This window comes from Demequina ureilytica (assembly GCF_048553575.1).
In the GTDB taxonomy this organism is placed as follows: domain Bacteria; phylum Actinomycetota; class Actinomycetes; order Actinomycetales; family Demequinaceae; genus Demequina.
The window spans coordinates 864087-921757 of record NZ_JBLZIE010000001.1 but is presented as its reverse complement, the minus strand read 5'-3'; the positions used below and the strand labels follow the sequence as shown (position 1 = coordinate 921757).

The following is a 57671-nucleotide window of genomic DNA, read 5'->3' as shown; positions in this document are numbered from 1 at the left end:
CTTCTCCGTCGGGAGCGGCACGGGGCCGACAACCGAGGCGCCGGCGCGCGTGACCGTCTCGACGATCTTTCGCGCCGAGGAGTCAATGACCTCGTGGTCATAGCTCTTCAGCCGAATGCGGATCTTCTGTCCCGCCATCGCGTGGTTCTGCCTTATCTCTCGTACGTCTGTGGTCTCCCACCCTCCGACCCCCGCGCTCGGGCGTGTCGCATATCTGCGACGCACTGGCGCGCTTCTCGATCTAACGAGTCGTCGTGGGTGAGTGTGCGGTCGCCCGCAATGGGCAACCTGAATAGTGTGCCAGATAACGGCCTTCAAAGCCAACCGGGACCTGACGACCCGATGTGCGAGGCGGGCGAACCCGCACCCGCATCGGGCCTCTCACGCGGATGCGGGGCCTGGCGACATGAGCCAGGCCCCGCATCCGGGGCGTGAGGATGTGCTACTTGGTGATCTTGGTGACGGTGCCTGAACCCACCGTGCGGCCGCCCTCGCGGATCGCGAAGCCCTGACCCTCCTCGAGGGCGATCGGCTGAATCAGCTCGACCGACATCTCGGTGGTGTCGCCGGGCATGACCATGTCGGTGCCCTCGGGCAGCGTGATCACGCCGGTCACATCCGTGGTGCGGATGTAGAACTGCGGGCGGTAGTTCGTGTAGAAGGGGTTGTGGCGCCCACCCTCGTCCTTGTTGAGGATGTAGACCTTGCCCTCGAAGTTCGTGTGCGGCGTGGTGGTGCCGGGGGCAACCACGACCTGACCGCGCTCGACGTCCTCACGCTTGGTGCCACGAAGCAGCAGGCCACAGTTCTCGCCGGCCCACGCCTCATCCATCTGCTTGTGGAACATCTCGATACCCGTGACCGTGGTCTTCTGCGGCTCACGGATGCCGAGGATCTCGACGTCCGAGTTGATCTTCAGCTTGCCGCGCTCCACCTTGCCGGTGACGACGGTGCCGCGACCGGTGATCGTGAAGACGTCCTCCACGGGCATCAGGAACGGCTTGTCCATGTCGCGCTCGGGCTCGGGGACGTTCTCGTCCACGGCCTCCATGAGGTCAGCAACGGACTTCGCCCACTTCTCGTCGCCCTCGAGCGCCTTGAGCGCCGAGACCTTGACCACGGGAGCGTTGTCGCCGTCGAAGCCCTGAGCGGACAGCAGCTCGCGGACCTCCATCTCGACGAGGTCAAGGATCTCCTCGTCGTCGACCATGTCGGACTTGTTCAGCGCGACGAGCAGGTAAGGCACGCCCACCTGCTTCGCGAGCAGCACGTGCTCACGCGTCTGCGCCATCGGGCCGTCGGTCGCCGCGACCACGAGGATCGCGCCGTCCATCTGCGCGGCACCGGTGATCATGTTCTTGATGTAGTCAGCGTGACCGGGAGCGTCGACGTGCGCGTAGTGGCGCGAGGTGGTCTCGTACTCGATGTGCGAGATGTTGATCGTGATGCCGCGCTCGCGCTCCTCCGGGGCCTTGTCGATGTCCTCGAAAGGCGTGAAGGGGTTGAGGTCGGGGTACTGGTCGTGCAGCACCTTCGAGATCGCGGCAGTCAGCGTGGTCTTACCGTGGTCGACGTGACCGATGGTGCCGATGTTGACGTGCGGCTTGTTCCGCTCGAACTTGGCCTTAGCCATGAGGGGTTCCTCCTGATTTTTGAGACTCGGGTAAAGATACTAGTCCGTATGGCCGGATGTAGGCCATTCGGGGCTTCATCACTACTGGTCGTGGTTCTTACCTAGGTTTTCAACCGGTGGGACTACTCGCCCCGGGTCTTCGCGATGATCTCCTCGGCCACTGCCTTGGGGACCTCCGCGTAGCTGTCGAACGACATCGAATACACTGCGCGGCCCGACGTCTTGGAACGCAGATCGCCGACGTAGCCGAACATCTCGGACAACGGCACAAGAGCGTCGATGACCTTCACGCCTGCGGCGTCGCTCATGTGTCGGATCTGGCCGCGGCGCGAGTTGATGTCGCCGATGACGTCACCCATGTACTCCTCGGGCGTACGGACCTCGACGGCCATCGTCGGCTCGAGCAGAACGGGCTTCGCCAGCCTCGAGGCCTCCTTGAAGGCCATCGAGCCGGCGATCTTGAACGCCATCTCGGACGAGTCGACGTCGTGGTACTGACCGTCGAGCAGCGTCGCGCGGACACCCACGACCGGGTATCCGGCCTGGATGCCCAGCTGCATCGCAGCCTGCATGCCGGCGTCGACCGACGGGATGTACTCGCGCGGGATGCGTCCACCGGTGACGGCGTTCTTGAACTCGTACTGGACCTCGGACTCGGCCTCGAGCGGCTCGATCGAGATCTGCACCTTCGCGAACTGGCCGGAGCCACCCGTCTGCTTCTTGTGCGTGTAATCGTACTTGTCGACCTTCTTGCGGATGGTCTCGCGGTACGCGACCTGCGGCTTGCCGACGTTGGCGTCGACCTTGAACTCTCGCCTCATACGGTCCACGAGGATGTCGAGGTGAAGCTCGCCCATGCCGCCGATGACGGTCTGGCCGGTCTCGTCGTCCAGGCGAACGCGGAAGGTGGGGTCCTCCTCGGCGAGCTTCTGGATGGCGAGCGACAGCTTCTCCTGGTCACCCTTGGTCTTGGGCTCGATCGCCACGTCGATGACGGGCTCGGGGAACGTCATGGACTCGAGGACGACCTGGTGCTCCGGGTTGCACAGCGTGTCACCCGTGGTCGTGTCCTTGAGGCCGATCACCGCGTAGATGTGACCCGCGTGGATCGTCTCGACGGGGTTCTCCTTGTTGGCGTGCATCTGGAAGAGCTTCCCGATGCGCTCCTTCTTGCCCTTGGTCGAGTTCATGATCTGCGCGCCGTTCTCGAGGTGACCCGAGTACACGCGCACGTAGGTGAGGCGACCGAAGAACGGGTGCGAGACGACCTTGAACGCGAGAGCCGCAAAAGGCTCGGTCGCGTCGGCGTGACGCTCGACGATCTTCTCCGGGTCCTTGACGTCGTGGCCCTGAATGGCGGGGACGTCGAAGGGGGCCGGCAGGTAGTCGATGACGGCGTCGAGCATCGGCTGCACGCCGCGGTTCTTGAAAGCCGAGCCACACAGCACCGGGTAGATCTGCGAAGAGATCGTGAGCTTGCGGATCGCAGCCTTGATCTCCGCGAGCGTGATCTCCTCGCCACTGAGGTACTTCTCGGTGAGTTCGTCGTTGGATTCCGCGACGGTCTCGAGCAGGGCGGCACGGTACTCGTTGGCCTTCTCCACCATGTCGGCGGGGATCTCCGTGGTCTCGTACGTGGCACCCATCGTTACGTCGCCCTTGGAGTCGCCGGGCCACACCTTGGCGTTCATCTCGACCAGGTCGACGATGCCGACGAAGTCGTTCTCAGCGCCGATGGGCAGCTGGATGACCAGCGGCTTGGCGCCGAGGCGCTTGATGATGGTGTCGACGGTGAAGTAGAAGTCCGCACCGAGCTTGTCCATCTTGTTGACGAAGCAGATGCGGGGCACGTCGTACTTGTCGGCCTGACGCCACACGGTCTCCGACTGGGGCTCCACGCCCTCCTTGCCGTCGAACACCGCGACCGCGCCATCGAGGACGCGCAGCGAGCGCTCGACCTCGACGGTGAAGTCCACGTGACCAGGGGTGTCAATGATGTTGATCTGGTTGTTGTCCCAGAAGCACGTGACCGCGGCGGACGTGATGGTGATGCCGCGCTCCTGCTCCTGCTCCATCCAGTCAGTCGTCGAGGCGCCGTCGTGGGTCTCGCCGATCTTGTAGTTGACACCCGTGTAGAACAGGATGCGCTCGGTCGTAGTGGTCTTGCCGGCATCGATGTGAGCCATGATGCCGATGTTGCGGACCTTGGTCAGGTCCGTGAGCACGTCCTGTGCCACGTGGTTCTCCTAGAGTCTTGGGATCCCGTCGAACGAGGCAGCGACTACCAGCGGTAGTGCGCGAACGCCTTGTTCGACTCGGCCATCTTGTGCATGTCCTCGCGACGCTTCACCGCGGCGCCAAGGCCGTTCGATGCGTCGAGGATCTCGTTCATGAGGCGCTCCGTCATGGTCTTCTCGCGGCGAGCGCGTGAGAAGTCGACGAGCCAGCGCAGGGCGAGCGTGGTCGAACGAACCGGTCGCACGTCGACGGGCACCTGGTAGGTGGCACCACCGACGCGGCGGCTGCGAACCTCGAGCGCGGGGCGGATGTTCTCCAGCGCGCGCTTGAGCACGACGACCGGATCCTGGCCCGACTTCTCGCCGACGCCCGCGAGGGCACCGTAGACAATCGCCTCGGCGGTCGACTTCTTGCCGTCGAGCAGCACCTTGTTGATGAGCTGGGTGACGACGATCGCGCCGTGCACCGGGTCGTTGATGATGGGCCGCTTAGGGGCCGGTCCCTTACGAGGCATTACTTCTTCTCCCTCTTCGCGCCGTAACGGCTGCGAGCCTGCTGACGGCCCTTCACGCCTTGCGTGTCGAGCGAGCCGCGGACAATCTTGTAGCGCACACCCGGGAGGTCCTTCACACGACCGCCACGCACGAGCACGATCGAGTGCTCCTGCAAGTTGTGGCCCTCTCCGGGGATGTACGCGGTGACCTCGATACCCGTGGACAGGCGCACGCGTGCCACCTTCCGCAGAGCCGAGTTCGGCTTCTTGGGCGTCGTCGTATAGACACGGGTGCACACGCCGCGCCGCTGAGGGCTTGACTTGAGCGCCGGCGTCTTGGTCTTGCTGGCCTTGGGGTGCCGGCCTTTCCTGACCAGCTGCTGAATCGTAGGCACTACATCTCCGTTTGATCGTGTGTTGCTGAAACCTGCGGGGTCCGACCCCCGCGCCCGGGCGTGTCGCACCATTTGGTGAAAACGCCCCTATAGGGCGCGCGTGAGGGCCCGACGGCGCGGGCACGAGTATCTACGATACCCGTGACCCGCGACGTCGTCAAAGCGGGGCAGGCGCGCCCCACGGCCAACGGGTGTCACTCGCGAGGGAAGTCGAACTCTTCGAGGCGCACGGCCTCTCCCGTTCCTTCGCTGAAGTACTGGCCGTCCCACTCTTCGTAGCCGAAGGTCGGGAACAGGTTGGACTTCGCCTCCTCGGTGGGCTCCACCGTCGCGGTAGCGTAATTCTGCAGTCCGGTACCAGCGGGGATGAGCTTTCCGAGAATGACGTTCTCCTTCAAGCCGACCAACGGGTCGGACTTGCCGGACATCGCAGCCTCGGTGAGGACGCGAGTGGTCTCCTGGAACGAGGCCGCGGACAGCCACGACTCGGTCGCAAGCGACGCCTTGGTGATGCCCATCAGCTCGGGACGAGCCGATGCCGGCTTGCCTCCGCTCGTGACGGTCTGACGGTTGGCGTTCTCGAACCGCGAACGCTCGACGAGCTCACCGGGGAGCAGCGGAGCCTCACCGGCCTCGAGGACCGTGACGCGCCGCAGCATCTGCCGCACGATGACCTCGATGTGCTTGTCGTGGATCTCCACACCCTGCGAGCGGTACACGCTCTGCACCTCGTCCACCAGGTGCTTCTGTGTGGCGCGGGGGCCGAGGATGCGCAGTACGCTCTTCGGGTCCACCGCACCAGCCACCAGCTGCTGGCCGACCTCGACGTGCTCGCCATCCTGCACGAGCAGACGCGAACGCTTGGACACGGTGTACTCGAAGGGCTCGTCACCGTTGTCGGGCGTGACCACCAGGCGGCGCATGGCCTCCGAGTCATCCACCTTGAGACGGCCGGGCACCTCGGAGATCGGGGCCTCACCCTTGGGGGTGCGCGCCTCGAAGAGCTCCTGGACACGTGGCAGACCCTGCGTGATGTCATCCGCCGATGCCACACCACCGGTGTGGAACGTGCGCATGGTCAGCTGGGTACCGGGCTCGCCGATGGACTGCGCGGCAACAATACCGACCGCCTCGCCGATGTCCACGAGCTCTCGGGTCGCGAGCGAACGGCCGTAGCACTTGGCGCACGTGCCGACGGCAGACTCGCAGGTCAGGACCGAGCGGACCTTGACCTCCTCGATGCCCTCACCGATCAACGCATCGATCAGCACGTCGCCGATGTCGGCGCCCGCTGTTCCGATGACGTTGCCCTTGGCGTCCGCGACGTCCGTCGCGAGCGTACGGGCGAAGACCGACGTCTCCACACGCTCGTGCTTGACCACCTCACCGTCGGCAGTGCGCTCGACGATAGGCATGGTCAGGCCTCGCTCGGTGCCGCAGTCGCCTTCGCGGACGATGACGTCCTGCGACACGTCCACGAGACGACGGGTCAGATAGCCCGAGTCCGCCGTGCGCAGCGCCGTGTCAGCCAAGCCCTTACGGGCACCGTGCGTCGCGATGAAGTACTCGAGGACGGACAGTCCCTCGCGGTAGTTCGACTTGATCGGACGGGGGATGATCTCGCCCTTGGGGTTCGCCACCAGGCCGCGCATACCGGCGATCTGACGGACCTGCATCCAGTTGCCTCGCGCCCCCGACGTCACCATGGTGTGCACGGTGTTGTACTTCGGGAACGACTCACGCATGGACCGGTCGACCTCGTTGGTCGCCTGCGTCCAGATCTCGATGAGCTCCTGACGGCGCTCGTCATCGGTGATCAGACCTGTCTCGTACTGGACCTGGACCTTGACGGCCTGGCCCTCGTAGCGCTCCAGGATCTCCTGCTTGTTGGCAGGAGTGGCCACGTCACCGATGCCGATGGTGACGCCCGAGCGAGTCGCCCAGTGGAAGCCCGCGTCCTTCAGAGCGTCCAGCGAGGCAGCGACCTCGACCTTCTCGTAGCGCTCGGCAAGCTCGTTGACGAGGTTGCCCAGCACCTTCTTGTCAACATTGCGGTTGACGTACGGGAAGGAGATCGGAAGCAGCTCATTGAACAGCGCGCGGCCCAGGGTGGTGGTGAGAGTGAACGGCACACCCGCCACCTGGTCCGATGCCAGCTCGTGGCCCGCGGGGGGAACCGTGTCGCCGTCGACGCGCAGCAGGATCTCGGCGCTCAGCGAGAGATCCCCTGCATCGAACGCCATCCGCGCCTCGGACGTCGACGAGAACGCGAGGCCCTCGCCCTTCGCCTCTGGCTTGTGGAGCGTCATGTGGTACAGACCGATGATCATGTCCTGCGAAGGCATGGTCACGGGACGGCCGTCCGACGGCTTGAGGATGTTGTTGCTCGACAGCATCAGCACGCGTGCCTCCGCCTGCGCCTCGGCGCTCAGCGGCAGGTGCACGGCCATCTGGTCACCGTCGAAGTCGGCGTTGAACGCGCCGCAGACGAGCGGGTGCAGGTGAATGGCCTTGCCCTCCACGAGCTGAGGCTCGAACGCCTGGATGCCCAGACGGTGCAGCGTCGGCGCGCGGTTCAGCAGCACGGGGTGCTCGGTGATGACCTCCTCGAGCACGTCCCAGACCTCGGAACGGCTGCGCTCGACCATGCGCTTGGCAGACTTGATGTTCTGCGCGTGGTTGAGCTCGACGAGGCGCTTCATCACGAAGGGCTTGAACAGTTCGAGAGCCATCTGCTTGGGAAGACCGCACTGGTGCAGCTTCAGCTGCGGGCCGACGACGATGACCGAACGGCCCGAGTAGTCGACTCGCTTGCCCAGCAGGTTCTGGCGGAAGCGTCCCTGCTTGCCCTTCAGCATGTCGGAGATCGACTTCAGCGGGCGGTTGCCAGGTCCAGTGACCGGGCGTCCACGGCGACCGTTGTCGAACAGTGCGTCCACAGCTTCCTGCAGCATGCGCTTCTCGTTGTTCACGATGATCTCGGGCGCGCCGAGGTCGAGCAGCCGCTTGAGGCGGTTGTTGCGGTTGATGACCCGGCGGTAGAGGTCGTTCAGGTCGGAGGTCGCGAAGCGGCCGCCGTCCAGCTGCACCATGGGTCGCAGGTCCGGGGGGATCACCGGAACGGCGTCGAGCACCATGCCCGTGGGGGCGTTGGTGGTCGTGAGGAACGCGCTGACCACCTTGAGGCGCTTGAGCGCCCGCGTCTTGCGCTGCCCCTTGCCGTTGGCGATGATGTCGCGCAGGTGGAGGGCCTCGGCGTCGAGGTCGAAGGTCTCGAGGCGCTTCTGGATCGCCTCGGCACCCATCGAGCCCTTGAAGTACACGCCATAGCGGCGCGACAGCTCGCGGTAGAGGAGCTCGTCGCCCTCGAGGTCCTGGACCTTGAGGTTCACGAACCGGTCGAACACGGCATCGAGACGCTCGATCTCGGCGTCCGCGCGCTTCCGCAGGTTCGCCATCTCGCGCTCTGCGCCATCCTTGACCTTGCGCTTGGCGTCAGCCTTCGCGCCCTCGGCCTCAAGCTCGCCCAGGTCCTTCTCGAGCTTCTCGGCGCGGTTGTTGATGTCCACGTCGCGCTGGTTTGCGATCTGCTTCTTCTCCGCCTCGATCTCGTTGCGGAGCTTGGGCAGGTCCTCGTGACGACCGTCCTCGTCGACCTCGGTCACCATGTAGGCGGCGAAGTAGATGACCTTCTCAAGGTCCTTGGGAGCCAAGTCGAGCAGGTACCCGAGGCGCGATGGGACGCCCTTGAAGTACCAGATGTGGGTCACGGGCGCGGCGAGCTCGATGTGGCCCATCCGCTCGCGGCGCACGCGAGACCGGGTGACCTCCACGCCGCAGCGCTCGCAGACGATGCCGCGGTAGCGGACACGCTTGTACTTGCCGCAGCCGCACTCCCAGTCACGGGTAGGGCCGAAGATCTTCTCGCAGAAGAGTCCGTCCTTCTCCGGCTTCAGGGTGCGGTAGTTGATGGTCTCCGGCTTCTTGACCTCACCATGGGACCACGTGCGGATGTCCTCCGCCGTGGCCAGGCCGATGCGGAGGTTGCCGAACTCATTGACGTCGAGCACAGTCACTTCCTTTGCTTAAATCTCGTCGACGCTGGAAGCGTCCGGGCGGCTGGAGAGGGAGATGCCGAGCGACTCGGCGGCCTGGTATGCGTCGTCCTCGGACTCACGCATCTCGACGACGTGGCCCTCGGAGTTGAGGACCTCGACGTTCAGGCACAGCGACTGCATCTCCTTCATCAGCACCCTGAAGGACTCGGGAAGACCCGGGTCCGGGATATTCTGGCCCTTCACGATGGCCTCGTACACCTTCACGCGGCCCACCACGTCGTCAGACTTGATGGTCAGCAGCTCCTGCAGGGCGTAGGCGGCGCCATAGGCCTCCAGGGCCCAGACCTCCATCTCGCCGAACCGCTGGCCGCCGAACTGGGCTTTTCCGCCGAGCGGCTGCTGCGTGATCATCGAGTACGGACCCGTGGAGCGCGCGTGGATCTTGTCGTCGACAAGGTGGTGGAGCTTCAGGATGTACTTGTAGCCCACCGCGACCGGCTCCGGGAAGGGTTCCCCGGAGCGTCCGTCGAACAGCCGCGCCTTGCCGTCGTTGTCGACCAGGCGGTTGCCGTCCTTGTTCGGGTTGATCACCGAGCGGAGGTTGAGCAGCGTCTCCTCCGCGAGGCCATCGAACACCGGAGTCGCGACCGGGGTGCCCGGCTCGGACTTCTCGGCGCCCTTGGGCAGCTTCTTCTTCCATTCGGCGTCGACGCCGGTGGCGTCCCAGCCGTGCTTGGCCACCCAGCCCGTGTGGGTCTCGAGCACCTGGCCGACGTTCATGCGGCCGGGCACGCCGAGCGGGTTCAGGATGATGTCGACCGGGGTGCCGTCCTCCAGGAACGGCATGTCCTCGATCGGCAGGATCGTAGAGATGACGCCCTTGTTGCCGTGGCGTCCGGCGAGCTTGTCGCCCTCCTGGATCTTGCGCCGCTGCGCGATGTACACGCGGACCAGCTCATTGACGCCGGCAGGAAGGTCGTCGCCCTCGTCCTCGGTGAAGACACGGACACCGATGACGGTGCCGGACTCGCCGTGGGGAACCTTCAGCGAGGTGTCGCGCACCTCGCGCGCCTTCTCACCGAAGATCGCGCGGAGCAAGCGCTCCTCGGGGGTGAGCTCGGTCTCGCCCTTGGGCGTGACCTTGCCGACGAGCACGTCTCCCGCGCGGACCTCGGCACCGATGCGGATGATCCCGCGCTCGTCGAGATCGGCGAGCACCTCCTCGGAGGCGTTGGGGATGTCGCGCGTGATTTCCTCGGGGCCCAACTTGGTGTCGCGAGCATCGACCTCGTGCTCCTCGATGTGAATCGAGGACAGGACGTCGTCCTCCACGAGGCGCTGCGACAGGATGATCGCGTCCTCGTAGTTGTGGCCTTCCCAGCACATGAACGCGACGAGCAGGTTGCGGCCAAGCGCGAGCTCGCCGTTGTCCGTGGACGGACCGTCGGCGATGACTGAGCCGTCGACCAGCACGTCGCCCTCGCTCACGAGGACTCGCTGGTTGTAGCTCGTGCCCTGGTTGGAGCGCTCGAACTTGGCGATCCGGTAGGAGCCCACCGTGCCGTCGTCGTTCGCGACGGTGACCAGGCCTGCGCTCACCTCGGTGACCACGCCCGGCTTGGTCGCCACGACCACGTCGCCGGCATCGATCGCCGCGCGGCGCTCCATGCCGGTGCCGACCAGCGGCGACTCGGAACGGACCAGCGGCACGGCCTGGCGCTGCATGTTCGCGCCCATCAGGGCGCGGTTGGCGTCATCGTGCTCGAGGAACGGGATCAGGGCAGTCGCCACCGACACCATCTGGCGCGGCGAGACGTCCATGTAGTCCACGGCGTCACGCGGGACGAACTCGACCTCGCCGCCCTTCGAGCGGACGAGCACGCGCTCCTCGGCGAACGAGTTATCGTCGCCGAGCTGCGCGTTCGCCTGCGCGATGACGTAGCGGTCCTCGTCGTCTGCCGTCAGGTAGTCGACCTTGTCCGTGACCTTGCCCTTGAGCACCTTGCGGTACGGGGTCTCCACGAAACCGAGCGGGTTCACGCGGCCGTAGGTCGCGAGCGCACCGATCAGGCCGATGTTCGGGCCTTCAGGCGTCTCGATGGGGCACATGCGGCCGTAGTGCGACGGGTGAACGTCACGGACCTCCATGCCGGCGCGGTCGCGGGACAGACCGCCGGGGCCGAGCGCCGACAGGCGGCGCTTGTTGGTGAGGCCGGCCAGCGGGTTGTTCTGGTCCATGAACTGCGACAGCTGCGAGGTGCCGAAGAACTCGCGGATCGCCGCGACCACCGGGCGCGTGTTGATCAGAGTCTGCGGCGTGATCGCCTCGACGTCCTGGGTCGTCATGCGCTCACGCACCACCCGTTCCATCCGGGACAGGCCCGTACGGATCTGGTTCTGCACGAGCTCGCCCACGGCGCGAATGCGGCGGTTGCCGAAGTGGTCGATGTCATCGGTCTCGACCTCGACCTCGGCGGCGTGACCGGGGAAGGTCTGCTGGCCGGAGTGCGCGGCGGCGATGTACTTCACGGTCGCGATGATGTCGTCGACGGTGAGCGTGGACTCGCCCAGGGGCTTGCCGACCTTGAGCTTCTTGTTCAGCTTGAAGCGACCGACCTTCGCGAGGTCGTAGCGCTTGGGGTTGAAGTAGAAGTTGTCGAGCAGGTTCTGACCGGCCTCGACGGTGGGCGGCTCGCCCGGTCGCAGCTTGCGGTACAGGTCGACGAGGGCGTCCTCCTGCGAGTGGACCGTGTCCTTCTCGAGGGTCTCGAGGATCGCGGGGTAGTCCTTGAACTCATCCGCGATCGTCTCGTCGGTCATGCCGAGCGCCTTGAGGAAGAGCGTCACGGGCTGCTTGCGCTTGCGGTCGACACGGACGCCCACGGCGTCGCGCTTGTCGATCTCGAACTCGAGCCATGCGCCGCGCGACGGGATGACCTTCGCGGTGTAGATGTCCTTGTCGGACGTCTTGTCGGCGGTGCGCTCGAAGTACACGCCGGGCGATCGCACCAACTGGGAGACGACCACGCGCTCGGTGCCGTTCACGATGAAGGTGCCCTTGGGGGTCATGAGCGGGAAGTCGCCCATGAACACGGTCTGCGACTTGATCTCGCCGGTCGTGTTGTTCATGAACTCCGCCGTGACGAACAACTGGGCGGCGTAGGTGAAGTCCTTCTCCTTGCACTCCTCAGGAGAGTGTCGCGGCTCCTCGAAGTACGGGTCGGAGAAGCTCAGCGACATCGTCTGGCCGAAGTCCTCGATCGGGGAAATCTCTTCGAAGATCTCCTGCAGTCCCGCGATCTCGGGGACGTCGTCGCGTCCCTCGCTCTTCGCAGTCTCCACGCGTCCCTGCCAGGTCGCGTTGCCGACGAGCCAGTCAAAGCTCTCGGTCTGGATGCCGAGGAGGTTGGGGACCTCTATTGGCTCGGAGATCTGCGCGAAGGAGATTCGCGGTGATGCGGAACGGTTGGCGATGGCAGTTGCCGAAGGGGTGCGCGAGGCAGCCAAGGGCGGGTCCTTCCCTCTTTGTAGCGTGCGTGTCGCGAGTCCTCAGCCACTGCTCCACCGGATCCCGGGGCCAAGCCGCGTATCTGCGGAGGCGCGCCGGGTAGGCATATGAGGGCAGGGCGATAGACAGCGCAAATCAAGAGACTACCTTGCGCCACCCAATATGTCCACTCGGGACCTGCCCGCCATGCGACACGCCGTAACTGCACCCGATCGTGACCAGGGTAGGGCCACACCGGCCGGAACGCTACTCGCCCGGCTGCAGCGCCGCGCTGATCTGATCGTGCAGCGCCGGTGCCAGAGTGCGGGCATAGGTCGCCCCCACGTGATGACCGTCCGGACGGTAGGCCACGATGCCGCCGACCACCGCAGGACACTCGTCCGCCGTGCAGTAGTGGTCCGTGAGGTCGAGCGCGGTGGCGTGGGGGACACGGTCAGCCGCGTCCTGGGCAAGGTCGGGATACACCGCAACGTCGCGAGGGACCCCGCACTCTCCCGCTCTCGCGGGGCCCGCGTTCTCGAGGCAGGCGACGAACTCGGGGCCGATGCGCGGGTTGTCCACGAGCGCCAGCACCGGCACGCCGGGCGCGACAGATCGCCAAGCCTGCGCCAACCCCTCGATCTCGGCCTCGAGCATGCTCTCGGGAAGATCCGGCGGCTGGCGCCGGGTGACAAGCACGGCGTCGTAGTCGCTCGCGTCCGCGACCGCCTCGAGGGCCTCCTCGCGCCATGACTCGCAGCCCTCACGGAAGTCGGTGCCCACCCTGCCCAGTCCCCGCGTCGTCAGGTAGCAGCCGGCTCGGCCGGCGAGGTCGAACTGCCATCCGGCCGTCTCGGCGATGCGCTCGTAGGTGGGGATGAGGGCGTTCGAGTGAGAGTCGCCGAGCACCAGGACGCGCCGTCCCTCGGGAGCAGCGTTGCCGATGGTGCATTGCGAGAACTCGCTGCCGGTGAGACCAGTCCAGCACGCCGGCCGGTTGGCGTCGTCCTCCTCGAGGTCCGCGAGTGCGGGAACGAACGCATCGACCGTCTCGCCCCCGCACTGCTCGGGCCTGGCCAGCGCCGCCGCGCCGGCGCAGTCGATCTCCTCGCGCGCCAGCTCCGATCGGGCATCGGCCGCCATCTCCCGATCGCGCTGCGCCTGCGCATCCACGACTGTGAGGCCGATCCCGACGATCGCGGCGACGGCGGCCATGCCCGCGATCGACCAGGCGGCGACGACGCGCGGCGCCCTCCCTGCCAGCAGGCGTGATGAGAAGCGCACGGGCTCCTCCACCCACAACGTGGACACGGAAGCCAATGCGATGGTCGCGGCGCCGATCGCGATCTTGGTCCAGGCATCCAGCGGGCTCGCTGTAGCCAGCGGAACGAGCACGATGAGCGGCCAGTGCCACAGGTATATCGAGTACGAGGTGCGGCCTAGATGGGACACCGGTCCCCACTGACCCACCCGCCCCACGACGGTGCCGGAGCCGGCGACGAGCACCAGTGCCGTGCCCACCACGGGCAGCAGCGCGTGGTAGCCGGGGAACGGCGTCGCAGAGTCGAAGGTGACGGCGGCCGCGACGATCATGGCGATCCCCAGCACTGCGACCCAGGCGCGCCCCCTGAAGCGCGGGAGCGCGATCGCGACCAGTGCGCCGAGTCCGAACTCCCACAGTCGCGTGAACGTCGAGAAGTAAGCAGCGGGCGAGGCGGCCGAGAGCCACAGCCCGTACGCGAACGACGCTGCCACGGCAGCGCCGATGACTGCCACCACCACGCGTCTGCGCGAGGCGCGCAGGCGCGCGGCCACCGCAAGAGCGCCGACCATGAGCAGCGGCAGGATCACGTAGAACTGCTCCTCCACCGAGAGCGTCCAGTAGTGCTGTACCGCCGAGGCGGCCTGTCCGGCTCCGAGGTAGTCCACGGACTGCGCGGACAGGTACCAGTTCTCGACGTAGAGCGTGGCGGCGAGCACCTCGGTCAGATTCCCCGTGGCTGCGGATCGCGGCACCAGCCAGATGGTCCCGGCGGCCGCGACCGCCAGCACGAGCAGCGCGGGCGGCAGCAGCCGGCGCGCACGCCTGGCCCAGAACTGCGCGAGCGCGATGCGCCCCGTGGCGGCGGCCTCGCGCCACAGGTGAGACGTGATCAGGAAGCCGCTGATGACGAAGAACACGTCGACGCCGACGTAGCCGCCCGTCAGACGCTGGGGCCACAGGTGGTAGAGCACGACGAGGCCGACCGCCAGCGCGCGCAGCGCTTGGAGGTCGGGGCGGAACCAGTCGGTGGCCACCCGATTCGGTACGGTGAGGGGCACAGCCGTCACATCTGCGGCTGTGCCGTCAGTTCGGGGCACGCGCAACATTGTCACATGCACGAACGTGACAAATCGCCGCATAGGCGGCCAGTCCGCCAGGCACGCAGAAGGCCGGGCCGCCCCGAAGGGCGACCCGGCCTCGCGTGACGGGGGGTCGTGCTACTTGAGCTCGACGGTGGCGCCGGCAGCCTCGAGCTGCTCCTTTGCCTTCTCCGCGTCTTCCTTCTTGACGCCCTCGAGGACGGCCTTGGGGGCCTCGTCCACGACAGCCTTGGCCTCGCCGAGTCCGAGCGACGTGAGCGCGCGCACCTCCTTGATGACCTGGATCTTCTTGTCGCCAACGGCGGCGAGGATGACGTCGAACTCGGTCTGCTCCTCGACGGCCTCGGCGGCGTCGCCACCGGCAGCGGCGGGCGCGGCAGCGGCGGCCGGTGCGGCGGCGGTGACGTCGAAGGTGTCCTCGAACGCCTTCACGAACTCGGACAGCTCGATGAGCGAGAGCTCCTTGAACTGCTCGATGAGCTCCTCAGTGGAGAGCTTAGCCATGGTGATTCCTTACTGTTGGGTCTGCGTCAGCAGCGGGTTGCTTGTGGGGGGAACGTGGCGTTACGCCGCGTCTTCCTGCTTGGCACGCAGGGCGTCGACAGCACGCGCCGCCTGAGCGAGCGGTGCCTGGAACAGGTATGCAGCGCCGAAGAGCGTCGCCTTCATGGCACCCGCTGCCTTGGCGAGCAGCACCTCGCGGGACTCGAGGTCCGCGAGCTGGTTGATCTCCTCGGCAGTCAGGACGTTGCCATCGAGCACGCCGCCCTTGATGACGAGCGAGTCGTTCTTCTTGCTGAACTCCTTCAGGCCCTTTGCAGCCTCCACCGGGTCACCGGTGACGAATGCAATGGCCGTGGGACCGACGAAGAGGTCATCGAGACCCTCGACACCGGCATCCTTGGCCGCGAGCGCCGTCAGAGTGTTCTTCGCGACACGGTAGGTCGCGGCACCGCTGAGCGTGCGGCGCAGCTCGGCGAGCTGCGGGACCGACAGGCCGCGGTACTCGGTGATTACGACAGCGTTGGAATCGCGGAAACGGTTCGCGATCTCCTCGACTGCCGCCACCTTGTCTGGCGTCGCCATAGTTGTCCTTCCTTAGTGTGACCGTCGACGCCTCCTTGCGGAGACGGCCCACCCCGGACAGCAAAAGAGCCCCGCCGCAGGCGGGGCCAGCGTGCATCTGTCTCGCATGGACCAGGCGGCCAGGGGCCGCCCGTCAATGCGCACTCGTGCACGCTCGTCTCACCTACGCTGGACTCCGCTGACGCGGAGCTTCGGTCGTTCCTGGCAAGCCAGGGCCGACAACCGGCGGTCTTGGGCCCGACAAGACTACGGGACGCGGAGGGGGTCACGCAACCACGCGGCCGATGCGCGGGTCAGCGGCACGTCCGCGTCACCTGGGCATGCGGCGGCGGGCACGGCTGCGGGGGGTCGAACGCACGAACCGCCACGCCCCTCGCGCTCCTCCGAGCCGGGCGCGGTGCCGTGCCGCGAAGACCAGCTTGCCCGCGATCGCAAGGTGGCCGAAGACCCGGTCGAGCACGGCTGCTCTCGCATCGGCATCCTCGGGCGTGCCCCACCGCGAACCCGAGCTCTCCACGGGGTGAGCCGCGACGACCTCGGGGATCGCGCGTGCCGACAGACCTGCCCGCAGCGCATCGGCGATGAAGATGTACTCGTCGCCCAGGTAGCGCTCGACGCCCGCGCCGAAGCCTTCGTCGAACCACACGCCGGACTGGCGGGTTCGGGTCACGTCCACCACCATCTCGTAAGTAGCGGCCTTGCCGGAGTTGTACAGCGTGAGCGGCTCTTCGCGGGCCGGGTAGCGCTTGCGCAGATTCCCTTCCGAGTCGACAGCGCGCGCCATGGCCACCGCGAGGCCCTCCTCCTGCATCCGGTCGACGACCGCGCACACACCCTCGAAGTCGACGGTCACGTCGTCGTCGCTGAACAGCACGTAGCGCGTGCGCGCGTGGCGCAGCACCTCGTTGCGGCTGCGGGCGACGCCGACCGACTCGAGCACGACTGTGCGGGCACCCTCGCTCTCAAGCCGCGCGAGCTCACGGCCCAGCCCGGGGTCAGAGTCCCCGCCGCCCGTCTGGATCACGACCACCACGTCCGCCCGGGCCCACCACTGCGCGGGCTCGATCGCGCCTACGCGGTGCGACAGCGTCGAGTAGCCGACAGTCAGATCGCGTGCCTGAACATGGTCGCGGTGCATCCGGCCGGCCTCCTGTGGTGGTCGCGCACGAATGTGCGAGCCTTCGCTCAAGGTACCAAGCCGCGCTCGGGTGACGACCGCGTCGGCCGAATGCTGCGCTGCCCGCAGACGCGAGAAGGCCCGACTCCTCAGGGGGGTGAGGAGCCGGGCCCGGTGCTGCGCGCCTGCCCGGTTGGGGCCGCTGCGCAGCACTCGCTCTCGTACGCGCGGCCCGGGATCGCCGGGCGTCGCTCGAGTGCGGTCTTGGGGGGAAAAGCGTTACTTGTCGGCCTTCGCCGCAGCGTCGACCAGAATGCCCGGTCCCTGCGTCGAGGAGATGGCCGCCTTGATGATGTAACGACCCTTCGAAGCCGAGGGCTTGGCGCGCTGGACCTCATCAAGCACGGCCTGGAAGTTCTCGAGCAGCTTGTCGTCGCCGAACGAGGCCTTGCCGATCACCGTGTGGAGGTTGGCGTGCTTGTCGACGCGGAACTCGATCTTTCCGCCCTTGATGTCGGACACAGCCTTGGTGACATCCATCGTCACCGTGCCGGTCTTCGGGTTGGGCATGAGGCCCCGCGGACCGAGCACGCGGCCGAGTCGACCGACCTTGCCCATGAGATCCGGGGTGGCCACGACGGCGTCGAAGTCCTGACGACCGCCCATGACCTCTTCGATGAGCTCGTCGCCACCGACGATGTCGGCGCCCGCCTCACGGGCCGCCTCTGCCTTGTCACCGTTGGCGAAGACCAGGACCCGAGCGGTCTTGCCTGTGCCGTGGGGCAGGATGACGGTCGAACGGACCGACTGGTCCGCGTGACGCGGGTCGACGCCGAGCTTGAACACGACGTCGATGGTCGAGTCGGTGTTCTTCGAGGACGTCTTCTGAGCGAGGCGCACGGCCTCGATGGGGCTGTAGAGCTGGTCACGGTCGACGAGCTGTGCTGCGTCGCGGTAAGCCTTGGAGCGCTTGGACATCTGCTTCTCTTTCCTGTGCAGTCGTGGTGCGGGGCAGCGCGCCCCCTCCCACTGGGTGGTGCTAGTTGACGGTGATGCCCATCGAACGCGCAGTGCCCGCGATGATCTTCGCGGCGGCGTCGATGTCATTGGCGTTGAGGTCGGCCATCTTCTGCTCGGCGATCTCGCGCACCTGAGCATCGGTCAGCGTGCCGACCTTGTCGGTGTGCGGAACTCCTGAGCCCTTGGCGACGCCAGCGGCCTTCTTGATGAGTTCTGCGGCCGGCGGGGTCTTCGTGATGAACGTGAAGGAACGGTCTTCATAGACCGTGATCTCCACGGGCACCACGTTGCCACGCTGCGACTCGGTGGCCGCGTTGTAAGCCTTGCAGAACTCCATGATGTTGACGCCGTGCTGTCCGAGGGCGGGGCCCACGGGCGGCGCGGGATTGGCGGCGCCGGCCTGGATCTGGAGCTTGATCAGACCAGCGACCTTCTTCTTCGGTGCTGCCATGATGGATTCGGGTCCTTCTGTGATTCGTCGCGGCCCATGCCGCTTGGCTTGCTGCCGTCGTCAGATCTTGGTGACCTGATTGAACGCCAGCTCGACCGGGGTCTCCCGGCCGAAGATGGAAACGAGAACGTGGAGCTTCTGGGAGTCCACGCTGATCTCGGAGATGGTGCCGGGCAAGGTGGCGAACGGCCCGTCGATGACGGTGATCGACTCGCCGACGGCGAAGTCGACCTCGACCTGCTTGGACTGCGAGTCGCCGCCCTCGTCGGTCGTGGCCACGGCCTGCTCCGCCGGAGCGAGCATGCCGTAGACCTCGTCGAGCGTCAGCGGTACGGGCTGGTGGGCGTGGCCCACGAAGCCGGTCACGCCGGGCGTGTTCCGCACGGTGCCCCAGGACTCGTCGGTGAGGTACATGCGCACCAGGACGTATCCAGGCATGCGCACGCGGTTGACCAGCTTGCGCTGACCACCCTTGATCTCGGTGACGTCCTCCATGGGGACCTCGACCTGGAAGATGTGATCCTCCATGTGGAGGCTCTCACGGCGGTGCTCGATAGCCTGCTTGACGCGCTTCTCGTGGCCCGAGTAGCTGTGGACCACGTACCACTCGCCGTCCTGCATCCGCAGCTCGGCGCGGAACTCTTCGCCGGGGTCGTTCACGGGCTCGATCGGCTCGTCGGCCACGGCGTCCACCGCGTCCTCCTCTGCAGGAGCCTCGTCCGCGGTCTCGTCGGGGACAGTGTCGTCGTCGCCCTCGACCACCGCATCGGCCGGGGCGTCCGAAAGAGCCGCCTCGTCCACCGCAGGGGTGGTCTCCTCAGCAGGCTCCTCGGCCGCCGCCTGGGCGCGGTCGGTCGACTCCGCGATGTCGGCCACGAGCTCGTCGAGCTTGTCGCCGGCGGAGTCGAGCTTGTCGTCACTCACCAGTCACCACTTCCTTCATAGACGGCCATCAGCCGCCGAATGTCATTGCTGCGAGCCAGTTGAACAGCAGGTCCATCAGGAACACGATCAGCATCATCACGGCCACGAAGGCCAGGACGATCCAGATGTACCGGACCAGCTCCTCGCGAGTGGGTGTCACCACTCGCTTGAGCTCGGAGATCACCTGGCGCACGAACAGCGCAATGCGACCGAAGATGTTGCGGTCCTCGCGGGATTCGTGCCGAGGGTCCTGTTCTCCGGAGTCCGTCACGGCAGATTCGCTCACCGGGTCATCCTTCGCTTTTGGGGGTTGGGATCACGCGGGGGTCCGCGCCGTGCAGGGCAGGAGGGACTCGAACCCCCAACCGTCGGTTTTGGAGACCGATGCGCTACCAATTGCGCCACTGCCCTCCGGGGGCGGTGGGGCCCCCGACTGGCGAAGCCAACAGCCACGAAGGCGCGAGCCATCATGGCGTCTGTCAATCGCCGAATGGCAATAGTACGGGTTAACGGTCCCGATTGCGAACCCGGCCCCCGTAGCGACCGTCCGTCAGGACGCCCCGCGCTACTCCCAATGGTCCATGTGACCCATGGTACGGGTGCGGACCATGGTGGGGACCTCGCCGGCGCAGGAACCTCATCAGTCCCATCGTCCATTGGGAACGCGCAGCGAAGCGGGCAGTCGGTGCTTGGTTCGACTCATGAGGCCCGGCGGTGCCAGAACTCGCCCACGGCGCGTGCAATGCGGCCGTCATGGGCCAACGCTTCGTGTGCGGTGAATCGGAGGATGGGCATCCCCAGTGTCGCGAGCGCTCGGTCACGACGGCGGTCCTCGGCAAAGGCCTGCCGGTCAGAGTGGTAGGTCTCGCCATCGATCTCCACCACGAGGGTGCCATTCACCACGAAGTCGACGCGCCCGACCCCGTCGATCTGCACCTGTGAAGTCAGGTCGAAGCCCGAGCGGGTGAGCTCGACGCGCGCGGCTGTCTCGGCGGGCGAGCCGGTGCGCACATCGCAGTGCGCCCGGAGCCACTCCCGGCGTACGCACGGTGTGGTGGAGAAACGATCGATCTCGTCCTCCGTCATCGCGCCCATGGCAAGGGCGGCATCCAGAGCGCCCAACTGCGTGAGGGCGTTGGCGCACTTCCCCAAGTGGTCGACGATGTCCACGGCGCGACATAGCGGCGCCTGATCGCTCGGGCTTCGCGTGCGATGATGCACCTCGCGGTCCCTGCGACGTGCGTCGTCAACGACGAGGCCACGATCATGGGGAATTGCCAGGTGCACCCCGTCGACGGCTTGGATCAGCGGCAGCCCGAGAAGCCGCGCTGCCGAAGCACAGGTCAACCGTGCCGACATGACACGGGCTCGGATGACCAGCGAGTCAGCGCCGGCAAGGGCGTAGCACCCCCGATGCGGTCTGAGGACCGCCTCGCTGCGGACGGCCGCGCGGATCTGCTCGTCCGTCACGCCAAGTCCGCGCAATTGGTGTCGCCTTGCCGCGCCGCCAAGGACATTGAGTGCGGTGATCACATGCACAGCGCCACCGTGCTGCAAGGGTTCGGCGGCCGGGAGATGACCCACGCCGAGCCGTGAATACACGGCGACCCTCGACGGCTGGGGACGACTCGATCGCCCACACCCAATGGAGGAAGTTGCGCATGTGACCCAGGCGCCTCCGTAAGCAGACATCCGCGTCGCAGGTGCCACATCCGTCACGTCGTCCATTGGGAATGGGTAGAGAGACGCAAGCATGGAAGACTGGACACCGTGACTGCAAAGAACCGTGTCTCTGCCCGCCTCGGCGCCATCGCGCCTTCCGCCACCCTCGCCGTCGACGCCAAGGCGAAGGCTCTCAAGGCCGCCGGTCGCCCGGTGATCGGCTTTGGTGCTGGCGAGCCCGACTTCGCGACGCCGCAGTTCATCGTCGACGCTGCGATCGAGGCCGCGCAGGACCCGCGCACTCACCGCTACACGCCTGCGGCCGGTCTGCCCGACCTCCGCCAGGCGATCGCGGACAAGACCATGCGCGACTCGGGCTACGAGATCGACCCCGCCACCACGCTGGTCACCAACGGCGGCAAGCAGGCCGTCTTCCAGGCCTTCGCCGCAGTGCTCGACCCGGGCGACGAGGTCATCCTGCCCGCGCCGTACTGGACCACGTACCCCGAGGCGATCTCACTGACCGGCGCCACCCCGGTCGAAGTGTTCGCCGGAGCCGACCAGGACTATCTGGTGACTGTCGAGCAGCTCGAGGCGGCGCGCACCGATGCCACCAAGGCGCTGCTGTTCTGCAGCCCCTCGAACCCGACCGGCGCGGTGTACTCACCCGAGCAGACCAAGGCGATCGGCGAGTGGGCACTCGAACACGACATCTGGGTCATCACCGACGAGATCTACGAGCACCTGCTCTACGACGGCGCTGAGTTCACGCCGATGCTCTCGGCGGTGCCCGGCCTCGCCGACACCTGCATCGTGCTCAACGGCGTCGCCAAGACGTACGCGATGACCGGCTGGCGAGTGGGCTGGATGATCGGCCCTGGCGACGTGATCAAGGCCGCCACCAACTTCCAGAGCCACCTCACCTCCAATGTCGCCAACGTGTCCCAGCGCGCGGCAATCGCGGCGCTCCAGGGCGGGCTCGAAGAGGTCCAGCAGATGCGCACGGCCTTCGACCGCCGCCGCCGCACCATGGTCGACATGCTCCGCGAGATCGACGGCTTCGAGGTGCCGACGCCCCGGGGGGCGTTCTACGCCTACCCGTCGGTCGAGGGCGTGCTCGGGCGGGAGATTCGGGGCAGGGTGCCGACCACGTCGGCCGAGCTCGCGACGATCATCCTCGAGGAGGCCGAGGTCGCGATCGTGCCCGGTGAGGCCTTCGGCCCTTCGGGCTACGCACGGCTGAGCTATGCGCTGGGTGACGATGACCTCGCCGAGGGCGTAGGCCGCATTCAGTCGCTGCTGTCCTAAGCAGCCTCGGCGCGAGTCATCATTCCGGCCACGGGAGATCGTTCGCGCGGCCGATGCGCGGGCTGGGTCAGTTCTCGCTAGCCTCGGTCGCATGAGCGACGAAGCGATCACTGTCACGGGCCTCCGCAAGACGTACGGAACAAAGAACGCGGTCGATGGCATCGACTTGGAGGTGCACCGCGGCGAGGTGTTCGCGCTGCTCGGGCCCAACGGTGCCGGCAAGTCGACCGCCGTGGAGATCCTGGGCGGTTTCCGCAAACGCAGTGGGGGCGACGTGACGGTGCTCGGCGTCGACCCCGCTCGCCCTACCCGTCAGTGGCGCGAGCGACTCGGTGTGATGCTGCAGTCGACCAGCGGGAGCAGCGTGCTCACCGCCCGCGAGGCGCTCCACCATGCCTCGCGCCTCTACCCGCACCCGCGCGACGTCGATGAGGCGCTCGCGGCTGTGGGGCTCACCGAGAAGGCGGATGCCAAGCCGCAGCTGCTCTCGGGCGGCCAGCGCAGAAGGTTGGACGTCGCTCTCGCCGTCATGGGCAACCCCGAACTCGTGTTCCTCGACGAGCCCACCACCGGCTTCGACCCCGAGGCGCGACGCCAGTTCTGGACTCTCATCGAGTCACTCCGCGAGCACGGCACGACGATCCTTCTCACCACGCACTATCTGGACGAGGCGGACCGGCTCGCTGACCGCATCGGCATCATCGCCAATGGCTCGATGGTCGCGCTGGACACCCCAGAGGGCCTGAGGGCCCGCGCGACAGATGCGTGGGTGAGCTGGGTGGACGGCGACGTCACGCACCGGGAGGCGACCCCCACGCCGACGGCTTACCTCCGTGACCTGCTCGCGCGCCACGACGGCGAGATTCCGCGCCTACAGATCACTCACCCGTCCCTCGAGGATGTGTACCTGGATCTGATCGGTGCCGCGGCGCAGGCGGACGCAGAGGCCGAGAAGGAGATGGCGGCATGAGCGCCGTGGATACCCGCCGATCGCCCGGATGGGGCTCGCTGCTCACGAACCGGATCGTGATCGAGCTCAAGGAGTTCACCCGCTCTCGCGAGCAGATGATCTTCATCTTCGCCTTCCCCATGATCTTCCTCGTGCTGTTCGGCACCATCTTCGGCGAACAGACGCTGGGCGACACCGACGTCACGTTCGCGCAGTACTTCCTCGCAGGAATGATCGCCACAGGAATTCTGAATACTGGGTTCCAGTCGCTTGCGATCTCGCTGTCGATCGACCGCGACGAGGATCTGCTCAAGCGCATCTATGCCACCCCCCTGCCGGCCACGGCGTACTTCAGCGGCAAGATCGTGCAGGTGCTGCTCGTGTCGATCGTGCAGATCGCCATACTGCTGACGCTCGGCGTGCTGCTGTACGACGTGACGCTCCCCACGGATCCGGGCCGCTGGTGGACCTTCACCTGGGTGTTCCTGCTCGGCACCGCCGCATCCTCGGCTGTGGGAATCGCCACGTCGTCGCTGCTGCGCAACGGCAAGTCCGCGTCCGCCATCCTGACCCCGGTGGTGCTGTTCCTGCAGTTCACCTCGGGGGTGTTCTTCGTCTTCACCCAGCTGCCCACGTACCTGCAGACCGTCGCCGAGATCTTCCCGCTGAAGTGGCTCGCACAGGGAATGCGCTCGGTGTTCCTGCCGGAGTACTTCGAATCCCAAGAGGCTCACGGCTCGTGGGAGCACCCCATGACCGCAGTGATGCTCACCGTCTGGTTCGTGCTGGGATTGATCGTGTCGGTTCGCACCTTCCGGTGGATGCGCGCCGAGGACCGCTGACCCCTTGCCGGCCGACCGCACACCCGCTTGTGGAACACCTCAGGCACCCGCGACCATACTGTTGCCATGATTCGCACACACTTGCGCACTCTCGCCGTCGCTGCGGGCTTCTTGGGCGTGAGCGTGATCGTGGCGGGCACCGCGAGCGCGATGGCCGGCGCCCCGGATACCGCACCGGTCGCCACCGCGGTTGAGCTGCACCAGGAGGACCCCGCCTCGGTGACCCCCGCGGTGGTGGCGGCGGTCGCGAGCGCCGAGCCGAGTGACGAGACGGTGACGGCGGTGGAGGTGGGCCCCGTCGAGGTGGGCCCGGGCGCGATCGAATGCAGCGACGAGGGCGTGTGCGAGGGCCAGCGCCGTCAGGCGTCGGGCCCAGTCGTGTCCGGACAGGCGGAGCGCCCAGTCGTGTCCGGACAGGCGGAGCGCCCAGTCGCGGCCGTGCCGGAGCCCAAACCGGCGCCAGCGGCCCCATCGTCGTGCACGCTGCCCCCGCCGCCCGATGGCAGGGCGGACGTCGGGGCATGGACTCGTGAGCTGGACGAGTGGGCCGAGGACCGGCACGAGGCGGCGCGTGACTGCGACTGGGGCACGGGCAGCGGGCGGGACGCCATGGACGATCCAGCCTGGGCGGACGCCTGGGAGGAGCGGCTCCGGGACTGGCAGCGCGAGCGCAACGCCGATCACCAGCGCGGCGAGTCACGCAACCGCCGCTGATCGCGCCGATTGCCGAGTCCGGCGGTGGCGCCACGCCTGCGGGCACGAGGGCGCTAGCGTAGGCGCAGGAGGGTCTCATCGCGCGCCTGATCGAACACATCGCACACCCGGCTCGACGCATGACCGTGCGGGCGCGGGTGCTCACGTATCTCGTCACCCTCACTGCCGCCGCTCTCACCATCGCGGGCATCACGGCATACGTCATCGAGCGTGCGCGCATCGACGCGACCATCGTCGACGGGCTGGCGTTGCGCACCGAGGCTTTCATCGAACTCGCCGAGGCCCCGGACCCTACGACCGGGGAGCCCTACGCCACTTCCGAGGACCTCATGCGCGAGGCGATGATCCGGGTGGTCGCGAGCCCCACCGAGAGCGCCGTGGCACACGTCGGACCCGTCCCAAGATTCGTGCCGTCCTCGCCCCAGCGCCTACGCCTCGAGGATGATCCCGAGTTCCTCACCGTGGCCGCGGAGCGCGCAGCCCAGACGGTCGTCGTCCGTGCGGCCGTCACCGAGCTGGCGGACTACCGGTACGCGGCGGTCCCGATCGTCGAGCCGGACGGCGACACCGTGGCGGTGTTCACCATCGCCACTGATCGCGGCGCCCTGGTCGCGAACCTGACCGAGACCTTCCGCATCTACGCGCTGGTCGCGCTGGTCGCACTCGCGATGATCGGGGTCATCGGATGGACGACGGTGGGCCGCATGCTGCACCCGATCTCCGTCCTCGAGGGCAAGGCGCGCCACATCAGCGAGCACGACCTCGCCGAACGCATCCCCGTCACGGGGCACGACGACCTGTCTCGGCTGTCCCGCACCGTCAACGCCATGCTGGACCGTCTCGAGCGCGCCTTCGCCGACCAGCGCCAACTGCTCGACGACGCGTCTCATGAGCTGCGCACGCCGCTCGCGATCATGCGCACCAACCTCGAACTCATCGAACCTCGCGATCCGGTCGAGGTGCTCCGTGTTCAGAGCGACCTGCTCGACGAGGTCGACATGATGTCGCGACTCGTCGACGACCTCGTGACGCTCGCGAAGTCCGACCGTCCCGAGTTCGTGCTGCGCGAGACGGTGGCGGTGGCCGAGCTGACCGAGATCACGTTCGCGCGCGCTCAGGCGCTCGGCGACCGAGAATGGCTGCTCGAGTCCGTCGCCGATGTCGAGCTTCCGCTCGACGCGCAGCGCGTGACCCAGGCGTGGTTGCAGCTGGTGGCCAATGCGGTGAAGTTCTCTGCTACCGGCAGCACGGTGAGAATCGGAAGCGCCGCCATGCCCACCGAGCTCCGCCTGTGGGTCACGGACGAAGGTCGAGGGATCGCGCCCGAGGATCGCAAGCGTGTGCTCGAACGGTTCCACCGCGTCGATCCCGAGACGGAGGGCACCGGGCTCGGTCTGCCGATCGCTGCCGCGATCGCCGCCGCGCACGGAGGACGGCTCACCCTGTGGTCCCAGCAGGGCGAAGGCTCGACCTTCACACTGGTGATACCAAGGAACGGAGATGGCGCGTGATCAAGATGCTGCTGGTCGAGGACGAGGCCAGGCTGGTCGAGTCGCTGACCAAGGGCCTGCGCACGGCGGACGTGGAAGTCACGGCAGTGCGCACCGGGCGCGACGGTCTCCGACTCGCGCTCGAGGACGGCTTCGACATCATGGTGCTCGACATCGGCCTGCCCGACCAGGAGGGCTTCACGGTGCTGCGGAGGCTACGCGCCTCAGGCTCGGAGCTGCCCGTCATCATCCTGACGGCGCGCACCTCGGCCGAGGACACCGTGCGCGGACTCGAGCGGGGCGCCGATGACTACATGGCCAAGCCCTTCTCGTTCGATGAGCTGGTGGCGCGGATCCGGCTGCGGGCTCGCGCACGAGCCGAGGAAGACCCGAGCTCGGCGCAGCTCATCCGCGTGGGCAGGTGCGAGCTCGATCCGGTCGAGCGCACCCTCGCGTGCGACGGCATCGACGTGCCCCTGAGCCCCCGCGAGTTCCAGCTCGCCCACCTCCTGATGTCACGCGGGGGCGAGGTGGTGCCACGCGCGGATGCCCTGCAGGAGGTGTGGGGCTCGGCGGCCAGGGACAACGTGCTCGACGTCTACATCCGCTACTTGCGCACGCACGTGGGCCAGAGCGCCATCCAGACGGTGCGCGGAGTCGGCTACCGATTCGTCGGCTGAGCCCTCGGTCTCGTCCGCATCGGGCGAGCGGCCGATGCGCGTGCGGCTGGGTGCGCCTACGCTTTGGTCTCATGGACCTCAGGCCACCACGGTGGAACGACGCGCTCGTCGTAGGCGCGCTGCTGGTGCTGAGCATGATGTGGGCCGCATCGCTCACGGGCTTCCAGTACGCGGAGATCCGGCCGATCGATCCGCTGGGCTATGTGCTGCTCGCAGCGATGGTCATTCCGCTGCTGTGGCGGCAGCGCTACCCGCGCGCGGTGCTGTGGCTGACCGCCGCAGCGTGGATCGTCGTGGTAGGGCTCGGCTACGAGGCGACGCCGGCCATGCTCGGGCTGTTCCTCGCGATCTACGGCGTCGCGTCCTACATGCCGCGGGCCACCTCGATCCGTCACAGCGCGGCACTGATGGGCGTGATGCTGGCCTGGACGGCCGTCGGGGCGATGACCTCGGAGGCCGTGCCGACCAGTGCCGTCTTCGCCATCCCGGTCGCGGTGATCGTGCCGTTCGCCATCGGGATCGGGGATCGCCGCCGCCGTCAGCGTCTGAGTGAGCTCGAGGTCGCGCACGCGCGCCGCGAGCAGGCCGGCTACGAGGCCGCGACGGACGCGGTCCGCGCCGAGCGCGCCCGGATCGCGCGCGAGCTTCACGACGTGGTCGCGCACGAGATCACGGTGATGACGTTGCAGGCCGAGGGAGCCCGTCGGCGACTGGGAGCCGCGGACGACGAGCTCGCCGGCACCCTGGCGACGATCGCGGCATCGGGCCGGTCGGGCCTGGAGGAGATGCAGCGCATGATCGGCGTGCTGCGCGCCTCCGAGCTGGAGGCGAACGAGCGCGTGGACTCGGACCGCGCACTGGCCATGGGCACCTCCGCCATCGACGGCCTGTCCCCCATGCCGTCGCTCGCGGCGCTGCCCACGCTCGTGCGCCACGTCCAGGACTCGGGACTGCCCGTCACCCTCGAGATCTCGGGCTCCGCACACGTGCCGGCCGGGGTCGAGGTGAGCGCATACCGGATCATCCAGGAGGCGCTCACCAATGCCCTCAAGCACGCGGGGCCGGGGGCGCGCGCAGACGTGATCGTCAAGCGCACCGCCCACGCGGTGCACATCAGCGTCGAGGACGACGGCCGTGGCGTGACCGGAGACGGGCCGCGCCTTCCCGGCGGTCATGGGCTCACCGGCGTCGCAGAGCGGGTCCAGGCGCTCGGCGGGGCGCTGTCGCATGGCCCGCGCCGGGGCGGTGGCTTCCAGGTGCACGCCGTGCTGCCGTCCGGGGATGACCAGGTCTCCGGCCCGGCCGCCGACGAACGGCCGCTGCCAATCGAATCGAAAGGGGCATCCGCGTGATCAGAGTAGGGCTGGTCGACGACCAGGCGATGGTGCGCGTAGGGCTGCGCATGATCCTCGAGGCCGAGAACGACATCGAGATCGTGGGCGAGGCCGCCGACGGGGCCGACGCACAAGCGCTCGTCCGGGATCACACCCCCGATGTCGTGCTGATGGACATCCGCATGCCAGGCATGGACGGGCTGGCCGCCACCGAGCAGGTGATCGCGGCCCATCCCGACGCCCGCGTGGTCATCCTCACCACCTTCGACGACGACGAGTACGTCTACGAGGCCCTTCGCGTGGGGGCCTCCGGATTCCTGCTCAAGAGCGCCGACGGCGACACGCTGGTGAACGCCGTGCGCGTGGTGGCGGGAGGCGAGGCGCTGCTCGCTCCCGAGGTCACCCGCAGGGTCATTGAGCGATTCGCGGTACCTGCAGCCACGCCCGCCACGGTGCCGCCCTCGAGCCCCGAGCCGCAGGGAGCGTACGTGCCGCCGCCCGAGGCGATCGGTGACCTGTCCGAGCGCGAGGTCGAGGTGCTCCAGCTCATCGCGCGGGGGATGTCGAACCAGGAGATCGCCAAGGAGCTGTGGGTGTCGCCGACCACGGTGAAGACGCACGTGAGTCACATCCTCACCAAGCTCGGCGTCCGCGATCGCGTCCAGGCCGTGGTGGAGGCGTACGAGTCTGGAATTGTCATCCCCAAAGGGTGACCCGCCAGGGTCATCCCTGAGAACGACCTTGGCGAACCGTCCTCGGGAGGGATACCCCTGCATCGGCCGCGGTTGGCACACTTGTCCCGGATCGACACCACCCTCACGAAAGGCCACCCCATGACCACCACCGCTGCCCCCGCGCAGGCGCTCGCGGCCACGATGCGCGACGGCTACAAGGACTACGGATTCGGCGAGGCGGCTGTGCGCGCCCTCGACGGCATCAACGTCGACATCGCCCGCAGCGAGTTCACCGCGATCATGGGTCCCTCGGGCTCGGGCAAGTCGACGCTGCTGCACACTCTCGCGGGGCTCGACCGGCTCACGGCCGGATCCTCCACGATCGCCGAGACCACGATCACGTCGCTGTCCGAGGCGCAGATCACCGAGGTCCGCCGCAAGTACATCGGCTTCGTGTTCCAGTCCTTCAACCTGATCCCCTCGCTGAACGCCCGCGAGAACATCACCCTTCCGCTCGACATCTCGGGCACCGACGTCGACAAGGCGTGGTTCGACGAGATCATCGCGATCCTCGGGCTGGGGGACCGACTCACCCACCTGCCCGCCGAGCTCTCGGGCGGTCAGCAGCAGCGCGTGGCCGTCGCCCGCGCCCTCGTGGCACGCCCCGAGATCATCTTTGCCGACGAGCCCTCCGGCAACCTCGACTCGCGCTCCGGCTCCGAGCTGCTGACGTTCATGCGCCGCGCGGTCAAGGAGTTCGGCCAGACCATCGTCATGGTGACGCACGACCCGACCGCCGCGGCATACGCGGACCGGATCGTCTTCCTCGAGGACGGCCGGATCGTCGACGAGATGCGCGAGCCCACCGCAGAGCGCGTGCTCGACCGCATGAAGCAGATGGGGCACTAGGCCGCGATGTTCAAGATTGCGCTCAAGTCCGTTCGGCACAACCCCAAGCGGCTCATCCTCACGGCTATCGCGGTAGCACTGGGCGTCTCGCTCGTCGCCGCATCGCACACCTTCACCAACGCGTTGTCGTCGGGCTTCTCCGGGCTGTTCTCAGACATCTACGCCGGCACCGACGTGATCGTCGAGGAAGACCCCGATGAAGCCGAGTCGGGGGGCGGCGACCCGTTCGCCGCCACCGAAGGCGTATTCGCCGACGGGGACGTCGAGGCCATCGCCGCCGTCGAGGGAGTGGACGTCGCGATGGGCGGCATCCAGGTCCCCGGCGCCGTGCTTCCCCCCGACACGGGCGAGCCCGCCGCTGACCCGTTCACCGGCGGTGGCGCTCCCAGCCAGCTGTTCAACTGGACCGGCATCCCCGAGATCGACCAGTCGACCCTCGTCGACGGCCGCGGCCCCGAGTCGAACGGCGAGCTGGTGCTCGACATCGACTCCGCGCCCCGGCTCGGATACGACATCGGCGACACCGTGCGTATCGCCACCGACGATGGCGTGACCGAGTTCGATCTCGTGGGCACCGTGAGATTCGGCGAATCCAACAGCCTGCAGGGCGCCACGCTGGCCTTCATGACCGGCGACGACGCTCACACCCTCGCGAACGATCCGAACTTCCAGCAGGTGAGCGTGCTCGTCACGGAGGACGCAGACGCGGATGCGGTGGTCGACCGCGTGTCGGAGGTGATCCCCGACGGGACCCGCGCCATCACCGGAGAGGACAAGGCCGCGGAGGAGACCGCGGCTCTCGATGACGTCCTGCAGTACGTCGACATCTTCGCCATCGCCTTCGCACTGATCTCACTGTTCGTGGGCGCCTACATCATCGTCAACACGTTCCGCATCATCGTCACCCAGCGCACGCGAGAGTTCGGGCTCATGCGGGCGATCGGCGTGACGGGTCGCCAGGTCAGGTCCATGATCCTGCTCGAGGCCCTCGTGGTGGCGATCATCGCCTCCACGATCGGCATCGTCACGGGCTACCTGCTCGCGCTCGCCGCAGCGTGGCTGGTCAGCCTGTTCGCCGGCGACATCTTCGGGTCGCTCACGCTGCCGCTCGACGCGGTGCTGTGGGCATACGCGCTCGGCACGCTGGTCACGCTGATCTCCGCCCTACTCCCCGCCATCACGGCGTCACGCATCTCCCCCATGGAGGCGCTGCGCGAATCGGCCACCGGCGGCAAGAAGCCGCTCAAGGTTCGCAACATCGTCGGCGCCGCGATGGCCCTGGTGGGAGCGATCGCGATCGGCACCGGACTGTTCGCGGGACTCGACCGTCCCTACATCTACGTAGGCGTCGGCGCCGTGCTGCTGGTGCTGGGGGCGACCCTGCTCGCGGCCCAGGTGCTGGTGCCGATGGCGTACGGCCTGCGCAGCCTGCTCACACGGATGTTCGGGGTGGACGGCAAGCTCGCCGCGAACAACATCCGGCGCGAGCCGCGGCGCAGTGCGAACACCGCAGCCGCTCTGATGATCGGCGTCATGCTGCTCGCCCTCGTGGCCACGTTCACCGAGTCGCTCAAGTCGGTGGTGACCGAGCAGTTCGCGCAGACCCAGGCCGACTTCTTCGTCTTCTCGACTCAGGGTGCGATTCCGCCTGGCGCGCTCGACGTGCTGACAGAGGTGGACGGGGTCGAGATCGTCAACGGCATCGGATACGACTCGGCGCAGGTCGACGGCAGCAGCCGCACGGTCCAGTCCGTGGACCCGGCGACGATCGAGGACGCGTTCGACTACGACACCGAGCCCGAGATCGCTCAGCTCGACGGCGGCGCCTTCATCGACTCCGCCATTCAGGATCTGGGGTACGAGGTCGGAGACGACATCACGATCGAGGGGCCGGAGGGCTCCGTCACGCTCGAGGTAACCGGCCGGTACCTGCTCGATGGCGACTCCAACTTCGTGATCGACGAGGCCACAGCGGCCGAGCTGTTCGGCGAGCCGACCATCGTGCAGGCCCTGGTGGTGCTCGAGGACGGCATGGAGGTGGAAGAGGCGCAGACGGCGCTTCAGGACGCCCTGGCGGAGGACTACCCGCTGGTGACGCTGCAGCAGCCCGGGCAGCTCGAGCAGTTCGCCAACCAGTTCATCGATCTGCTGCTGGGCGTGATCTCGGCACTGCTCGGCAGCGCGCTGGTGATCGCGATCCTGGGCGTGGCCAACACGCTGCTGCTATCGGTCACGGAACGCACGCGAGAGATCGGGCTGCTCCGAGCAGTCGGCCTCAAGCGCAGCTCGGTGTGGCGCATGATCACCGTGGAGTCCATGGTGATGGCCGTGTTCGGCACCGTCCTGGGCATGATTCTGGGCGTGTCGCTCGGTTCGGCCCTGGTGCTCGCCCTCGAGGACTTCGGGTTCAGCGGCGTCACGATTCCGTGGGTCTGGCTCGTGATCTACACGGTCCTGGCCGCGGTCGCCGGTGTCGTAGCGGCACTATGGCCCGCGTGGCGGGCGTCGCGGCTCGACATCCTCAAGGCGATCGCCACCGACGGTTAGCGAACCGGGCACACCAGCCAAGCGGCCGATGCGCACTCAGGTGAGTGCGCATCGGCCGCTTGGTCTGTGCGGGCGTGCCGGCGTGGGCTAGAGGCTCACGCCGAGCAGCACCGGCTCAGGGGCCAGCGCGACGCCGAACCGCTCGCTCACGCCATCCCGGATCGTGCGCGCAAGAGCCGCGAGGTCCGCGGCGGTGGCCCCGCCCTGGTTGGTGAGCGCGAGCGTGTGCTTGGTCGACAGCGCTGCTGCAGAACCGTCGAGGCGGTACCCGCGGCTGAAGCCGGCCTGCTCGATGAGCCACGCGGCCGAGGTCTTGACCAGGCCGTCGCCGGCCTCGAATCGTGGAGCCGCGCTGGGCAGGCCCGCCGCCGCATCGGCCGTCAGCACCGGGTTCGTGAAGAACGATCCCGCGCTCCACGTGTCGCGGTCGCCGGCATCGAGCACCATCCCCTTGGCACCGCGCACCTGCAGCACCGCCTCGCGGACGTCCGCGATGGGCGCGCGGCCCCCCACCTCGATCCCGAGTGCGCCGGCGAGCTGCGCGTACCGAATCGGGCCGGAGCGGGTCCCTTGGCGCATCTGGAACGTGACGTCGAGCACGACGTAGCGGGGCGTCGGCTGCCACACGCCCGCATCGGGGGCGGCTCCGCGCATCGACCTCTTGAGCACGGAGTCGCGGTATCCGAATCCGCAGTCGACCCTCGGCAGCGAACGGACCCGCTCCTCGAGCCGGTCCCACACGCGCACGATGGCGATGACGTCCGCGACCTCGGCTCCGTAGGCGCCCACGTTCTGCACCGGGGTGGCGCCAGTGGAGCCCGGGATGCCGGACAGCGCCTCGATGCCGACCCACCCTTCGTCGACCGCACGCTGCACGACGTCGTCCCACGGGACACCTGCCGTCACCGTGACGGACACTCCCCCGCACATCCCGTCGTCCTGGACCGAGATGTCCGTGCGACCGTCGCGCACCACGGCACCCGGGAAGCCGTCGTCAGCCGCGAGCAGGTTCGATCCGCCGCCGAGCACGAGCAGCGGCTCACCGGCACGGTCGGCATCGACACATGCGTCGATCAGCTCGCGCTCGGTGCGCGCTGAGACGAGCCTGCCCACCGGCCCGCCCACACGCAGGGTCGTGAGCTCAGCCAGAGTGGTCATGGGCCCAGGGTATCTGCGAGTCTCAATGGTCACTCGCCTCGCACCGGGGCGTCGGGGGCGCCCGTCGCGGTCGTCGCGCCGGCGGCGACCGCGGGCCCGTCGGCCTCCTTGTCGGCGGCCGCCAAGCGGCCTGCCCCGACCTTCCGGAGCGCGGCCCTGCGGCTTCCGAACAACCCTCCGTCCTTGCGCACGGCGCGGGCGAGGACGAACGACGCGATCGAGGCCAGGGCCACCACGAGGAGCGCGTTGCTGAGGTCCACGGCCTCGCCGAGGTAGCCGATGAGCGGCGGCACCATCAGGCCTGCCACCGTGGAGAACGATGCGACCGCCGCGACGCGGGCGGCCGCCCTGCCCGGTTCGTCTGCGGCCGCCGAGAAGCCGATGGGGACGCCGAGCGCGGCTCCCACTCCCCACACCGCGGCCGCGACAGGCACCAGCCAGAACACGGGCGTGAACGCGAACAGCAGCAGTCCGGACACCACCGCGATGGCGCTCGCGCGCAGCGCCACCACACGGCCCAGGCGCGCGATGATGGGAGCGCCGAACCAACGCACCGTCACCATCGCGACCACGAACACCCAGTACATGAGGTCGCCCACCGCCTCGGGCCTGCCGAAGTCGTCGACGATCGCGAGCGACATCCACTGCGCTGCCGACATCTCCGTCATCGAGGCCGCGAACAGAATCACTCCGATCAGGAGCACGCGCCGATCACGGTACTCGGCGCGGGCCGTCGCGAAGGGCCCGCCCAGCGACACCTCGCCGGTGTGGGGAGCGGGCCTGCCGTCCATGGTCGCGGCCGGGATGATGGCGAGGCGGACCGACGTGAGGACGGCTGCTACGGCGATGAAGTGCCACACCGGCGCGACACCGAGGTGCGACACCAGCGCCCCGAGGCCCAGCGCGCCGGCCATGCCGACAGAGAACGCCGCGTGGAACTGCGGCATCACCGCCCGGCCCATGCGGCGCTCGACCTCGGCCGCCTCCGCGTTCATCGCAACGTTCGTGAACGCGAACGAGAACGACACCAGGAAGTGCCCGATCGCGAACAGCGGTGGGGACGCCACGAGCGTCGACAGCGCCACCAGCGAGAAGGCGCCCAGGTGCATGAAGCTGGACCACCACAGCAGCGCCCGGGTGCCGAACTTGGCCGCCGACCACCCCGTCACGAGCAGCCCCGCGAGGGCACCGAAGGCGCCGAATACGATGAGGTTGGCCAGTCCCGAGACGCTGACGTCCAGCAGGTCGCGGATCGAGGGCACACGCGACAGGAACGTAGACAGCATCGCGCCCATGATGGCGAACAGCCCGAGCACGGCGAAGCGTGCGGTTCGCACGCGAGCGGGCTCGGGGCTCGTCGTGGGCGCGTGGGCGAAGGTGATGGCCATGAGGTCCTGTCTGCGATCGGCGCGGGGCGCCGGGTTGCCGTCATCGGCACAGCGCCATCGTCAGCACAGTGCCGTCGTCGGAGCGGCGCCGCGGTCGGCACAGTGCCGTGGTCGGCGCGGTACGGGCACCGCGTTCAGCGCAATGCCCACGCACCTATTGTGCGACTACCCTGGGGCGAGCGCAAAAAGCAACCGAGGAGCGACGTGGCCGCAAGAAGACGACCCACCATGGCCGACGTGGCCGCCAAGGCGAGTGTCTCGTTGTCGACCGTGTCCCTCGCGTACTCCGGAGCGGGCCCCATCTCCCCCGAGATGAAGGCGCGCGTCGAGAGAGCTGCGGAGGACCTCGGCTACGCAGGCCCCTCGGCCCAGGCCCGAGCACTGCGATCCGGTCGCACCCACGTGGTGGGGGTCGTCATCCACGATGCGTTCACTCTCGCCTTCCGCGCACCGTTGATCCTCAACGTCATGGACGGCCTGATCTCCGAGTTGGGCGAGATGGGCCTGGGTGTGCTGCTGCTGCCCACGCCGTCCGCCGAGCAGGGCGACAAGTCACTGCTGGCCACGGCGCCGATGGACGCGGCCGTGGTGTTCCGCGTGCGCGACCACGATGACCCCGCGCTCGAGCTGCTGCGCAAGCGCGCGGTGCCGTTCGTGGTCATGGACGGCGACGCTCCTCCGGGGGCGGGACAGGTATCGATCGACGACAGCAGCGCGACCGTCCAGCTCATCGAGCACCTGCAGTCGCTCGGTCACGAGCGAATCGGCACGATCACCCTTCCCCACGGACCCGGGCACGAGACCACTCTGCGGCCCCTCGACTACATGCCTCAGTCCGCGTGGACACCCATGCATAACCGGCTCGAGGCCTTCCGGATCGCCGGGGTCGAGCCCTGCGTGGTCGTCGAGGCGCGCGAGTCGATGGTGGCAGAGGGCATCGCGGCGGGTCACCTCGCGCTCACGCACGAGTCGCGCCCGACCGCCATCGTCGCGCAATCCGACATTCTCGCCGCTGGTGCGGTGATCGCGGCCCGCGAACTGGATCTGAAGGTCCCGCACGACGTCTCGATCACCGGCTTCGACGGCATCGACCTGCCGTGGCTGGCCCCGCTCGAGCTGACGACCGTGATTCAGGATGGCGTCGAGAAGGGCAGGGCGATGGCCGGCGAGGTCAAGGAGCTGCTGGCCGGGGAGACCCCGTCACAGATCTGGATGCCCCTCGAGCTCAGCATCGGCACGTCGACCGCGCCGGTCAACCCCGAGCGCTGATCAGCCTCAGGCGCCGCTGAGGGTCACGTGCAGTCGACGATCGCCTGTGCCTTGCCCAGCACCTTGACGTCGCCATGCTGGACCGTGAGGTCCACGCGCGCCGTGCGTCGCTCCTCGTCGAGCGCGCCGATTCGGGCGGTCACCGAGACGGTCGCCTGACCGGGGTTGGGCACCGGAACCGGCCTCGTGAAGCGCACCTGGTAGTCGGCGACGTTGCCCGCCCCCGCCCATTCCTCGACGACGGATGCTGCGGCGCCCATGGTCAGCATTCCGTGCGCGATCACGCCGGGCAGCCCCACCTCCTGGGCGAAGACATCGTTGTAGTGGATCGGGTTGAAGTCGCCGGAGGCTCCCGCGTAGCGCACCAACGAGGCGCGAGTGACGGCGAGCTCGCGCTCGGCGACCACCTGTCCCACCTCTAGCCCCGCGAAGCTCGGGCTCGTCGACTCGGTCACTGTGCCTCCCCCGCCGGCTCTGCCTCGTCCGCCGACTCTGTCTCCCTCACCGCGAGGGTGCTGAGCACGGTCGACACCGGGGCACCGTCCTCATCGGCCAGCTCCGCTCGAGTGGTGACCATGGAGATCCCCGCGCGCTGCTTGATGGACTCGATGTGAACCGTCGTCATGATCACGTCCCCCGCCACGAGAGGACGCACGTGGGTGAAACGCTCCTCGGCGTGCACCACGCGCGAGAAGTCCACGCCCACCTCGGGGTCGGCGACCACGTGGAACTCCGCCTGCTGCGCGATCACCACGGCGAACGTGGTGGGCGCGACGAGATCCGGGTAACCCTCGGCCCGCGCGACCGCGACATCGCGGTGCGCACCCGAGTAGGCGTCGACCGCATCGGCGAACTCGCGAATCTTGACCCGCGTCACCTCGTAGGGCTCGAACGGACCGTACGTGCGGCCCACTGCTTCGCTGTTCACTGGCACGATTCCACCCTAGCGAACCAGCGCGTCATCGGCCGGACTCAGCCCACCAGCGTCGTGATAGGCCCCAGCGCGAAGTACAGCACGAACGCCGCGGCGGCACCCCACATGAGCGGGTGAACCTTGCGCGCCCCTCCGGAGGCGACCTGCAGCACCACGTAGGAGATGAATCCCACGCCGATGCCTACCGAGATCGAATAGCCGAACGGCATCAGGATGAAGGTCAGGAAGGCAGGGATCGCGATCCGGTAGTCCTTCCAGTCGATGCCCGCGACCTGCGACACCATCAGGAAGCCCACCACGACGAGCACGGGCGTTGCGGCCTCGAAGGGCACCAGTGCGTACAGCGGCGTCAGGAAGGTCGACAGCAGGAATGCGACGCCCGTGACCACGGAGGCCAGGCCGGTGCGCGCGCCGTCTCCGACGCCCGCAGCGGATTCGATGTACGAGGTGTTCGAGGACACCGATCCCAAGCCACCTGCCGCGGCGCCCACGGAGTCGACGATCAGGATCTGCTGGGTGCGCGGGGGGTTGCCGTCCTTGTCGTTGAGCCCCGCCTCGGCACCGACGGCGGTCATCGTGCCCATCGTGTCGAAGAAGTCCGCGATGAGCAGCGAGAAGACCAGCAGCAGGGCGGTGAGCACCGGCAGGGACGTGAAGCCCCCGAACAGGTCCACCTGGCCGATGAGCGAGAAGTCCGGCAGGGACACGACACTGTCCGGCAGCGCGGGAACCACCAGCGCCCAGCCGTCGGCGTTGTCCTCGGACGACCCGAGCGACATGGTCGCCTCGAGGATCACGGCCAGCACGGTCGCGGCGGCGATCGAGATGAGCAGCGCTCCGCGCACCTTCTTGACCATCAGCACGATTGCGGTGAAGAGCCCCACCACGAACACGACCATGGGCCACGTCGAGATGTAGCCGCCGTCGCCGAACTGGGTGGGAGTGCCCGCGCCGGTGCGCACGATTCCCGCGTCATACAGTCCGATGAAGGCGAGGAAGAGCCCGATCCCCACCGCGATGGCCTGCTTCAGGAAGGTCGGCACGGCCGCGAACACGGCCTTGCGGAAGTTGGTCATGACGAGGATGAGAATCACCACGCCCTCGATGACGACGAATCCCATGGCCTCCGGCCACGTCATGCCCGAGCGGGACGCGATGCCGTACGCCACGAACGCGTTGAGGCCGAGCCCTGCCGCCATCGCCAGCGGGAACCGCGCCCACACGCCCATCATGATCGACAGCAGACCGGCCACCAGTGCCGTGGCCGCCGCGACCATCGCGAGGTTGGGCTCACTGCCGCCGCCAAGGAAGCTGCCCTCGCCGTCGGCGACGGTGCCGATGATCAGCGGGTTCAGCACCACGATGTACGCCATCGTGAAGAACGTCGTGAAACCGCCCCGGATCTCCTGGGCGAGGGTGGAACCCCGCGCGGTGATCTCGAAATAGGAGTCGAGGCGTCCGGTCACGCCGGTGCGCTGGCTGGTGGTGGTCACGTGTCCCTCTCGTGCGCACGGGTGCGCGTGTCGTCCATCTGGCGGAGCCGCTGGTGGCACCGCGTGTCCGTCCTCCGTCGATGCGCCGCGGCGCTTGCGCGCGGCACGCGATGCGCGAGTGCGGCACGAGGTTTGGACGGGGATACCCTAGCGCTCGCTGACAGCCCGCGGGTCACCGCGTCGCGTACGTCACCACCAGCGCGCGGTGATCCGCGCCGTCCACCGATACGGTGCGCACGTCCACGGCGTTAAGCGGCGCATCCCGCACCATCACGTGGTCGATGGCAGCAACGGGGTGCGGCCCACGTTCTTGAGGAAATGTCGGTAGGAAGCCGGCGCCCGCCTGGTCTGCTGCGTCGACGTACCCCAGCGACTCGATGTCGCGGAAGGCTCGATGATCCCGAGTGGTGTTGAAGTCACCGATGACCAGCATTGGGTCACTCTGGGCCTCCAGATAGGCAGTGAGGCTGCTCATGCTCGCGTCCCAACCCGAGTGGTCGAACAGGCCTGGTGCGGCGGGGTGGACGGCCAGGACGGTCACCGCCCCTCCTGCGATGTCGATCTCTCCGCGCACGGCACGCGACACATATCCGTCACGCGAGTGGGGCCCGGTGAATCCGTCGAGCGACTCGGCGGCGATCAACGGGGACCTGGACCACAGTCCCGTTCCCGTGACTCCCGGTTCGGCCGCGACCTCGGAATATGGCAGGAGCTCATCCAGGCCCGCGGCGGCAAGGGCCTCCACCGCTTCCGGGGTGACCTCTTGGGCTGACAGCACGTCGACGTTGACGTCGTCCACCAGCCGCACGACATCGTCGGCACTCGCGCGCCCAAAGCTCATGTTGACGCTCGCGACAATGATCTCTTCGTCGCCCGCGGGCGCGGTCTCCCCGACGAAGAGCGGGACCTGCCACGCAACGCACAATGCCGCCACCACGGCAGATGTGGCCGTCAGCCAAGGCGCCCTCGCCAGCACAGACAGCAGCACAGTGAGCAGAGCCGCGAGCGTCACCCACGGCATCAGCGCCACCACGATCGCGAGCGGGCCCGGCTCCCATCCGAGCAGCCGTGTCGCGACGGGCACGGCCACGCCGGCGAGCGCGACGGCCGCCAGCGCCCGCATCGGGCGTCTGAGGCGGGAGGGGCGCGGTGCAGCGTCAGTGGCGTTGCCGCCGCTCGTCGTCATGAGCGAAGTGTCTCGTACGGGCCCTTGGCGACCGCTCAAGCCGCGCCGCCGAGATTGCCCGGCCCGCGCATCGGCCGTATTCCGCCCTGCCCGGAAACGACGAACGCCCGCACCCTCGCGAGAGGGAACGGGCGTTCGGAGAAGACTGTTGCTTAGCGCGTCTCGCGGTGCGGGTTGTGCTTGCCGCACTTCCGGCAGAACTTCGAGAGCTCCACACGGTCGGGGTTGTTGCGACGGTTCTTGCGCGTGATGTAGTTCCGGTTTTTGCACTCGGTGCACGCGAGGGTGATCTTCGGGCGAACGTCGTTCTTTGCCATGTGGGTTTGCTCCCAGCCTTGTGATGACGCGCCTGGCAGGCACGGTGACAGACGGTACGTCTGTCTCGTAGCGAGGGCGGGACTCGAACCCGCGACCCCACGATTATGAGTCGTGTGCTCTAACCACCTGAGCTACCCCGCCGCGAGAATCGCTCGACCATCACCCCTCGCAGAAGGGGAGATGGTCGAGCACTTCTCAGAGCCCCGACAGGGAATCGAACCCTGGACCTTTTCCTTACCATGGAAACGCTCTACCGACTGAGCTATCGGGGCAAGCCGGTCAAGAATACACGCCGCGACGAGTGCTTGTGAAATCGGCCGAAGAGCCGGTGTCGGCGAGCGCGGATACTGTGAACGACGTGACTCTACAGCTCGGCGCGGCGCAGGCGCGACGCATCTTTCTCGACGCCCAGTCGCTGGCTCGCAGCCGCCCCGCGCGGCGTGCGCGAGCCGCCGACTTCGACACCTACCTGCGGCGTCAGGGCGTGCTCCAGCTCGACACCGTGAACGTGCTCGCCCGCGCCCACTACCTGCCTCTGTATTCGCGGCTGGGCCCGTACACCCCCGCGGACCTGGACTCGTTCCTGTGGGGCGACGAGCGCGGCCACTCGGAGCACGCGTTCGAGCATTGGGGCCACGAGGCCTCGGTGATGCCGCGCGAGCTGCTGCCGATGCTGCATCACCGCATGGTGGGCGCCTCGAACTGGAAGGCGCGCACCGTCGCGCAGCTCGAGGCGGAGCGGCCCGGCCTGCTCGCCGCGGTGCGGGCAGCCGTCGAGCGCGACGGCCCCCTGACTGCAGGACAGCTGGAACACCTGGCGCCCGCCGTGGGTCCGCGAGGCTCGTGGTGGGATCACGGGCACGTCAAGGCTGCGCTCGAGCATCTGTTCATCACCGGCCGCGTCGCGGCATCGCGCGGGCGACACTTCTCGCGGACGTACGACTCCGCAGCGCGAGCGTGGGGAGTCGAGGCGGCCGATGCCGGGGTGTGGGGCGTGCCTGCCGGGCAGGCGCGGCAGGCACTGTTCGATCGCGCGCTCTCCGCCACCGGCGTGGGCACGGTGCGGGATCTGTGCGACCACTTTCGCCTGCCGTATGCACCCGGCTCCCGCGCCCCTGACGTCGCGGGCGGACAGGCGTGGGCCGCATCGGCCGTCGAGCGGGGACTTGCCGAGTGGGCGCAGGTCGAGGGCTGGGAGGATCCCGCGCTGATCGCGGTGGACGCGGGCCACTCGACGCCGCCTGGGCACCGCGCCGCTCGCGACCCCGGCCGCGCCACCGGCAGGGCGCTGCTCAGCCCCTTCGATCCCGTGTGCTGGTACCGGCCGCGCCTGCTGCGGATGTTCGGCGTCGACTACCGGATCGAGATCTACACGCCCGCGCACAAGCGAGTGTTCGGCTACTACTCGCTGCCGCTGCTGCTCGGCGATCGCATTGTCGCTCGCCTGGATCTCAAGGCCGATCGCAAGGCGCGGATGCTCCTGGTCCAGGCGGCGTGGCGCGAGCCCGGGCGCGCTCCCGGCGCTCGCCGCGTGGTCCCCGAGACCGTCGCTCGCGCGGCAATGGCGGAGCTGGACTCAATGACCGCATGGCTTGGCCTCGACGGATGGAGTGTCGCGCCGCGCGGCGACCTCGCACCCGCGCTCGCACATCGCTGACCGGCTGGCGGGGGCCAGCCGCAGCGAAGGGCGATTCGTGCACCGCGAGGCGGCCACCAGCCACGACACCGATCGTCGGGTTAGTGTGTCGAGTATTCGCTGCGGTGCGCCCCTCGCACTCACTGCCCCGATGAAAGGTCCCCCATGACGAGCACGTCCCCCACCCCGTCCGCTCGAGCGAGCAGCCGGCTCAACGCCCGCGTCATCGCCATTAGCGTCGGAGCCGCCCTCGGCGGGTTCCTCTTCGGCTTCGACTCGTCCGTGATCAACGGAGCCGTCGAGTCGATCGAGGGAGAGTTCGACCTCTCTGCCGCGTTCACCGGCTTCGCCGTCGCGTCGGCGCTGCTGGGATGCGCGGTAGGCGCGTGGTTCGCCGGCACGATCGCGAACAAGTACGGGCGCATCCGCGTGATGCTGCTCGCCGCGACGTTCTTCTTCATCTCCGCCATCGGCTCCGGCCTGGCGATGGGCATCTGGGACCTGATCCTGTGGCGAGTGCTCGGTGGGCTCGCGGTCGGCGCCGCCTCTGTCATCGCACCGGCCTACATCGCCGAGGTCTCTCCCGCGAAGTTCCGCGGCAGGCTCGGCTCGCTCCAGCAGCTCGCGATCGTGACCGGCATCTTTGCGGCGCTGCTCACCGGCCAGTTGTTCGCGGACGCCGCCGGCGGGGCCTCCGAGACCCTGTGGTTCGGCGTCGAGGCTTGGCGCCTGATGTTCATGGCCGAGGCAATCCCCGCGGTGATCTACGGCATCGCCGCGCTGCGACTTCCCGAATCCCCTCGCTACCTCGTGGGTCAGAGCAAGGACGACGAGGCGGCCGAGGTGCTGCGCCTGTTCACCGGGGTGCAGGACGTGGACACCAAGATCAAGGAGATCGAGGAGTCGCTGCACCGCGAGGAGAAGCAGTCGCTACGAGACCTGCGCGGCCATGCCCTGGGCCTCAAGCCCATCGTGTGGACCGGCATCCTGCTGTCCGTGTTCCAGCAGTTCGTGGGCATCAACGTGATTTTCTACTACTCCAACACGCTGTGGCAGTCCGTGGGATTCGACGAGTCCGAGGCCTTCCTCACGTCGACCATCACCTCAGTGACGAATATCGTGGTGACGATCGTGGCCATCCTGCTGGTCGACAAAATCGGCCGCCGGCTGCTGCTGTTGATCGGCTCGTCGGGTATGACCCTGTCGCTGGGCCTCATGGCGGTGGCGTTCACGCAGGCCATCACAGATGACGCCGGCGAGGTCACCGACTTCGAGGGCTCCTGGGGCGCCGTCGCAGTGGTGGGCGCCAACGCGTTCGTGGTGTTCTTCGGAGCCACCTGGGGACCTGTGGTGTGGGTGCTACTAGGCGAGATGTTCCCCAACCGGATCCGCGCATCGGCGCTCGCCGTCGCCGCCGCCGCGCAGTGGATCGCCAACTGGGCCATCACCGTGAGCTTCCCGTCGTTCGCGTCGATCGGCCTCACGTTCGCCTACGGCTTCTACACCTCGATGGCGCTGCTGTCGCTGCTGTTCGTGTACTTCCGCGTGCCCGAGACCAAGGGCATGGAGCTCGAGGACATGGGCGCGGACGTACGCGTCAGGCGCGGGAAGTTCGTGACCGACTCTGGCGAGAAGATCTGACCCACCCGTTCCTGTCCGGCACTCATTGACGCTTACGGGCTGTCGCAGGCTCCTGTCCGGCACGTCGCGACAACTAGTGCCGGACAGGACGCCGCGAGGCGCCCCAGGCGACCACCAGTGCCGGACAGGAGTGGGCGGGGCGGATACACGAAAGGCCCGGCTCTCGCCGGGCCTCGCGTGGCAGGTGAGGGATTCGAACCCACGTAGTCGATGACGGCTGATTTACAGTCAGCTCCCTTTGGCCGCTCGGGCAACCTGCCTTTCGCGCGCAAGTCCGAACCGAACCTGGCGCGCATGGAAGGATAGCAATAGAACGGACCCGCGCGCGAACCCGTGCGACGGCCCGGCCCGTGACCGCACCGGGGCCATCGGCGCCCCAGACTCGAGGAGGATCCATGGCAGGCGACAGCAGCTTCGACGTCGTGAGCAAGATCGACCGTCAAGAGGTCGACAACGCGCTCAACCAGGCGCACAAGGAGATTAGCCAGCGCTACGACTTCCGCGGCGTCGGCGCATCGATCGAGTTCTCTGGCGACGCGATCCTGATGAAGGCGAACTCCGAGGAGCGCGTGAAGGCGGTGCTCGACGTGCTGATCGCGAAGCTCGCCAAGCGCGGCATCTCGATGAAGTCCCTCGACTACGGCGACCCGGTCCCCTCCGGCAAGGAGTTCCGCCTGGTCGCGGACCTCAAGGAGGGCATCACTCAGGAGACGGCGAAGAAGCTCGGCAAGCTGCTCCGCGAGGAGGGCCCCAAGACTGTGAAGTCACAGATCCAGGGCGACGAGATGCGCGTGCAGTCAAAGTCCCGCGACGATCTTCAGGCGGCCATCCAACTCCTGAAGGGCGCCGACGTCGACGTGGACCTGCAGTTCGTCAACTTCCGCTGAGCGCCCTGACCGCGGAGGGCGACTGCTGGTGCAGCATCATCCGCCAGCCCTCTGACGAGCGCACATAGGTGCTCGCCAGCATCGCCTCGAAGGGCGGCTCCTCGACCCGGCGCGCGCGCACACGGTAGGCCACCACGGCCAGCCCTTCGCCGAGGTCGTGGACGGTGACGTCCTCCAACTCGTAGTCCTGCCATCGGCGGGACTCGGCCATGCCGTCGATCGCATCGTCGCGCTCCATGACCCCGAAGGGGAACACCATCACGGCCTCGTCCGCGAGGACGTCGTCGTAGAACTCGCGGGCGTGACCGTTCGTCAAGGACTCCCAGCCGTGCCGCTCCAGCGCGACCAGCTGTTCCTGCTCCTGCGTGTCCATCTCCCTACCTCCTGCTCTCGATGCCCTCGGTGAGCTTCGCCACCGCATAGCCCCAGGCCTGCGAGACCTTCGGGTTGGGTGGCACCGATACCTCGTCGGGGTTCGTGATCACGTCCAGCAGCACGGGGCCTTCCTGAGCGAACGCCCATTCCAGTGCGCCGTCCAACTCCTGGGGCCGCTCCACCCGCCGTGAGACCAGACCCATGGCTCCCGCCACCGCAGCCAGATCCGGGTTGTCCAGGTCCGTCATGGCGGCCGGCAGCCCACCCTCCTGCTGCTCAAGCTGCACCATGCCCAGCGAGGCGTTGTCGAAGACCACGACGACCACCGGGAGCCGGTGGGTGACGGCGGTACGCAGGTCGCCGAGCAGCATCATCAGCCCGCCGTCGCCGCTCATCGACACCACGGGGCGCGAACGGTCAAGCGCCTGGGCACCGAGCGCCTGAGGCAGCGCGTTCGCCATCGAGCCGAGGTTGAACGAGCCGAGCAACTCTCGACCGGCACGCATCTCGACGAACCGTGAGAGCCACACCGTCGACATCCCGGTGTCCACGGTGAAAACGGCGTCGTCCGGCGCGCGACGGTCCACCGCCGCTGCCAGCGCCTCGGGACGGATGCGGTCGTCGGGGTTGTCGAACACCGAACGCACCTTGGCGACCACGCCAGAGTCCTCGTAGTCGGGATCCGACACCGAGAGCTGACGCTCACACCACGACCCGTACGTGTCCAAAGCCTTGTCGAGGTGCGCCGACTCGCTGTGCGCGGACAGCCGCGGCAGCAGCGCTCTGAGAGCGTCGCCGGAGTCGCCCACGACGGGAACGTCGACGCTCACGCGACGGCCCACGTGAGACGCTGCACGGTCGATCTGCACCACGGTCGCGTCCGTGGGGTAGAAGTCGCGGTATGGGAAGTCCGTCCCGACCATCAGCAGCACGTCGCAGTCCGTGAGCGCATCGGCCGCACCTGGGTTGCCGAGCAGTCCGGCCTGGCCCACACCGTATGGGTTGTCGCCGTCGAAGCCCGTCTTCCCCTTCAAGGTGACAACCATGGGAGCCTTCAGGCGCTCGGCCACCGCGAGGGTCTCGTCCCGCGCGTGCTCGGCGCCGCGACCCACCAGCATGGTCACGCGCTCGGCGCCGTCCAGCGCGGCGGCGGCTGCGGCGAGCGACTCCTCGGTCGGCTCGGACTTGCGCGGCGGGCGAGCAAAGGTGAGCGCTGGCGCCTCGGCGTCGAGCTCGAGATCACCGACGTCGCCCGGGACGGTGAGCACCGCGACTCCGCGCTGTGCGTAGGCGGCGGTGATCCCCTGGACGAGCATCTGCGGGAGTTGCTCGGGGGAGGTGAGCGTCTCGTTCCACACCGAGACATCGTCGAACACCCGGTCATTGTCGACCTCTTGGAAGTAGTCGGTGCCGATCTCGGCCGTGGGCACCTGGCCGCAGATCGCGAGTACCGGGGCGTGAGACTTCTTGGCGTCATACAAGCCGTTGATCAGGTGCAGCGAGCCGGGGCCGACGGTCCCCATGCACACGCCGATCCGGTCGGTGAGCTGTGCCTGGGCTCCCGCGGCGAACGCCGCAGTCTCCTCGTGTCGCACGCCGATCCACTCGATCTGGTCCTCGGTGCGCATCGCCTCGGTGAAGGGGTTGAGGGCGTCGCCCACCACTCCCCATACCTGCGTGACGCCATGCTCGGCGAGCGCGTGGACGATGGTCTCGGCGATCGTGCGGCTCATCGTGACTCCTCCCGGCGAGGCGGAGCCGCCGGGCCGGCGGCATTCCGCACCCTACGTCTTGACCAACGCAATGTCCGGGCGTGGGCATTCCTTGGTCTAGAGCGAGCGGCCGGCCATCTGCTCGAGCCGGGCGACCCGCTCGTCCATCGGCGGGTGCGTCGAGAACAGCTTCGCCATGCCGGCACCGGAGAACGGATTCGCGATCATCATGTGCGACACGTTCTCCAGCGGTCCCTCCTGCGGCAGCGGCCGTGCCTTGGTGCCCTGCTCGAGCTTGCGCAGGGCCGATGCCAGTGCGAGCGGGTCCCCGGTGAGCGCGGCACCGTCCTCATCCGCGTCGTACTCCCGGGTCCGGGAGATCGCCATCCTGATCAATGCTGCGGCGATGGGCGCGAGCACCAGCATCGCGAGCAGTCCCAAGGGCCCGAGCGGGTTGTCACGCGAGTTCCCGCCGCCCCCGAAGAAGAACATCATCTGGGCGACGGCGGTGATGATTCCGGCGAATGCCGCGGCCACGGAGCCGATCAGGATGTCGCGGTTGTACACGTGCATGAGCTCGTGGCCGAGCACTCCGCGCAGTTCGCGCTCGTTCAGCAGGCCCAGGATGCCTGCGGTGCAGCACACTGCCGCGTTACTCGGATTGCGGCCGGTCGCGAAGGCGTTGGGCGCCTGGGTCGGGGACACGTACAGGCGGGGCATCGGCTGGTTGGCCTCCGCCGAGAGCTCGCGGACGATCCGGTACATGACGGGCTGCTCGACCTCGGTGACGGGCCGCGCATGCATGGCCTTGATGGCGAGCTTGTCCGAGTTCCAGTAGCTGTACGCCGTGGCGGCGACGCCGAGAGCCGCGAACGCCCAGATGAACTGGCCCCCGCCCACCATGGAACCGACGCCGAGAAGCACGGCCCACAGGAGCACGAACAGCCCCGCGGTCTTGACGCCATTGAAGTACTTGCCTGACACGGTTCCCCTTCCCTCTCATCGTTAGCGATGGGAGAACGGCCGATGCTCGGGCGGGGTTCCCGGCGCGCCGGCACCTGCTCGGGGCGGTGGTGCCAGAAAAGCGGCGGTCTCGCTCCGGCGGGCCCCAAGCGGGGCCGATGCGCGGGTCAGCCCGCGAGCGGCGGTGGGCTACTGCTCGGCGTGCGCGCGTCCCAGCGCGATGTCCGTCATCTCCTCGCGCGGCACCACCTTGACGCGCTCGCGACCGTCGGCCTCGCCGGTGGCGCGCTCGTGAGCGTCGAGCAACTCCCAGTCGTGCCACTGCACCACGTCGACGCCACGCGAGCGCAGCAGTCGCAGCAGGTTGTCGGGGCTGCGCTGTTCCGCGCCGGCCTCACTCTCGGCGTACAGCCGCGGGGCGTCCTCGACGAGGTTCGCGATGGTCTCCTGAGCATCGGACTTGGTGTGGCCGATGAGGCCCACCGGTCCGCGCTTGATCCATCCGGTGGCGTAGTAGCCGGGCACGACGTCGCCGCCGGCGACCACACGGCCGCCGTCGTTCGCGATCACGCCCCTGGACTCGTCGAAGGGAATGCCTTCGATCTCAGTGCCGTAGTAGCCCACGGCGCGGTAGACGGCCTGCACGGGGTAGTCGATGAACTCCCCGGTGCCCTTGACGTTGCCGTCCCCCTGGAGAGCGGTGCGCTCGACGCGCACGCCGGTCACCTTGCCGTCCTGGCCCAGCACCTCGTGCGGCGCCTGGAGGAAGTGGAGGTGGATGCGGCGGGACGCGCCGGTGGGCTCGCGCAGCGTCCAGTCCGTCAGCGTCTTGACGACCTGCTTGGTCTGCTTGTTGGTCTCCGCGGCCTCCATCGACGCCTCGTCGAAGTCGTAATCCTCGGGGTAGACGATGATGTCGACGTCGGGCACGTGGCCAAGCTCACGCAGCTCGAGGGGCGAGAACTTCACCTGTGCAGGACCTCGGCGGCCGAAGATGTGGACGTCCGTGACCGGCGAGGCCTCGAGCAGCTCCATGACGTTCGCGGGCACCTCGGTCGAGGCGAGGTCCTTGGGGTGCTTGGCGAGGATGCGTGCGACGTCGAGGGCGACATTGCCGACGCCGAAGACCGCGACCTCCTTGGCCTCCAGGGGCCAGGTCCGCGGCACGTCCGGGTGACCGTCGAACCAACTCACGAACTCGGCGGCACCGAACGAGCCGTCCAGCTCGATCCCGGGGATGTGCAGCTCCGCGTCCTTGAACGCGCCGGTGGCGAAGATCACGGCGTCGTAGTGAGCGCGCAGGTCCTCGAGCGTCAGGTCCGTGCCGATGTTGACGTTGGCCAGCAGGCGGATGTCGCCGCGGCCCAGGACGTTGGCAAGGGCCACGACGATCTGCTTGATGCGTGGGTGGTCGGGAGCAACGCCGTAGCGCACCAGGCCGAACGGCGCAGGGAGCCGCTCGATGATGTCGATGGACACGTCGATGTCGCTCTTCGACAGGATGTCGGAGGCGTACGTGCCGGCGGGGCCGGCACCGATCACGGCAACGCGGAGCGGGCGATCTGTGGTCACGATTGTCACGATCCTCGGTGGTGGGGGCGTGCGACGAGCGCATTTCTCAGTCGCATGACGCCATGAGTATAGACATGAACGTCTGATGACCGTCTCGTGAGTACCGGCCGAACCGGTCCCGTGGGGTGGCACGCTCAAGGCATGACGACTACCGCGCCGTCCTCGCCCTCGGCCTCGCTGCTTGAGGATGCGACGGCGACGTCCCCCACCCTGATGCTTCCCGAGGCGTACATCGCCGATGCGACCGCCCGGGTGGGTGCGGCCACCAGGCGAGTGCGGCTCACCACCCTCACGATCGCCGACGAGGAACGCACCTCCGCGCTGATCGAGGCGCTGGTCGCGGCTGCCGAGCGGGGCGTCGACGTGAGGGTCGCGGCGGACGTGTTCACCTACGTCGACGCTGCGGGGACGTTCCTGCCCGCCCGCTACCGCACGCGTCGCCACCGCGACTCCTCCGCTCTCGCGACCAGACTGGCCGATGCGGGCGCGCAGTTCACCTGGCTCGGCTCCGAGCGCGGTCTCATCTGGCGCGGACGCACCCACACCAAGCTCTGCGTCGTGGACGACGTCAGCTATGCCTTCGGAGGAGTGAACCTCGACGACCGCGGCGCCAGCAACGTCGACTACATGTTGCGGGCAGACGATCCGGAGCTCGCGAACGAGCTCGACCGCGTATACGACCGGATCATGCGGATGAACGCCGGTGAGAGCGGCCACCCGTCGGTCGCTTTCCCGTACGGATCGGACACCGTTCTGGTGGACGGCGGCATCCCCGGCGACTCGGTGATCTACCGTCGCGCGGTGGAGCTCGTCGCGGATGCCGCGCACGTTCTGCTGGTGTCCCAGTACTGCCCCACGGGCGAGCTGGGCCGGCTGATCGCGGCCCGCCCCCACGAGATGTGGTTCAACCCTCCGCGCAACGCCTCGCCCGCCAACCGGGCGCTGATCACGACGTCGATGGCCTCGACCGGGTACCGCACGCGCTACCGCTCGCGCCGCTACCTCCACGCCAAATGCCTGGTGATGACGATGACCACCGGCGAGCGGGTGGCTATCACCGGTTCGCACAACTTCGTGCGGGCAGGCGTGACGCTCGGGACACGAGAGATCGCACTCGAGACTCGCTCCGGTGCGCTCATCGACCAGATTCTCGCGTTCCACCGCGGCCATGTGGCGAGCACCGGAAGAGCGCTTCCGCAGGTACCTGCGGACAGGTAGGCGGGGCTGGCGGATACCCCACGCCTGTGAGACACTTTCCGCTATGGCATTCTCCCCGGACTCCTGCGCACCCATGATGTGCCGCTGTGTCCGCTGTGCCATGTGTCCTACGGCCTGAGCCCTACGGATACAAGTTCCCCTGTAGCCCTGGGCGCTCGGCCTTCGAGCGCGAACCAGACGCGCTCGCACGGCCCCGCTCCCAGAACACGACGAGTCGAGGAGTCTCGGTGACCGACGCCGATGCCAAGAGCACCGATGCCCGCACGCCCGCTGAGCTCGCGGAGATTGCGGACCGCCGCCGCCACCGCGTCGAGGCGCGCGAGATGCGCACCCGCGAGGCATCGCAGCGCAAGAACACCGCCTCTAAGGACGGACAGTGGGCCGCGGGAGACCGCACCCCCCTGAACCCGAACGAGGAGATGAAGTCCACCGGTGACCCGCTGCGCGTGCGCGAGCGCATCGAGTCGATGTACTCGAAGTGGGGCTTCTGGTCCATTCCGCCCGGCGACCTGCGCGGTCGGTTCCGCTGGTGGGGGCTGTACACGCAGCGCCGCCAGGGCATCGACGGCGGCAAGACCGCCATCCTCGAGCCCCACCAGCTCGACGACGAGTACTTCATGCTCCGCATCCGCTCCGATGGCGGCCAGCTGTCGGTGGCCCAGGCCCGCGAGATCGGCCGCATCTCCGAGCAGTTCGGCCGCGACACCGCTGACGTGTCGGACCGTCAGAACATCCAGCTGCACTGGATCCGCATCGAGGACGTCCCCGAGATCTTCCGCCGCGTCGAAGAGGTGGGGCTGCTGGTCACCGAGGCGTGCGGCGACGTGCCGCGCGTGATCCTCGGCTCGCCGGTCGCCGGTGTCGCCAAGGACGAGCTGATCGACCCGACGCCGCAGATCACCGAGATCAAGGAGCGCTACATCGGCTCCCCCGAGTTCTCGAACCTGCCTCGCAAGTTCAAGACCGCGTTCACAGGCCAGCCGGTGCCCGACATCCTGCACGAGGTCCAGGACATCGCCTTCTGCGCGGTCGAGCACCCCGAGCTGGGCGTGGGCTACGACCTGTGGGTTGGAGGCGGACTGTCCGTCAACCCGTTCCTCGGTGTGCGCCTGGGAGTGTTCGTCAAGCCCGAGATCGCCCACGAGGTATGGAAGGGCGTCGTCAGCATCTTCCGTGACTACGGCTATCGGCGCCTGCGCACGCGCGCCCGCCTCAAGTTCCTCGTGAAGGCCTGGGGCGCCGAGAAGTTCTTGCAGGTCCTGCAAGACGACTACCTGGGCTACGAGCTGCCCAAGGGCCCGGCGCCGCAGGTGGGCTCGCCGGGAGACCGCGGCGACCACGTAGGCATCCACCAGCAGGCAGACGGCAACTGGTACGTGGGCGTCGCGCCCGTCGCGGGACGCGTCTCCGGCACCAAGATGCAGGAGATCGCAAACGTTGCAGAGAAGGTGGGTTCCGACCGGATCCGCCTGACCCCACTCCAGAAGATCCTCGTGCTGGACGTCGCGGAGCAGCGAGTGAGCGACGTGGTGAACGGGCTGCGGGCGCTGGAGCTGGACTCCGATCCCGGGGAGTTCCACCGCAACGTGATCGCCTGCACCGGCATCGAGTACTGCAAGCTCGCCATCGTCGAGACCAAGGCCACTGCGCGCGAGGTCGTCAAGATCCTCGACGACAAGTTCCCCACGCTCGACAACCCGATCACGGTGCACGTCAACGGTTGCCCGAACTCGTGCGCGCGGGTGCAGATCGCGGACATCGGGTTCAAGGGACAGCTCGTCCTCGACGAGGAGTCCGGCGAGCAGGTGCCCGGCTTCCAGGTGCACCTGGGCGGGCGGCTCGGACGCGGCGAGGACAACGACTTCGGTCGCAAGATCCGTGGCCACAAGGTCACGCAGACCGGCATGCCCGAGTACGTCGAGCGCGTCACCACGCACTATCTCGCGGACCGCAACGGGCCCGAGGAGACGTTCGCGGACTGGGCCTTCCGCGCAGAAGAGGAGCTCATCAAGTGATCACCCCTGCCCTGACGGGTGCGGCTGCCCTGACCGCTCTCAACCCGCGCGAATGGAACGCCGAGACGTGCGCGGCGGTAGCCGCGCGCCTCGAGAACGCATCGGCCACCCACATCGCCGACTGGGCAGTGGCGACCTTCGGGAGGGGCCTGGGCGTCGCGTCATCGATGCAGGACACGATCCTGCCGCACATGTTCGGCACCCGGCTGTCCGGGGTCGACGTGCTGTTCCTCGAGACGGGCTACCACTTCCAGGAGACCCTGGACACGCGGGATCGCGTGGCCCAGCAGTTCCCCATCACAATCGTCGACGTCATGCCGAACCTCACAGTGGCCGAGCAGGACGCGGAGTACGGCAAGGACCTCTTCAAGCGCGATCCCAACCTGTGCTGCTTCATGCGCAAGGTCGATCCGCTCGCGCGCGCCCTGTCCGGCTACGACGCCTGGGTCACCGGTGCGCGCCGCGTGGACGCGGTGACACGCTCGGCGATGCCGGTCGTGACCTGGGACGAGAAGCACGGCCTGGTGAAGATCAACCCGATCGCACGCTGGGACGATGCCGACGTGGAGCGCTACCAGGACGACAACGACCTGCCCCGCAACCCATTGGTCGCCCAGGGCTACCCCAGCATCGGCTGCGCGCCTTGCACCCGCAAGGTGGCGCCCGGCGAGGACCCGCGTGCGGGTCGCTGGTCAGGCCAGGGCAAGACCGAGTGCGGCATTCACACATGAGCGAGGACGACGTGACGACGACCCTGACGACCCTTGATGCCCTCGAATCCGAGGGCATTCACATCATCCGGGAGGCGGTCGGCACCGCCCGCAAGCCCGTGCTGCTGTTCAGCGGCGGCAAGGACTCGGTCGTCGTCCTGCACCTCGCTACCAAGGCGTTCTGGCCTGGCCGCGTGCCGTTCGAGCTGCTGCACGTCGACACGGGACACAACTTCGACGAGGTCATCGAGTTCCGCGACCGCACCGTCGAGCGCCTGGGGCTGCGACTCCAGGTGGCCAAGGTCCAGGACTACATCGACGATGGCCGGCTCCGGGAGCGCCCGGACGGCACGCGCAACCCGCTGCAGACAGTGCCGCTGCTCGATGGGATCGTGAAGCACGGATACGACGTGGTGTTCGGTGGCGCGCGGCGCGACGAAGAGAAGGCCCGCGCCAAGGAGCGCGTGGTGTCGCTGCGCGACGAGTTCGGGCAGTGGGATCCGCGCAACCAGCGCCCCGAGCTGTGGAACCTGTACAACCCCCAGCACCTGCCAGGCCAGCACGTGCGAGTGTTCCCGCTGTCCAACTGGACGGAGCTGGACGTATGGCGCTACATCCAGCGCGAGCAGATCGACCTGCCCGGACTGTACTTCGCCCACGAGCGCGAGGTGTTCACGCGCGACGGCATGTGGCTCACGCCGCACCCGAGCGTGCGGGTGCGCGACACCGACTCCCCTGAGCCCCGCTCGGTGCGCTACCGCACCGTCGGCGACGCGTCCTGCACGGGCGCGGTGGAATCCACCGCGTCGACGCTCGACGAGATCATCGCCGAGGTCGCGGCGACGCGCGTCACCGAGCGTGGCGCAACCCGCGCCGATGACCGCCTCTCCGAGGCCGCCATGGAAGATCGCAAGAAGGAAGGCTACTTCTGATGACCGCCCCCGAGACGGCCACCGTGGCGGCCTACGCCCCCGACGCCCGGCGCACCTCCCTGTTGCGATTCGCCACCGCTGGCTCCGTCGATGACGGCAAGTCGACCCTGGTGGGCCGCCTGCTCCACGACACCAAGTCGATCCTTGCCGATGCCTACGAGGCGATGGAGCGCGTGTCCAAGGAGCGCGGCGGCGAGGAGGTCGACCTCGCACTGCTCACGGACGGCCTGCGCGCCGAACGCGAGCAGGGCATCACCATCGACGTCGCCTACCGCTACTTCTCCACGCCCAAGCGCACCTTCATCCTCGCGGATTGCCCCGGTCACGTGCAGTACACGCGCAATACCGTGACGGGTGCCTCGACGGCCGATGCGCTGGTGGTGCTGATCGACGCGCGCTACGGAGTGGTGGAGCAGACCAAGCGCCACCTCGCGGTGGCGGCACTGCTGCGCGTTCCTCACGTGATCGTCGCCGTCAACAAGATCGACCTGCTGGACTACGCGCAGGGACCGTTCCGCTCGATCACTCAGCACGTGCAGACCCACGCCGAGTCGCTGGGTCTGACCAACGTGGTGACGGTGCCGGTGAGCGCGCTCAAGGGCGACAACGTGGCCCTGCGCTCGGACCTGACTCCCTGGTACGACGGCCCCACCGTGCTCGAGGTGCTCGAGACTGTCCCGAGCATCGACCAGGGCGCGGATGACTTCGCGGCCGCGCACCGCCGCGGAATCGTGCACCCCACCGCCGAGCAGGCGCACGCCCTCGAGTCGGGCTGGCGAATGCCGGTGCAGTGGGTGCTGCGCCCGCAGGACGCCGCGATCTCCCCCGAGTACCGCGAGTACCGCGGGTACGCAGGCCAGGTCGCCGAAGGCACCGTGCGGGTGGGAGACGAGGTCGTAGTTCAGCCTTCGGGCCGCCGCACCACGGTCGCCGGCATCGATACGGCCGACGGACCTCTCGAGCAGGCGCACACCGGGCTCTCGGTGTCGATCCGGTTGGCCGACGACGTGGACGTCGCGCGCGGCGACCTGCTGTCGAGCGCGGCCGATGCGGTGGCACCGGAACGGGCGTTCCACGCCCACGTGGCGTGGCTCACCGACCGGCCGCTCCGCGTGCGCGACCGCGTGCTGATCCAGCACGGTTCGGCGCGCGTGCAGGCGATGGTCACCGCGATCGACGGCATTCTCGACATCTCGCTGCCGGGCGGAACGCTCGATTCCTCGATCGCCCCCGGGCACGAGCTGCTCCTCAACGACATCGGCGTGGTGCGGTTCCAACTCGCCCAGCCCCTCGCGATCGAGGACTACGGCCGGCACCGTCGCACGGGTGCCTTCTGCGTCGTCGATCCGCAGGATGGCAACACCATCGGCGCCGGGACCGCACGGGCGACAGCCCCCGGCACCGGCACCGATACCCATGTGACGATCTGATGAGCGCCCCGGTCTCGCTGCGAGGAGTCTCGCAGGCCTTCGCGGACACCCGGGGCGGCAGGCTCGCACTGGACGGGGTCAATCTCGAGGTCGCGGCCGGCGAGTTCGTGTGCGTGGTCGGACCGTCGGGTTGCGGCAAGTCGACCATGCTCGACCTGCTCGCGGGCCACACCCGACCGGCCCGCGGAGACGTCACCGTTGCCGGTGCTCGTGTGCGCGGACCAGGCCCTGATCGGGTGATGGTGTTCCAGGAGCACGCGCTCTTCCCGTGGTTGTCGGTCCGCGACAATGTCGCGTTCGGCCTCAAGAACGCCGGCGTGCCAGCGTCGGAACGAGACGACACCGTGGCGAGATGGCTCGACAAGGTCGGGCTGGCCGATGCCGCCGATCTGCACCCGCACCAACTCTCCGGTGGCATGCGCCAGCGCGCAGCGCTGGCTCGAGCATTCGCGATGCGCCCCCAGGTGCTGCTCATGGACGAGCCGTTCAGCGCGCTCGACGCCCCCTCCCGCGACCGCCTCCACGTCGAGCTGCAGGAGCTGTGGGCGGAGACCGGCATCACGATCGTGTTCGTCACCCACAACGTCCGCGAGGCGGTGGCGCTGGGCGACCGAGTGATCGTGCTGTCCTCCGGACCCGGGCGGATCATCGGAGACGTCCCCATCACCCTCCATCGCCCGCGCGTGGTGGAGTCGGAGCGCGTGGTCGCGCTGTCGGCGACCGTCCGACGACTGCTCGACGCTGCCGACCAGCTCGGGATCTCGGCCCCACGAGAGGGCGGAGACTCGTATGTCAACATCTAGCATTCCCACCCGCGATGGCTCCTCGCTCGAGGTGCGCAGCAACGCTCCGTGGTGGCGCCGCACCGCCCCGATCGTGGTCACGGGAATCGCGCTGGTGGTCCTGTGGGCACTCGCCGCCGCCGTGGCGGACAACCTTCCCACTCCGGGCGCGACTGCCGCCGAGCTGGCCCGCATGGCGGGCGATGGGCAGCTGCTCTCGATCTTCGGGCGGATCACTCTGTTCATGTCCGCCTGCTTCGCCGTCGCCGCAGCGGGCGGCGTCGCGCTCGGTCTGCTGCTGGGCTCCAGCACGTGGCTGGACCGCGGCCTGTCGCCATACCTCGCCGCACTCCAGGGCATGCCCACGTCCATGTGGATCCCCGTCGCCGCCGTCGTGCTGGGCACTTCCCCCTGGTCTCTCGCCGCGGTGGTCACCATCGGCGCCATGCCCGCGATCATGCTGGGCACGCGCTCGGCAGTGAAGAACGTGCCTCCATTGCTCATCCGCGCGGGACGCACGTTCGGTGCTGATCGCGGCTCGCTGATGCGGCACGTCGTGCTGCCCGCCGCGCTGCCCGGCATCATGACCGGACTCGAGCTCGGTTGGTCCATCGCATTCAGGTGCCTGGTGGCGGGCGAGATCTTCTCCGGAGCGCTGTCAGGCACCGGAATCGGCGACGTGATCGACCGCTCCCGAGAGACCGGGGAGCTCACCGAGATGATGGCCACCATCCTCATCGTGCTCGCCTTTACCCTGCTGGTCGACAGGATCGTGTTCGCGCGTGTGCAGCATCGGCTGCGGGTCAGTCGCGGCCTCGTGGACGCCGGCCTCCCGCACTGAGTGGCCCCTGGCGAAACGCCGCTGTGGCGAACGTCACACAAACGTCATCCAAGGTTTACATGACGTTGTAGACAAATCGCCCGTATCCCGCGACGATGGCTGTGAGGTACATCACACTCCCTCGCCGCACTGCGCCTGACCGGCGTCCTCCGCCAGCGCTGTCGATTCTCCTTCACTCTCGACAAGCGCCCAGGAGGTGCCATGGCCACTGTTGCCGAACCCGTCCCGCCCCCAGCTGCCAGCGTGAGCGCCGGCGATGGGCGGGGAACCTCGCCGGTCATGATCCTTCTCGTACTGATCAGCACACTCGGCATCCTCGTGTACACCGGGTTCCTCTTGGACCCGAGCAACCGGGGCGATCTCGTTCCCTACATCATGGTGATCACCGCGGAGTCCGTGCTGGTCTTTCACGCACTGCTGGCGATGTGGACCATCCTGTCGGCGAGCCAGAGCCCCGAGCACTTCGCCTCACACCACGCCAAAGCCTCCCTGTTCGAGCCTGCGCCCGGTTCCGCACCCCGCGACTGGCCGCTGACCCTCGACGGGCGAACCGTGGACGTCGACGTCTTCATCACGGTCTACGGCGAGGACCTGACCGTGGTGCGGCGCACGGCAACCGCCGCGCTCGCGATGCACGGGCAGCACCGCACCTGGATCCTCGACGACGGCCGGTCAGACGAGGTGCGCGATCTCGCCGCAGAGATTGGAACGCGCTATGTGCGCCGGCTCAGCTCGGGCGGTGCCAAGGCCGGCAACGTCAACCACGCCCTCACCTTGGCCAAGAGCGAGTTCTTCGCGATCTTCGACGCGGACTTCGTCCCACACCCCACGTTCCT

At 68.0% G+C, this 57671-nt stretch carries 49 protein-coding genes and 4 tRNA genes (2 of these 53 cut by a window edge); 22 read left to right on the top strand and 31 right to left on the bottom strand.

Annotation, left to right across the window (positions count from 1 at the left end; translation table 11 throughout):
- The 17 genes from rpsJ to ACNI3K_RS04075 all read right to left on the bottom strand — a co-directional run.
- A protein-coding gene (rpsJ, locus tag ACNI3K_RS04155; protein WP_042213186.1) for a 30S ribosomal protein S10 crosses the window boundary here: on the bottom strand, nt 1–138 show its 5' end (the start). 171 nt of this gene lie to the left of the window's left edge; 138 of the gene's 309 nt are visible here — the first part of the coding sequence; its start codon is at nt 136–138; the stop codon falls past the left edge of the window.
- 304 nt (nt 139–442) lie between these two features.
- Nucleotides 443–1633 carry an elongation factor Tu gene (gene tuf / locus ACNI3K_RS04150; RefSeq protein ID WP_419390584.1) on the bottom strand — a complete coding sequence of 397 codons (1191 nt, stop codon included), beginning with the start codon at nt 1631–1633 and terminating at the stop codon, nt 443–445.
- Nucleotides 1634–1755: 122 nt separating this feature from the next.
- Nucleotides 1756–3870, bottom strand: a complete 2115-nt coding sequence (fusA, locus tag ACNI3K_RS04145; RefSeq protein ID WP_419390583.1) for an elongation factor G — start codon at nt 3868–3870, stop codon at nt 1756–1758.
- Nucleotides 3871–3914: 44 nt separating this feature from the next.
- Nucleotides 3915–4385, bottom strand: a complete 471-nt coding sequence (gene rpsG, locus ACNI3K_RS04140) for a 30S ribosomal protein S7 (protein ID WP_419390582.1) — start codon at nt 4383–4385, stop codon at nt 3915–3917.
- Nucleotides 4385–4759 carry a 30S ribosomal protein S12 gene (gene rpsL, locus ACNI3K_RS04135; protein WP_062131472.1) on the bottom strand — a complete coding sequence of 125 codons (375 nt, stop codon included), beginning with the start codon at nt 4757–4759 and terminating at the stop codon, nt 4385–4387. Before rpsL ends, rpsG begins: the two co-directional genes overlap by 1 nt.
- A 194-nt stretch (nt 4760–4953) precedes the next feature.
- Nucleotides 4954–8829 (bottom strand): DNA-directed RNA polymerase subunit beta', encoded by a 3876-nt coding sequence (locus ACNI3K_RS04130; protein WP_419390581.1) that lies wholly within the window; start codon nt 8827–8829, stop codon nt 4954–4956.
- A 15-nt stretch (nt 8830–8844) separates the two neighbouring features.
- The gene (rpoB, locus tag ACNI3K_RS04125) at nt 8845–12324 is read right to left on the bottom strand and encodes a DNA-directed RNA polymerase subunit beta (RefSeq protein WP_419390580.1); all 3480 of its coding nucleotides are present in this window, start codon (nt 12322–12324) and stop codon (nt 8845–8847) included.
- Nucleotides 12325–12571: 247 nt separating this feature from the next.
- Nucleotides 12572–14665, bottom strand: coding sequence for an acyltransferase family protein (locus ACNI3K_RS04120; RefSeq protein ID WP_419390579.1), 2094 nt, complete (start codon nt 14663–14665; stop codon nt 12572–12574).
- Between the two features lie 120 nt (nt 14666–14785).
- Nucleotides 14786–15172: a 50S ribosomal protein L7/L12 gene (gene rplL / locus ACNI3K_RS04115; RefSeq protein ID WP_419390578.1), complete on the bottom strand. Its 387-nt coding sequence runs from the start codon at nt 15170–15172 to the stop codon at nt 14786–14788.
- Between the two features lie 60 nt (nt 15173–15232).
- Nucleotides 15233–15754 (bottom strand): 50S ribosomal protein L10, encoded by a 522-nt coding sequence (rplJ, locus tag ACNI3K_RS04110; protein WP_419390577.1) that lies wholly within the window; start codon nt 15752–15754, stop codon nt 15233–15235.
- A gap of 310 nt (nt 15755–16064) precedes the next feature.
- Nucleotides 16065–16892 (bottom strand): glycosyltransferase, encoded by an 828-nt coding sequence (locus tag ACNI3K_RS04105; RefSeq protein WP_419390576.1) that lies wholly within the window; start codon nt 16890–16892, stop codon nt 16065–16067.
- A gap of 258 nt (nt 16893–17150) precedes the next feature.
- Nucleotides 17151–17849, bottom strand: coding sequence for a 50S ribosomal protein L1 (gene rplA, locus ACNI3K_RS04100; protein ID WP_419390575.1), 699 nt, complete (start codon nt 17847–17849; stop codon nt 17151–17153).
- Nucleotides 17850–17910: 61 nt separating this feature from the next.
- Nucleotides 17911–18342: a 50S ribosomal protein L11 gene (rplK, locus tag ACNI3K_RS04095; protein ID WP_419390574.1), complete on the bottom strand. Its 432-nt coding sequence runs from the start codon at nt 18340–18342 to the stop codon at nt 17911–17913.
- Between the two features lie 60 nt (nt 18343–18402).
- On the bottom strand, nt 18403–19266 hold the full coding sequence (gene nusG, locus ACNI3K_RS04090; protein WP_419390573.1) for a transcription termination/antitermination protein NusG: 864 nt from the start codon (nt 19264–19266) through the stop codon (nt 18403–18405).
- A gap of 28 nt (nt 19267–19294) precedes the next feature.
- Nucleotides 19295–19552: a preprotein translocase subunit SecE gene (gene secE / locus ACNI3K_RS04085; protein ID WP_419390572.1), complete on the bottom strand. Its 258-nt coding sequence runs from the start codon at nt 19550–19552 to the stop codon at nt 19295–19297.
- Between the two features lie 52 nt (nt 19553–19604).
- A tRNA-Trp gene (locus ACNI3K_RS04080) sits at nt 19605–19677 on the bottom strand.
- 288 nt (nt 19678–19965) lie between these two features.
- A complete protein-coding gene (locus tag ACNI3K_RS04075; RefSeq protein WP_419390571.1) occupies nt 19966–20799 on the bottom strand; it encodes an endonuclease domain-containing protein in 834 nt (277 codons plus the stop codon).
- A 237-nt stretch (nt 20800–21036) separates the two neighbouring features.
- Here ACNI3K_RS04075 and ACNI3K_RS04070 point away from each other — a divergent pair, with 237 nt between their 5' ends.
- The 10 genes from ACNI3K_RS04070 to ACNI3K_RS04025 all read left to right on the top strand — a co-directional run bounded on the left by ACNI3K_RS04070 (nt 21037) and on the right by ACNI3K_RS04025 (nt 32375).
- Nucleotides 21037–22236: a pyridoxal phosphate-dependent aminotransferase gene (locus tag ACNI3K_RS04070; protein WP_419390570.1), complete on the top strand. Its 1200-nt coding sequence runs from the start codon at nt 21037–21039 to the stop codon at nt 22234–22236.
- 91 nt (nt 22237–22327) lie between these two features.
- Nucleotides 22328–23206: an ABC transporter ATP-binding protein gene (locus tag ACNI3K_RS04065; protein ID WP_419390569.1), complete on the top strand. Its 879-nt coding sequence runs from the start codon at nt 22328–22330 to the stop codon at nt 23204–23206.
- On the top strand, nt 23203–24027 hold the full coding sequence (locus ACNI3K_RS04060; protein ID WP_419390568.1) for an ABC transporter permease: 825 nt from the start codon (nt 23203–23205) through the stop codon (nt 24025–24027). The genes ACNI3K_RS04065 and ACNI3K_RS04060 overlap by 4 nt, the downstream gene beginning before the upstream one ends.
- Before the next feature lie 66 nt (nt 24028–24093).
- On the top strand, nt 24094–24741 hold the full coding sequence (locus tag ACNI3K_RS04055) for a hypothetical protein (protein ID WP_419390567.1): 648 nt from the start codon (nt 24094–24096) through the stop codon (nt 24739–24741).
- 119 nt (nt 24742–24860) lie between these two features.
- A complete protein-coding gene (locus ACNI3K_RS04050) occupies nt 24861–26252 on the top strand; it encodes a sensor histidine kinase (protein ID WP_419390566.1) in 1392 nt (463 codons plus the stop codon).
- A gap of 5 nt (nt 26253–26257) precedes the next feature.
- Complete coding sequence (locus ACNI3K_RS04045; RefSeq protein ID WP_419391099.1) at nt 26258–26911, top strand: response regulator transcription factor; 654 nt, start codon at nt 26258–26260, stop codon at nt 26909–26911.
- Between the two features lie 71 nt (nt 26912–26982).
- A complete protein-coding gene (locus ACNI3K_RS04040; RefSeq protein ID WP_419390565.1) occupies nt 26983–28263 on the top strand; it encodes a sensor histidine kinase in 1281 nt (426 codons plus the stop codon).
- Nucleotides 28260–28958, top strand: a complete 699-nt coding sequence (locus tag ACNI3K_RS04035) for a response regulator transcription factor (protein ID WP_419390564.1) — start codon at nt 28260–28262, stop codon at nt 28956–28958. Before ACNI3K_RS04040 ends, ACNI3K_RS04035 begins: the two co-directional genes overlap by 4 nt.
- A gap of 120 nt (nt 28959–29078) precedes the next feature.
- Complete coding sequence (locus tag ACNI3K_RS04030; RefSeq protein WP_419390563.1) at nt 29079–29828, top strand: ABC transporter ATP-binding protein; 750 nt, start codon at nt 29079–29081, stop codon at nt 29826–29828.
- Nucleotides 29829–29834: 6 nt separating this feature from the next.
- Complete coding sequence (locus ACNI3K_RS04025) at nt 29835–32375, top strand: ABC transporter permease (protein ID WP_419390562.1); 2541 nt, start codon at nt 29835–29837, stop codon at nt 32373–32375.
- An 87-nt stretch (nt 32376–32462) separates the two neighbouring features.
- Here ACNI3K_RS04025 and ACNI3K_RS04020 read toward each other — a convergent pair whose 3' ends face one another.
- Both ACNI3K_RS04020 and ACNI3K_RS04015 read right to left on the bottom strand, forming a co-directional pair.
- The gene (locus tag ACNI3K_RS04020) at nt 32463–33533 is read right to left on the bottom strand and encodes a UDP-N-acetylmuramate dehydrogenase (RefSeq protein WP_419390561.1); all 1071 of its coding nucleotides are present in this window, start codon (nt 33531–33533) and stop codon (nt 32463–32465) included.
- A 29-nt stretch (nt 33534–33562) separates the two neighbouring features.
- Nucleotides 33563–34921, bottom strand: a complete 1359-nt coding sequence (locus ACNI3K_RS04015; RefSeq protein WP_419390560.1) for an MFS transporter — start codon at nt 34919–34921, stop codon at nt 33563–33565.
- A 228-nt stretch (nt 34922–35149) separates the two neighbouring features.
- Between ACNI3K_RS04015 and ACNI3K_RS04010 the strand changes: the two genes are divergently transcribed.
- Complete coding sequence (locus tag ACNI3K_RS04010) at nt 35150–36190, top strand: LacI family DNA-binding transcriptional regulator (protein WP_419390559.1); 1041 nt, start codon at nt 35150–35152, stop codon at nt 36188–36190.
- A 23-nt stretch (nt 36191–36213) separates the two neighbouring features.
- Here the strand turns inward: ACNI3K_RS04010 and ACNI3K_RS04005 are convergent, their stop codons facing one another.
- The 7 genes from ACNI3K_RS04005 to ACNI3K_RS03975 form a co-directional block, all read right to left on the bottom strand.
- Entirely contained in the window at nt 36214–36645 is a 432-nt protein-coding gene (locus tag ACNI3K_RS04005) for a MaoC family dehydratase (protein WP_419390558.1), read from the bottom strand.
- Nucleotides 36642–37124, bottom strand: coding sequence for an FAS1-like dehydratase domain-containing protein (locus tag ACNI3K_RS04000; protein ID WP_419390557.1), 483 nt, complete (start codon nt 37122–37124; stop codon nt 36642–36644). The genes ACNI3K_RS04005 and ACNI3K_RS04000 overlap by 4 nt, the downstream gene beginning before the upstream one ends.
- A gap of 38 nt (nt 37125–37162) precedes the next feature.
- Nucleotides 37163–38617 (bottom strand): NCS2 family permease, encoded by a 1455-nt coding sequence (locus ACNI3K_RS03995; protein WP_419390556.1) that lies wholly within the window; start codon nt 38615–38617, stop codon nt 37163–37165.
- Between the two features lie 172 nt (nt 38618–38789).
- Nucleotides 38790–39803 (bottom strand): endonuclease/exonuclease/phosphatase family protein, encoded by a 1014-nt coding sequence (locus ACNI3K_RS03990; protein ID WP_419390555.1) that lies wholly within the window; start codon nt 39801–39803, stop codon nt 38790–38792.
- A gap of 152 nt (nt 39804–39955) precedes the next feature.
- Nucleotides 39956–40120, bottom strand: coding sequence for a 50S ribosomal protein L33 (gene rpmG, locus ACNI3K_RS03985; protein WP_419390554.1), 165 nt, complete (start codon nt 40118–40120; stop codon nt 39956–39958).
- A 68-nt stretch (nt 40121–40188) separates the two neighbouring features.
- A tRNA-Met gene (locus tag ACNI3K_RS03980) sits at nt 40189–40262 on the bottom strand.
- 58 nt (nt 40263–40320) lie between these two features.
- Nucleotides 40321–40393: transfer RNA gene (locus ACNI3K_RS03975), tRNA-Thr, on the bottom strand.
- An 86-nt stretch (nt 40394–40479) separates the two neighbouring features.
- Here ACNI3K_RS03975 and ACNI3K_RS03970 point away from each other — a divergent pair.
- Together ACNI3K_RS03970 and ACNI3K_RS03965 are read left to right on the top strand one after the other, a co-directional pair.
- Nucleotides 40480–41778, top strand: coding sequence for a winged helix-turn-helix domain-containing protein (locus ACNI3K_RS03970; RefSeq protein WP_419390553.1), 1299 nt, complete (start codon nt 40480–40482; stop codon nt 41776–41778).
- Nucleotides 41779–41922: 144 nt separating this feature from the next.
- Nucleotides 41923–43398: a sugar porter family MFS transporter gene (locus tag ACNI3K_RS03965; RefSeq protein WP_419390552.1), complete on the top strand. Its 1476-nt coding sequence runs from the start codon at nt 41923–41925 to the stop codon at nt 43396–43398.
- Nucleotides 43399–43576: 178 nt separating this feature from the next.
- On the opposite strand, the gene ACNI3K_RS03960 is transcribed toward ACNI3K_RS03965, so the two are convergent.
- Nucleotides 43577–43658, bottom strand: a tRNA-Tyr gene (locus ACNI3K_RS03960).
- Nucleotides 43659–43793: 135 nt separating this feature from the next.
- On the opposite strand from ACNI3K_RS03960, the gene ACNI3K_RS03955 reads away from it, so the two are divergent.
- Complete coding sequence (locus ACNI3K_RS03955) at nt 43794–44285, top strand: YajQ family cyclic di-GMP-binding protein (protein WP_419390551.1); 492 nt, start codon at nt 43794–43796, stop codon at nt 44283–44285.
- Here ACNI3K_RS03955 and ACNI3K_RS03950 read toward each other — a convergent pair.
- The 4 genes from ACNI3K_RS03950 to ACNI3K_RS03935 form a co-directional block, all read right to left on the bottom strand.
- A complete protein-coding gene (locus ACNI3K_RS03950) occupies nt 44272–44658 on the bottom strand; it encodes a nuclear transport factor 2 family protein (RefSeq protein ID WP_419390550.1) in 387 nt (128 codons plus the stop codon). The two genes, ACNI3K_RS03955 and ACNI3K_RS03950, sit on opposite strands and share 14 nt — an antisense overlap.
- 4 nt (nt 44659–44662) lie before the next feature.
- On the bottom strand, nt 44663–46393 hold the full coding sequence (locus ACNI3K_RS03945; RefSeq protein WP_419390549.1) for a thiamine pyrophosphate-dependent enzyme: 1731 nt from the start codon (nt 46391–46393) through the stop codon (nt 44663–44665).
- Between the two features lie 96 nt (nt 46394–46489).
- Nucleotides 46490–47356, bottom strand: a complete 867-nt coding sequence (gene htpX / locus ACNI3K_RS03940; protein ID WP_419390548.1) for a zinc metalloprotease HtpX — start codon at nt 47354–47356, stop codon at nt 46490–46492.
- Between the two features lie 168 nt (nt 47357–47524).
- Nucleotides 47525–48907 (bottom strand): FAD-dependent oxidoreductase, encoded by a 1383-nt coding sequence (locus ACNI3K_RS03935; protein WP_419390547.1) that lies wholly within the window; start codon nt 48905–48907, stop codon nt 47525–47527.
- Nucleotides 48908–49048: 141 nt separating this feature from the next.
- Here ACNI3K_RS03935 and ACNI3K_RS03930 point away from each other — a divergent pair, with 141 nt between their 5' ends.
- From ACNI3K_RS03930 to ACNI3K_RS03895, 8 genes are all read left to right on the top strand, one after another.
- Complete coding sequence (locus ACNI3K_RS03930; RefSeq protein ID WP_419390546.1) at nt 49049–50125, top strand: phospholipase D-like domain-containing protein; 1077 nt, start codon at nt 49049–49051, stop codon at nt 50123–50125.
- Between the two features lie 323 nt (nt 50126–50448).
- Nucleotides 50449–52140 carry a nitrite/sulfite reductase gene (locus ACNI3K_RS03925; protein WP_419391098.1) on the top strand — a complete coding sequence of 564 codons (1692 nt, stop codon included), beginning with the start codon at nt 50449–50451 and terminating at the stop codon, nt 52138–52140.
- Nucleotides 52140–52871: a phosphoadenylyl-sulfate reductase gene (locus ACNI3K_RS03920; RefSeq protein ID WP_419391097.1), complete on the top strand. Its 732-nt coding sequence runs from the start codon at nt 52140–52142 to the stop codon at nt 52869–52871. Before ACNI3K_RS03925 ends, ACNI3K_RS03920 begins: the two co-directional genes overlap by 1 nt.
- Nucleotides 52868–53782, top strand: coding sequence for a sulfate adenylyltransferase subunit CysD (cysD, locus tag ACNI3K_RS03915; RefSeq protein WP_419390545.1), 915 nt, complete (start codon nt 52868–52870; stop codon nt 53780–53782). Before ACNI3K_RS03920 ends, cysD begins: the two co-directional genes overlap by 4 nt.
- The gene (locus ACNI3K_RS03910; RefSeq protein ID WP_419390544.1) at nt 53782–55212 is read left to right on the top strand and encodes a sulfate adenylyltransferase subunit 1; all 1431 of its coding nucleotides are present in this window, start codon (nt 53782–53784) and stop codon (nt 55210–55212) included. The genes cysD and ACNI3K_RS03910 overlap by 1 nt, the downstream gene beginning before the upstream one ends.
- Nucleotides 55212–56015 (top strand): ABC transporter ATP-binding protein, encoded by an 804-nt coding sequence (locus ACNI3K_RS03905; RefSeq protein WP_419390543.1) that lies wholly within the window; start codon nt 55212–55214, stop codon nt 56013–56015. Before ACNI3K_RS03910 ends, ACNI3K_RS03905 begins: the two co-directional genes overlap by 1 nt.
- Nucleotides 56002–56835, top strand: coding sequence for an ABC transporter permease (locus ACNI3K_RS03900; RefSeq protein ID WP_419390542.1), 834 nt, complete (start codon nt 56002–56004; stop codon nt 56833–56835). The genes ACNI3K_RS03905 and ACNI3K_RS03900 overlap by 14 nt, the downstream gene beginning before the upstream one ends.
- Nucleotides 56836–57036: 201 nt before the next feature.
- Nucleotides 57037–57671, top strand: the 5' portion of a protein-coding gene (locus tag ACNI3K_RS03895; protein ID WP_419390541.1) for a glycosyltransferase family 2 protein. It continues 1114 nt past the right edge of the window; the window shows 635 of its 1749 coding nt (coding positions 1–635); its start codon is at nt 57037–57039; its stop codon lies beyond the right edge, outside the window.

What these genes read in the sequence shown, in the direction of transcription:
- rpmG (WP_419390554.1), bottom strand. Translation starts at nt 40,120, where the DNA reads ATGGCAAAGAACGACGTTCGCCCGAAGATCACCCTCGCGTGCACCGAG.
- ACNI3K_RS03990 (WP_419390555.1), bottom strand. Translation starts at nt 39,803, where the DNA reads ATGACGACGAGCGGCGGCAACGCCACTGACGCTGCACCGCGCCCCTCC.
- ACNI3K_RS04020 (WP_419390561.1), bottom strand. Translation starts at nt 33,533, where the DNA reads ATGACCACTCTGGCTGAGCTCACGACCCTGCGTGTGGGCGGGCCGGTG.
- rplL (WP_419390578.1), bottom strand. Translation starts at nt 15,172, where the DNA reads ATGGCTAAGCTCTCCACTGAGGAGCTCATCGAGCAGTTCAAGGAGCTC.
- ACNI3K_RS04025 (WP_419390562.1), top strand. Translation starts at nt 29,835, where the DNA reads ATGTTCAAGATTGCGCTCAAGTCCGTTCGGCACAACCCCAAGCGGCTC.
- tuf (WP_419390584.1), bottom strand. Translation starts at nt 1,633, where the DNA reads ATGGCTAAGGCCAAGTTCGAGCGGAACAAGCCGCACGTCAACATCGGC.
- cysD (WP_419390545.1), top strand. Translation starts at nt 52,868, where the DNA reads ATGAGCGAGGACGACGTGACGACGACCCTGACGACCCTTGATGCCCTC.
- rplJ (WP_419390577.1), bottom strand. Translation starts at nt 15,754, where the DNA reads ATGGCGACGCCAGACAAGGTGGCGGCAGTCGAGGAGATCGCGAACCGT.
- ACNI3K_RS03950 (WP_419390550.1), bottom strand. Translation starts at nt 44,658, where the DNA reads ATGGACACGCAGGAGCAGGAACAGCTGGTCGCGCTGGAGCGGCACGGC.
- ACNI3K_RS04040 (WP_419390565.1), top strand. Translation starts at nt 26,983, where the DNA reads ATGGACCTCAGGCCACCACGGTGGAACGACGCGCTCGTCGTAGGCGCG.
- ACNI3K_RS03930 (WP_419390546.1), top strand. Translation starts at nt 49,049, where the DNA reads ATGACGACTACCGCGCCGTCCTCGCCCTCGGCCTCGCTGCTTGAGGAT.
- ACNI3K_RS04060 (WP_419390568.1), top strand. Translation starts at nt 23,203, where the DNA reads ATGAGCGCCGTGGATACCCGCCGATCGCCCGGATGGGGCTCGCTGCTC.
- ACNI3K_RS03945 (WP_419390549.1), bottom strand. Translation starts at nt 46,393, where the DNA reads ATGAGCCGCACGATCGCCGAGACCATCGTCCACGCGCTCGCCGAGCAT.
- ACNI3K_RS04065 (WP_419390569.1), top strand. Translation starts at nt 22,328, where the DNA reads ATGAGCGACGAAGCGATCACTGTCACGGGCCTCCGCAAGACGTACGGA.
- ACNI3K_RS04050 (WP_419390566.1), top strand. Translation starts at nt 24,861, where the DNA reads ATGACCGTGCGGGCGCGGGTGCTCACGTATCTCGTCACCCTCACTGCC.
- ACNI3K_RS04045 (WP_419391099.1), top strand. Translation starts at nt 26,258, where the DNA reads ATGCTGCTGGTCGAGGACGAGGCCAGGCTGGTCGAGTCGCTGACCAAG.
- rplK (WP_419390574.1), bottom strand. Translation starts at nt 18,342, where the DNA reads ATGGCAGCACCGAAGAAGAAGGTCGCTGGTCTGATCAAGCTCCAGATC.
- rpsG (WP_419390582.1), bottom strand. Translation starts at nt 4,385, where the DNA reads ATGCCTCGTAAGGGACCGGCCCCTAAGCGGCCCATCATCAACGACCCG.
- ACNI3K_RS03905 (WP_419390543.1), top strand. Translation starts at nt 55,212, where the DNA reads ATGAGCGCCCCGGTCTCGCTGCGAGGAGTCTCGCAGGCCTTCGCGGAC.
- ACNI3K_RS03900 (WP_419390542.1), top strand. Translation starts at nt 56,002, where the DNA reads ATGTCAACATCTAGCATTCCCACCCGCGATGGCTCCTCGCTCGAGGTG.
- ACNI3K_RS04030 (WP_419390563.1), top strand. Translation starts at nt 29,079, where the DNA reads ATGACCACCACCGCTGCCCCCGCGCAGGCGCTCGCGGCCACGATGCGC.
- ACNI3K_RS03955 (WP_419390551.1), top strand. Translation starts at nt 43,794, where the DNA reads ATGGCAGGCGACAGCAGCTTCGACGTCGTGAGCAAGATCGACCGTCAA.
- rplA (WP_419390575.1), bottom strand. Translation starts at nt 17,849, where the DNA reads ATGTCCAAGCGCTCCAAGGCTTACCGCGACGCAGCACAGCTCGTCGAC.
- ACNI3K_RS03925 (WP_419391098.1), top strand. Translation starts at nt 50,449, where the DNA reads ATGCGCACCCGCGAGGCATCGCAGCGCAAGAACACCGCCTCTAAGGAC.
- ACNI3K_RS04015 (WP_419390560.1), bottom strand. Translation starts at nt 34,921, where the DNA reads ATGGCCATCACCTTCGCCCACGCGCCCACGACGAGCCCCGAGCCCGCT.
- ACNI3K_RS04105 (WP_419390576.1), bottom strand. Translation starts at nt 16,892, where the DNA reads ATGCACCGCGACCATGTTCAGGCACGCGATCTGACTGTCGGCTACTCG.
- ACNI3K_RS04010 (WP_419390559.1), top strand. Translation starts at nt 35,150, where the DNA reads ATGGCCGACGTGGCCGCCAAGGCGAGTGTCTCGTTGTCGACCGTGTCC.
- ACNI3K_RS03965 (WP_419390552.1), top strand. Translation starts at nt 41,923, where the DNA reads ATGACGAGCACGTCCCCCACCCCGTCCGCTCGAGCGAGCAGCCGGCTC.
- ACNI3K_RS04055 (WP_419390567.1), top strand. Translation starts at nt 24,094, where the DNA reads ATGATTCGCACACACTTGCGCACTCTCGCCGTCGCTGCGGGCTTCTTG.
- ACNI3K_RS03910 (WP_419390544.1), top strand. Translation starts at nt 53,782, where the DNA reads ATGACCGCCCCCGAGACGGCCACCGTGGCGGCCTACGCCCCCGACGCC.